The organism is Collimonas sp. PA-H2 (assembly GCF_002564105.1).
Classification (GTDB): Bacteria; Pseudomonadota; Gammaproteobacteria; order Burkholderiales; family Burkholderiaceae_D; genus Collimonas.
In genome coordinates this window covers 1,550,613-1,608,283 of record NZ_PDBX01000001.1, presented here as the reverse complement: position 1 = coordinate 1,608,283, position 57,671 = coordinate 1,550,613, and the positions used below count along the sequence as shown (strand labels likewise).

The following is a 57,671-nucleotide window of genomic DNA, read 5'->3' as shown; positions in this document are numbered from 1 at the left end:
TCGGTTATTGAAAACGGTCAGCCAAAAGTGATCGAAAACTCGGAAGGCGCGCGTACCACGCCATCCATCATCGCTTATCAAGAAGACGGCGAAATCCTGGTCGGCGCTCCTGCCAAGCGCCAGGCTGTGACCAATCCGACCAACACGCTGTACGCCACCAAGCGTCTGATCGGCCGCAAATTCGACGAAAAAGAAGTGCAGAAAGACATCGCGCTGATGCCTTACCAGATCATCAAGGCCGACAACGGCGATGCATGGGTAGGCGTACGCGAGCAGAAACTGGCGCCGCCGCAAATCGCCGCGGAAGTGCTGCGCAAGATGAAGAAGACCGCCGAAGACTACCTGGGCGAAGAAGTTACCGAAGCCGTGATCACCGTGCCGGCTTACTTCAACGACGCCCAGCGCCAGGCTACCAAGGACGCCGGCCGTATCGCTGGCCTGGACGTCAAGCGCATCATCAACGAGCCGACCGCGGCTGCGCTGGCTTTCGGCCTGGACAAGGCAGAAAAAGGCGACCGCAAGATTGCCGTGTATGACCTGGGCGGCGGTACATTCGACGTCTCCATCATTGAAATCGCCGATGTCGATGGCGAAAAGCAGTTCGAAGTGCTGTCCACCAACGGCGATACTTTCCTCGGCGGCGAAGACTTCGACCAGCGCATCATCGATTACATCCTGGACGAGTTCAAGAAGATCAACGGCATCGACCTGAAGAAAGATGCGATTGCCCTGCAACGCATCAAGGCATCGGCCGAGCGCGCCAAGATCGAATTGTCGTCGTCGCAACAGACTGAAATCAACGAGCCGTACATCGCCATGGCCAACGGCGCACCGATCCACCTGAACCTGAAGATGACCCGCGCCAAGCTGGAATCGCTGGTGGAAGAGCTGATCGCCAAGACCATCGAGCCTTGCCGCATCGCCATCAAGGACGCTGGCGTCAAGGTTTCCGACATCGACGACATCATCCTGGTCGGCGGCATGACCCGTATGCCTAAGGTGCAGGAAAAGGTTAAAGAGTTTTTCGGCAAGGATCCGCGCAAGGACGTAAATCCGGATGAAGCTGTCGCCGTGGGCGCAGCGATCCAGGGTTCGGTTCTGTCGGGCGACCGCAAGGACTTGCTGCTGCTGGACGTGACGCCATTGTCGCTGGGTATCGAAACCATGGGCGGCGTGATGACCAAGATGATCCAGAAGAACACCACCATCCCGACCAAGTTCAGCCAGGTGTTCTCGACTGCCGACGACAACCAGCCGGCCGTGACCATCAAGGTGTTCCAGGGCGAGCGTGAGATGGCTGCAGGCAACAAGGGCCTGGGCGAATTCAATCTGGAAGGCATCCCGCCGGCAGCACGCGGCACGCCGCAGATCGAAGTCACCTTCGACATCGACGCTAACGGTATTCTGCACGTCGGCGCCAAAGACAAGGCAACCGGCAAGGAAAACAAGATCACCATCAAGGCCAACTCCGGCTTGACGGAAGAAGAGATCCAGAAGATGGTGCGCGACGCCGAGGCGAATGCCGAAGAAGACAAGCGCCTGAAGGAAGCCGCCGAAGCCCGCAACCAGGGCGACGCACTGGTGCATTCGACCAAGAAGTCGCTGGTTGAATATGGCGACAAGCTGGAAGCCGGCGAGAAGGCAAGCATCGAAACTGCAATCAAGGAACTGGAAGAAGCGTTGAAGGGTAGCGACAAGGCCGCCATCGATAACAAGACAGCCGCCTTGACCACTGCAGCGCAAAAGCTGGGCGAAAAGATGTACGCCGACATGCAGGCGCAGCAAGCTGCAGCCGGCGGTGCCGAAGCAGGCGCAGCCGGTGCGGAAGCCAAGCCGAAGGAAGACGATGTAGTTGATGCCGACTTCAAGGAAGTGAAAGACAAGTAAGGTCTTCGTCAGCGATGGCTCGCCAGTCTGATTTTTGGATCGGGATTGTGACCATCGCGAAGACGCGCCGGACAGATGCCATCGCTCGCGATGCCCTGTTCGGCGTTTTCGCTTAAACAACAGGGTGCAAAAAGATGGCGAAGCGTGATTTTTACGAAATATTAGGTGTTGCGAAAAACGCTACTGATGATGAAATCAAGAAGGCGTATCGCAAGCTCGCAATGAAGCACCATCCGGACCGCAATCCGGATAGCAAAGGTGCGGAAGAAAAATTCAAAGAGGCGAAAGAAGCCTACGAGATGCTGTCCGATCCGCAAAAGCGGGATGCCTATGACCGCTACGGCCACGCCGGCGTCGATCCCAACATGGGCGGCGGTGGCGGCGGCGCGGGCGGTTTTGCCGATGCCTTTGGCGACATCTTCGGCGATATTTTTGGTGGCGGCGGAGGACGCGGTGGCCGGGGCGGCGGACCGCAGGTGTATCGCGGCGCCGATCTGCGCTACAACCTGGAAATCACGCTGGAACAGGCTGCGCACGGTTTCGACACCACCATCCGCGTACCTTCCTGGGATGAGTGTGAACCTTGCCACGGCAGCGGCGCCAAGGCCGGCACCGAGCCGATTACCTGCCCGACCTGCGGCGGCCACGGCCAGGTACGCATGCAGCAAGGCTTTTTCAGCATCCAGCAGACTTGCCCGAAATGCCACGGCAGCGGCAAGATCATTCCGGAACCATGCCCATCGTGCGCCGGCGCCGGCCGCATCAAGCGCAACAAGACGCTGGAAGTGAAAATCCCGTCCGGCATCGACGACGGTATGCGCATCCGCTCCTCCGGCAACGGCGAGCCAGGCATGAACGGCGGCCCGACCGGCGACCTGTATGTGGAAATCCACATCAAGCCGCACGCGGTGTTCCAGCGCGAAGGCGACGATCTGCATTGCGAAATGCCGATCTCGTTCGCCAAGGCAGCTTTGGGTGGCGAAATCGAAGTGCCGACGCTGAACGGCAAGGCGTCGTTTACGATTCCGGACGGCACCCAGTCAGGCAAGACTTTCCGCTTGCGCAGCAAGGGCATCAAGGGCGTGCGCTCAGGCTATGCCGGCGATTTGTTCTGCCACGTCGTGGTGGAGACCCCGGTCAAGCTGAACGACCGCCAGAAAGCGCTGCTGCAGGAATTCGAGCAGCTGACCAGCGAAGGCGGCGCCAAGCACAGCCCGCAGAGCAAATCCTGGAAAGACAAGGTCAAAGAGTTCTTTGAGTGAACTTGAGAATGAGCTTGAGTTAGCATTCTGACTCCCTGAAAACCGCCAGCCCGCAAGGCTGGCGGTTTTTTTATAGGCGCGGCGGCAGGCGGCACGCCATGTACTGCCCTCATTAACAAATTCCTTATTGCATAATTTTGCGCTGCTCTCTATTCTGTATATGGTAATAATAAAACGATCGTTCTTTTATTTGCGATCAATACAAACTCCATATACAACAAACCATAGGAGGAGACACAATGATAGTTGCTCAATTAAAGCGTGCAACGGCTTGCGCCTGCGTACTGTCCGGGCTGATGCTGGCGCAGGCGGCATTTGCGCTGGATCTGGCCGGCGTCAAGATCGACGAGACTGCCAAGGTCGGCAACCAGGACCTGAAGCTGAACGGCGCCGGGATACGCTATAAAGTCATTTTCAAGGTGTATACGGCAGCGCTGTATCTCACCGAGAAGAAAACCACGGTGCCGGACGTAATGGCCGCCAGCGGGCCGCGCCGCATCGAGCTGGTGATGCTGCGCGATGTCAGCAGTGAGGATTTCAGCCGCGCCTTCATGAGCGGCATCCAGAACAATGTGGATAAGGGAGATAAGGCCAAGATCATCAACCAGCTGCTGAAATTCGGTGAACTGTTCGCCTCTATCCCTGAGCTGAAAAAGGGCGACGTATTGACCACCGACTGGATCCCCGGCGTCGGCACGCAAATCCACTTCAACGGCAAGCCGGTGTCGGAAACCTTGCCCGACCAGGTTTTCTATAACTCTTTGCTGAAAATCTGGCTCGGCGACAAGCCGGCCGACAGCCGCCTGAAACCCCTGTTGCTGGGCCAGCCGGCTTAGTGTCGTGTCATGCCTATCTGTCGGCATCTCGCTTGTCCTTGACCCGTATCGCCCCCGCTATGCCTCCTCGGTACGCCTAGCGCTACGGGCCAAGGCCGGCGCGATATACCGACAGATAGGCATGACATGACACTAGGGCGTCTCCATCCGCATAATGGGTATTGGATAAAAGCGGATGGAGCAAGCCAGTTTTCTATAAAATAAGGCCCAGGATGTCGTGCCGGTATTGTCAAAATACCACGCAGACGGAACTTTATTGAATAGAAAACGATGACAGCAAACAACAAGCAATCCCTGACCCGAGAAGATCTGTTCCAGAGAAACCGTGAGTGGGCGGCGGCAATCACCGCCCGCGATCCGGAGTTTTTCAAGAAGCTGGCGTCGCAGCAGGCGCCGGAGTATTTCTGGATCGGATGTTCCGACAGCAGGGTGCCGGCAAATGAATTGCTGGGCTTGTTGCCGGGTGAGCTGTTCGTCCACCGCAACATCGCCAACGTGGTCGCGCACAGCGATTTGAACTGCCTGTCGGTGCTGCAGTTCGCGGTCGACGTGCTGAAGGTCAAGCATGTCTTCGTGGTTGGCCATTACGGCTGTTCCGGCGTCCATGCGGCGCTCACCAAGCGCCGCGTCGGGCTGGCCGACAACTGGCTGCGCCATGTCGAAGACGTGCATCAGAAGCATGAGCGCTACCTGGGCGAAGCCTTGCCGGAAAGCCTGCGCCACGACCGTCTGTGCGAGCTCAACTCGATGGAGCAGGTCGCCAATATCTGCCGCACCACGATCGTCCAGGACGCCTGGGATCGCGGCCAGCCCCTGACCATCCATAGCTGGGTGTATGGCGTGCGTGACGGCTTGCTGCGGGATCTGGAAGTGACTGTCAGCTGCATGTCCGACCTGGACAAGGGCATGGCAGCCAGTTTGAAACGCTACGAAGATTAAGGCGTTCCGGCTGTGCCGGAAATAAAAAAGACGGCCCAGGCCGTAATGCCGTTCAGTTAAGACTGAACGGCATTTTTATTTGAGGAACTCGTAGGGACGGCACTCCGTGCCCACGCGGATGGGCCGGGGCGCTAGCCGGGGCACGAATGTCAGGGACACGAATATCCATGATACTGCGTGGGCACGGAGTGCCCACCCTACGGCAGCGATTTTCAGTAAGGAATGATTAATTGCGTAGCGATTTTGTATCCGGCCGGTTGCTGTGCCCCTGCTTGTGTGGTCGAACTGATGGCGCTGCTGTTCGCATTCGGCGCGATAAACGCTGCGGGCTTACTGAGTTCGCGACAAAGCATCGGTAGGGTGGGCACTCCGTGCCCACGCGGATAGGACGGGGGCGCGTAGCCCGGGTGCGAATGCCCAGGGACGTAAATCTCCACGGCACTGCGTGGGCACGGAGTGCCCACCCTACGCCATGTCGTTCTGCCCTAACTGAACGGCATTACGGCCCAGGCCGTCTTCTTTTTTTTCGCAGATGCGGGTCTTAGATCACGATGGTTTGCGCTTCGCCTTCGGCGCGGGCGCGGATTTCACCGATGATGTTGACGGTCTCGCCGGCCGCCGTCAGTTGCGCTACTGCCGCAGCGGCGTTTTCCTTGGACACAATCACTGTCATGCCGATACCGCAGTTGAACACCCGGTGCATTTCAGCGTCGGCCACCTGGCCGTGCTGCTGTAGCCAGATGAACAGCGGCGGCATGGTCCAGGCATCGCTGCGCAGGACAGCGGTCAAATTGTCTTGCAGTACGCGCGGGATGTTTTCCACCAGGCCGCCGCCGGTGATGTGCACCATGCCTTTGACTTCCATGGACTCCATCAGCGCCAGCAGCGGCTTGACGTAGATGCGGGTAGGCTCCATCAGCACGTCGGCCAGCTTGCGGCCGTGGAAGTCGCCGTCCAGATCCGGCTTGGCGACTTCGATGATCTTGCGCACCAGCGAATAGCCGTTGGAATGCGCGCCCGACGACGCCAGGCCCAGCACGACGTCGCCCGGAGCTATCTTGGTGCCGTCGATCAGCTTGGATTTTTCCACGGCGCCGACGGCGAAGCCCGCCAGGTCGTATTCGCCGTCCGGATACATGCTCGGCATTTCCGCGGTTTCGCCGCCGATCAGGGCGCAGCCCGCCAGTTCGCAACCCTTGGCGATACCCTTGATGACATCGGTGGCGCTAGGAACATCCAGCTTGCCGCAAGCGAAGTAGTCGAGGAAGAACAATGGCTCGGCGCCTTGCACCAGGATGTCGTTGACGCTCATCGCCACCAGGTCGATGCCGACCGTGTCATGGCGTTTCAGGTGGAAAGCCAGCTTCAGCTTGGTGCCGACGCCGTCGGTACCGGACACCAGCACCGGCTCCTTGAATTTCTTGCTGATCTCGAACAGGGCGCCGAAACCGCCGATGCCGCCCATCACCCCTTCACGCATGGTGCGCTTGGCGAAAGGCTTGATGGCTTCGACCAGGGCGTCGCCAGCGTCGATATCGACACCGGCGTCACGGTAAGAGAGTGGCACGTTGGAAACGTTTGAAGTGGAAGTCATGATGTGATTGGCGGCAGAGGCGGTAAAATAGAGGAATTCGGCCGCGCATCTCGCATCTGTTATATATACATCACTGTATATGCGATGAAATGCGCGGTAAAAGCGGTATTTTATCAAACCGATCCACCAAACTCTCGATTCCATGCCATTTTCTTTTACTGACGAACAAAAACAAACTGCGTTGTGGCTGGGAATTGCGCTACTGCTGGTGGCGCTGATGGTGGCTTTGGGGCCGATCCTGACCCCTTTCATCGCCTCCGCGATCCTCGCTTACGCCCTGAATCCGGGGGTCGACTGGCTGTCGCGCCGGCGCATCGGCAAGTTTCCCTTTCCGCGCGCGCTGGCGGTGCTGGTGGTGATTTTGCTGCTGGTGTTCGCGATCCTGGCCGTGATCCTGATCGTGATCCCGGTACTACGCAAGGAGTTGCCTTTATTGCAAAACCAGATTCCGACCTTCCTGACCAAGCTGGACGGCCTGATCGGCCCGCATCTGCAGGATTTCGGCATCAATGTGCGGCTGGACGGCACCGGCATCAAGGAGATGCTGACCAAGCAGCTGTCCACCAGCGGCGATGAAATCTGGACTTCGGTGCTGGCCTCGGTGAAGGTCGGCGGCACCGCGGTGCTGGGCTGGCTGGCCACCATCCTGCTGGTGCCGGTAGTGTTGTTTTATCTGCTGCAAGACTGGCATTCCATCGTCGACCGGGTCGGCAAGCTGGTGCCGCGCCGCTGGCAAGGCAAGACCGCCAGCATGACGCAGGAGGTCGACAGCCTGCTGGCGCAATATTTGCGCGGGCAATTGCTGGTAATGTTGGTTCTGGCGATTTATTATTCGACCGGGCTGGCGATTGCCGGCTTTGACGTAGCATTGCCGGTTGGCATTATTACCGGCTTGCTGGTATTTATTCCTTACGTCGGCTTCGGTCTGGGACTGGTGCTGGCGCTGATTGCGGCGATGCTGCAATTCGACGGCCTGCATGGCTTGATTGCCGTCGCCATCGTATACGGCATCGGCCAGGTGCTGGAGAGTTTCATTTTGACGCCGCGCCTGGTAGGCGAGCGCATAGGCTTGCACCCGCTGGTGGTGATTTTTGCCCTGATGGCCTTCGGCCAGCTGTTCGGCTTCGTCGGCATCCTGCTGGCGCTGCCGTGTTCAGCGGTGATGTCGGTGGTGGTCAAGCACGTGAAGGCACATTACCTCAACAGCAGTTTTTATCAACATTAATTAATAGATTAAAGGCGGCTCGGAAATCTCAGGTTGTTCGAGACCCCCTTAGCAAGAATGAAGAAATTCGTGTCATGAGGCAGCTCACGCTGGATATAACTGCGGAAGAACCGCAGACCCTGGCTACTTTCGTGGTCGGGCAAAATCAAGAAGCTTTACAGTTCTTGCAGCGTCTGGTCGCGCCTAGCGCGGCATACCTCACCGCGCCGGGCGACCGCTTTGTCTACCTGTGGGGCGGCGCCGGCGCCGGCAAAAGCCATGTGCTGCGCGCCCTCGCCAGCAGCACCGGCGCGCGCCTGATCCGCGGCAGCCAGTATAACGGCGACGTTTTCAATTTTTCTCCGGATGTGCCCGGCTATCTGATCGACGATTGCGACAAGCTGTCGGCCGGCGACCAGATCGAAGCCTTCGCCTTGTTCAACCAGATCCGCGAGCATGGCGGCTGGCTGGTCACCAGCGGCCAGCTGCCGCCGTCCGAGCTGAGCGTGCGCGAAGATTTCCGCACCCGCCTGGGCTGGGGCCTGATCTACCAGCTGCACGGCCTCAGCGACGAAGAAAAAATCGCCGCCCTGACCCATGCGGCACAAGTCCGCGGCCTGCACTTGTCGAGCGGCGTGTTACCCTACCTCATTACGCATTTCCGGCGCGATATGCGGTCCCTGACAGCCATGCTGAACGAACTGGACCGCTTCTCGCTGGAGACGCAACGTCCCATTACGCTGCCTTTGCTGCGTAGCTTGTTGCAACTCGAATCCGAAGATAAACACACACTATGAACCTGGCCTTATTCGACCTTGACCATACGCTGCTGCCCGTCGACTCCGACTATGAATGGGGGCAGTTCCTGGCGCGCATCGGTGCAGTCGATCCTGACGCTTTTGAAAAGAGCAACGCCGAGTGGTTCGCCCAGTACCAGGCCGGCACGCTGGACCCGGTCAAGTACCTGGAGTTCGCCTTCGGCACCTTGTCCAAGTTCCCGCGCAAGCAGCTGGATGCCTGGCACCAGCAGTTCATGCAGGAAGTGATCCTGCCGACCATCACCCCGGCGGCCCGCGCGCTGTTGCAAAAGCACCTGGATGCCGGCGACCTGGTGGCGATCGTCACCGCCACCAACAGTTTCGTCACCGAGCCGATCGCCAAGGCGCTGGGCGTCGATTTCCTGATCGCCTCGGACCCGGAAACCACGGATGACGGCGAGATTACCGGCCGCCTGGCAGACACGCCGACCTACGGCCCGGGCAAAGTGATCCACACCCACGCCTGGCTGGCGACCATGGACATGACGCTGGCCAGTTTCCCGCGCAGTTATTTTTATAGCGATTCGCACAACGACCTGCCCTTGATGAAGCTGGTGACCGATCCGGTCGCCACCAACCCGAACGCCCTGTTGAAAGCCCACGCAAGTGAGCACGGCTGGCCCATCCTGAATTTATTCGACGCGCAATGATCAAGAAGCTGATTCGCTCCATCCTCGGGAAAAAGAAAAAAGATCCCACCCAACCGTTGATACTTGGCCCGAAAGAGCACGGCATCAATCCGCAACTGGTTTCGCCCAACGCGGTCCGGGTCACCAAGACGCTGCAGGATAACGGCTACAAGGCCTTCATCGTCGGCGGCGCCGTGCGCGACCTGCTGCTGGGGGTCAAGCCTAAGGATTTCGACGTCGCCACCAACGCCACGCCGGAACAGGTCAAGCGCCTGTTCCGGCGCGCCTTCATCATCGGCAAGCGCTTCCAGATCGTGCATGTGATGTTCGGCCAGGAACTGATCGAAGTCACCACTTTCCGCGGCGCTTCCTCCGACGGTTCGCCGAAAGACGAACATGGCCGCGTGCTGCGCGACAATACCTTCGGCGAGCAGCATGAAGACGCGGTGCGGCGCGATTTCACCATCAATGCGATGTACTACGATCCTGCCACCGAAAGCGTGCTGGACTACCACGGCGGCATCGCCGACATCCGCGCCAAGACCTTGCGCATCATCGGCGAACCGGAAGCGCGCTACCGCGAAGATCCGGTCCGCATGCTGCGCATCGTGCGCTTTGCCGCCAAGCTGAAATTCACCATCGATCCTGCTACCCGCGCGCCGATCCCGGTGATGGCGGCGCTGATCGACAACGTGCCGGCGGCGCGCGTGTTCGATGAAATGCTGAAACTGCTGATGAGCGGCCACGCGCTGGCCTGCCTGCAGCAATTGCGCAAGGAAGGCCTGCATCACGGCTTGCTGCCGCTGCTGGATGTGGTGCTGGAGCAGCCGCTGGGCGAGAAGTTCGTCACCCTGGCGCTGGCCAATACCGACATCCGCGTGCAGCAAGGCAAGCCGGTTTCCCCAGGTTTCCTGTTCGCCTCGCTGCTGTGGCATCAGGTGCTGGAAAAGTGGAGCGCCTACAAGGCGGCCGGCGAATTCCCGATTCCGGCGCTGCATCTGGCCGCCGACGACGTACTGGAAGCGCAGACCGACAAGCTAGCCTTGCAGCGCAAGATCGCCTCCGACATGCGCGATATCTGGGCCATGCAGCCGCGCTTTGAGCGGCGCACCGGCAAGGCTCCATACAAGATGCTGGAACACCTGCGCCTGCGCGCCGGCTACGACTTCCTGCTGCTGCGTTGCGCCTCTGGCGAAATCGACAGCGAAATCGGCGAATGGTGGACCGCCTTCATGGAAGGCGACGGCGACGAGCGCGAAGCATTGATGGCGCAAAAGCCAAAAGTGGCGGCTGAAGCCGCTCCCGCCAAGAAGCGTCCGCGCCGGCGCGGTTCCCGCAGCGGCGCCAAGCCGGTCAACCCGAGCGGCCGCGGCGACGATGGGCAAGGCGCTTGATCCTATGACGTCGACAGCCACGTCTAATGCGGCTGGCGCTGCAGTCACCGCTTACATCGGCATCGGCGCCAACCTGGGCGACGCCGCCGGCCAGGTGCAACGCGCCATCCTGCAGCTCGGCAAGCTGCCGCACACCAGCCTGGCCGGCCAGTCCAGCCTGTTTGGCACGGCGCCGCTGGATGCCGGCGGCGACGATTACGTCAACGCGGTCGCCTGCATCGAAACCCGCCTCGGCGCCCATGAACTGCTGCGAGGCTTGCAGCAGATCGAACAGGATTTCGGCCGTGAGCGCCCTTATCCGAATGCGCCACGCACGCTGGACCTGGATCTGCTGCTGTACGGCCAGTCCAGCATCCAGGACGATGTGCTGACGGTGCCGCATCCGCGCATGACGCAACGCGCCTTTGTCCTGATCCCGCTGTTGCAGCTCGATCCCTTCATCGTCATCCCCAGGCACGGCGCGGCGCATCAGTTCGCCCCGCTGGTGGCGGACCAGCGTATTCGCAAACTATAGACTCCGTGTTTGTTAGGGCAAAGTGCTGGATGCGACAGCTTCTGGCACACTGTTGTCCTGGCCCACGCGGCGGCACTTACGGTTGAACATGAATCTAGACAGTTATAAATACATCGTAGTAGAAGGCCCTATCGGCGCCGGCAAGACCACGCTGGCGAACAAGATCGCGACCCATCTGGGAGCCCGGGTCTTGCTGGAACAGCCGCAGGCCAATCCCTTCCTGGAAAAATTTTATCGGGATGCCTCCCGTTATGCGCTGTCGACCCAGATGTTTTTCCTGTTCCAGCGCATCAACCAGTTGCGCGAGGCCTCGCAAAACGATTTGTTCGATAACCGCAACCACCTGGTCGCCGATTTCCTGCTGGCCAAGGATGCCATTTTCGCTAGCCTGACCCTGGCCGACGAAGAGCTCAAGCTGTACCAGCAGATGTACGATCATCTGCGGCCGCAGGCGGCGACACCGGACCTGGTGATCTACCTGCAGGCCGAGCCGGAAACCCTGGTAGAACGCATCAGGAAGCGCGGCATCGAGATGGAAACCGCGATCACCCAGGAATACCTGACGCGCCTGTGCGAAAGCTACAGCCGCTTCTTTCATCACTATGACGATGCGCCCTTGCTGATCGTCAACAACGAACATCTGGACCTGGCCGGCAGCGATGCCGATTTCAGCTTACTCTTGGCGCGTGTCGACAGCATGCGCGGCAGGCGTGAATTTTTCAATCGTGGGGAATGACAATGGCAGCTTATTCACAAGACAGCGTACAAGATAGCGGCGCAACAGCGGCGCGCAGCAAAGTGGTGACCATCCCGGCCTTGCAGGCGCTGCGCGACAAAGGTGAAAAGATCACCATGCTGACCTGCTACGACGCCAGCTTTGCGGCCTTGATGGACCGCTGCGGCGTCGAGACCCTGCTGATCGGCGATTCGCTCGGCATGGTGTGCCAGGGTCACAGCTCGACCTTGCCGGTGACGGTGCAGGATATCGCGTATCACACCGCCAGCGTGGCGCGCGGCAATCGCACGGCACTGGTGCTGGCGGACCTGCCGTTCGGCGCCTACGCTACGCCGGAAAGCGCATTTGCCAACGCCGTGCCGGTGATCCAGGCGGGCGCGCAGATGATCAAGATAGAAGGCGGCGCCTGGCTGGCGCCGACGGTGCGTTTCCTGACCGAGCGGGCAATTCCGGTATGTGGTCATTTGGGACTGACGCCGCAATCGGTGCATCAGATGGGTGGCTATAAGGTGCAAGGCAAGACCAGCGCCGCCGCCGAGCAATTGAAGGCAGACGCCCTGGCTCTGCAGGAAGCCGGCGCCAGCCTGCTGGTGCTGGAAGCGATTCCGGCGGCGCTGGGCAAGGAAGTCAGCGAACTGCTGACGATCCCGACCATCGGTATCGGCGCCGGCCCGGACTGTTCAGGCCAGGTGCTGGTGATGCACGACCTGATGGGGGTTTTCCCGGGCCATAAGGCGCGTTTCGTAAAAGACTTCATGGAAGGCCAGACCAGCATCGATGCTGCCGTGCTGGCCTATGTGCGGGCGGTCAAGGACAAGTCGTTTCCGGCGCCGGAACACTGCTTCTGAGCGAGAGATGAAGGCGATGCTAACGGACCCTTATTGCAGCTGCATCGCCATTTCATGCCAGGCCATGCCGCCATGGTCGGACTCTGAAGCCTTGAGGTACTTGAAGCCCATGCTTTCGTAGAGCGCCACGTGGCGCTCTTTGCACATCAGATGGATGCTGGATTTGCGCAGGGCGCGCATGCGGGCGATGAATTCGTGCATCAATAGTCTGGAGATGCCGCGCCCCTGGAAATCCGGATGCACCACCACCGACATGATCACCACATGCGGCCCGTCCGGGTCGTGGCCGATCAGTTCCTTGAATGCCTCATCCGACATCTCGACCTGGAACGCCGCGCCGCCGTTGATGAAGCCGGCCACCACCCCATCAATTTCATAAACGATGAAACCCTGCGGCCAGGTAGCGATGCGGGTAGCGATCTTTTCTTTCGTGGCGGCTTCGTCGCCCTCGTAGGAGGTCGATTCGATCTGGTAGCAGCGCTCCAGATCGGCGCTGGCGACGAGACGAAGCAGACTATTGTTTGAAGTCATGGATGTGTTGCACTGTTGCGGCAAGCTTCAGGGCTGCTCGTTGCCTTCAGGTCCCTGCGCCAGGGTTTGCAGCGGCACTGGTTGCGCAGGATTGAGGTTGGCGGCCGGCGGCGCCAGCACCAACGGTTCATTCAGCGAGCCTTTGGCCAGCACTACGTTGGGCACGATGTCGGGATTGGCGTTCCAGACCGGATCGGCGAGGCCGTTGAACACCGCGGTCAGCTGCTTGCCCCAGTTTTCATGGATCATCTGGAAGTACTGGTTCTTTTCGTCGATGGTGACGAAGCGGGTCACCGCCAGCGTGTCGCTGCCATACAGCAGCAGGTCCAGCGGCAGGCCGACCGAGATGTTGGAGCGCATGGTGGAATCCATCGAGATCAGCGCGCACTTGGCCGCCTGGTCGAGGGTGGACGCCGGCGTGATCACGCGGTCCAGGATAGGTTTGCCGTACTTCGCTTCGCCGATCTGGAAATAGGTGTTTTCATTCAGCGATTCGATGAAATTGCCGGCTGCATAAACCTGGAACAAGCGGCAGCCCTCGCCCTTGATCTGGCCGCCGAAGATGATGCCGACATTGAAATCGATGCCGAATTTTTCCAGCTTCAGCGCTTCGCGGTCGTACACCACGCGTACCGCTTCGCCGACGATCTGCGCTGCTTCGTACATGGTCGCCACGGTCCAGATGGTCTTGCCGGCGGCGTTCACGTATTCGCCGATGACTTGCTTGATCGATTGCGAAATGGAGAGGTTGCCGGCAGTCATGAACACCATCAGGCGCTCGCCCGGGTTCTCGAATACGCTCATCTTGCGCGCGGTGGCGACGTGGTCCACTCCGGCATTGGTGCGGGAGTCGGAGAGGAAAACCAGACCGGAGTCCAGGCGCAGTGCGACGCAGTAAGTCATGATGTCAAAGAAAAATACAAAGTGGAGATTCTACAGGAAGCGGCGGCCGTTTCCTGGGCGCGCCGCTGATTCTGTTGTTTATTATGCTACAAGTTGATGCATTTTTGCGAGTCGTTTCATTGTTCTGATGGCAATGCGGAAACATTCACCTGCACGCTCATGGTTTCTTCGCCGCCGCCGCGGCGCACGCCACGCACCGGCGCCGCCGATTCGTAGTCGCGCCCTATTGCTAATCGACAATAATTGTCGCTGGCAAAGCAGGCATGGGTGACGTCGATGCTGATCCAGCCTGCAAAGGCGCCTTCCTGCACCCAGACATCGACCCAGGCATGGCTTTCGGCATGGCTGGTGTTGCCGGGATCGATATAGCCGGAAACATAGCGCGCGGAAATCCCCAGCGTGTGACAGCACGCCAGGAACAGGTGCGCATGGTCCTGGCACACGCCCTGGCCCAACGCCAGGGCGTCATCGGCGCTGCTGGTCACGGCGGTTGAGCCGCTCTGGTAAGCCACCGCGCTGCAGATTGCCTGCGCCAGATCGAGCAGTTGCCTGCTGTCGGCGCCTGCCTGCAAGTGGCGGTAAGCGAAATCCATGACGGCGGCGGTAGGCTGAGTCAGCGCCGTCGGCACTGTAAATACGAGCGGCGAAAATTCCCCCGCCTGCGGCAGCCGCCCCTGTTGCAAAGGCGTCACGGCCACCGTGCCTTCGGCGATGATGCGCACTTCGTGATGCGGCTTGGTGACGGTCAGCATATGGCTCAGGTTACCGAAGGCGTCGGTGAACGGATGGCGGCTGCCGGAACTGCTGATATGCCATGCCAGGGTGCGTTGCTGCGCTTCCGCGCGCGGCCACAGCCGCAGCTGCTGAATCGTGTAAGTCAGGGCTGCGGTGTAGTGATAGACGGTCTCATGGCGGATAGTGAGTAACATTAGCCGCTATCAAGTATTAAGGGGCACCAGGAAATCGCGGCTGATGCGATTGCCAAGTTCGAAAATGCGCTCGAAGAAGCGGGTCAGGTAATCATGCAGGCCGGCGTCGAGGATTTCATCCAGGTTGCTGAACTTGAGGTCGGCGTGCAGCTTGCCGGCGAAGCGTTCAGTATCGGATGAAATATCGTTGTGCACATGCTTGAGATTGCCGACCACCTGCTCCATGCAGGACAGCAGCGAGCGCGGCATGTCCGGCCGCAGGATCAGCAGGTCGGCCACGCGCGCCGGCGTGATGACGTCGCGATATACCTTGCGGTAAATCTCGAAACCGGACACCGAACGCAGGATCGCCGCCCAGTAATAGAAATCGATTTGCGGATCGGCGGCGATGGCGTCCTGGTCCTGGCTTTGCTGCTGGCGAATTTTCTGGCTCTGCTGCTGGCCGTTCTGGCCCTTCATGTAGCTGCTTTCCTTGGCGCCATGGAATTTGACGTCGATGATGCGCGCGGTATTGTCGGCGCGCTCCAGAAAGGTGCCGAGGCGGATGAAGTGGAAAGCCTCGTCCTTCAGCATGGTGCCGATAGTGACGCCGCGCGACAGATGCGAGCGATGCTTGACCCATTCGAAAAATTCGGCCGGATTCTGTTCCAGCGCGTTGGTTTGCAGATAACCCTGCATCTTGATCCAGGTCGCATTCTGGATTTCCCAGGCTTCCGTGGTCAGGGCGCCGCGCACCGCCCGCGCATTCTCGCGCGCCTGCTTCAGGCAGGAGGCGATCGAGGACGAGTTGCTGGGATCGCGCACCATGAAATCGATCACGTCCTTTTGCGTCAGCACGTCGTATTTCTTGTCGTAGGCATGGGTCAGCTCGGAAATGCCGAGCACGGCGCGCCAGCCCTTTTCGACATCTTCGACCGACTGCGGCAGCAGCCCGGTCTGCACATGCACATCCAGCATGCGCGCGGTATTTTCGGCCCGCTCGGTATAGCGGGACATCCAGAACAAATGGTCAGCGGTACGGCTCAGCATGTTATTTCTCCAGAATCCAGGTGTCTTTGGTGCCGCCGCCTTGGGACGAGTTGACCACCAGCGAGCCTTCCTTGAGGGCGACGCGGGTCAGGCCGCCGCGCACCAGGGAGACGTTCTTGCCGGACAGGACAAACGGCCGCAGGTCGAGATGGCGTGGCGCGATGCCGGATTCGACATAGGTCGGGCAGGCCGACAGCGCCAGCGTCGGCTGGGAGATATAACCATCCGGCTTGGCGATCACACGCTGGCGGAAGTCTTCGATTTCCTGCTTGGTAGAGGCCGGCCCCACCAGCATGCCGTAGCCGCCGGCGCCATGCACTTCCTTGACCACCAGGTCCTTGAGATTGTCGAGGGTGTATTGCAGGTCTTCCTTCTTGCGGCACTGGAAGGTCGGCACATTGTTGAGGATAGGCGTTTCCGACAGGTAGAACTTGACCATGTCCGGCACGAAGGGATATACCGACTTGTCGTCGGCGACGCCGGTGCCGATGGCGTTCGCCAGCGTCACATTACCGGCCCGGTACACCGACAGCAGGCCGGGCACGCCGAGCGAGGAATCGGGACGGAAGGCGAGCGGATCGAGGTAGTCGTCATCGATGCGGCGATAGATCACGTCGACCCGCTTGGGGCCGCGCGTGGTGCGCATGTAGACGTGGTTGTCGTTGACGAACAGATCCTGTCCTTCGACCAGTTCCACGCCCATCTGCTGGGCCAGGAAAGCGTGTTCGAAATAGGCCGAGTTGTACATGCCCGGCGTCATCACCACCACGGTCGGATCGGTGACGCCGACCGGCGCCACTGAACGCAGGTTATCCAGCAGCATGTCGGGATAATGATCAACCGGAGCGATCTTGTGGCGCAAGAACAGTTCAGGGAACAGCCGCATCATCATCTTGCGGTTTTCCAGCATGTAGGACACGCCCGACGGCACCCGCAGATTATCTTCCAGCACGTAGAACTCGCCCTCGCCGGCACGCACGATGTCGACCCCGGCGATGTGCGCGTAGATGTCCGAAGCCACCGAGATGCCTTGCATTTCGGGGCGGTACTGGGCATTGCGGAAGATCTGCTCAGCCGGGATCACGCCCGCCTTGACGATGTTTTGGTCATGATAGATATCATGGATGAACATATTGAGCGCCTTGACGCGCTGGATCAGGCCGGCTTCGAGCTGCGCCCATTCCTGGGCATGGATGATGCGCGGAATGATGTCGAAGGGGATCAGGCGTTCGGTGCCGGCATCGTTGCCGTAGACGGCGAAGGTGATGCCGACGCGGCGGAAGATCAGATCGGCTTCGGCGCGTTTGCGCGCGATGGTTTCTGCGGTCTGGGCGTTGAGCCAATTGGAAAATTCGCTGTAGTGCGGACGCACCAACGAGCTGCCATCGGAGTACATTTCATCGAAAAAATTTGCCATGATCTTGCTTTGCTGTGGTTTGATCGGGAACTATCAAGTAGCTATCAAGAAGCGTGCCTGTAGCACGCTATTGGTTGACGATTAAGCATTAACTTATTCAAAGATTAACATGCGGTCTCGTCTCTTGAACAGGCTTTATTTGCGGCAATGCGGCGTCAACTCTTAGCAAATTTTGCATATGTCTGGTGGCGGCCTCCGTCTTGTTCTGGGTGAGAGCTAGTGCAAAATGCTGCTCAGCCTGGTCTGTCAGATTGCTCTCATGCGGCTCTCATGCCCATGGCTTGGGCGCCGGAACGGCGCAGGGGCCGGGCATGTCGATCGACGTGAATGCTGCCGGGCTAACAATTTCAAGATACTCCATGTCTTCCGAGTAGTCGAATAAAAAATGCACGATACCGGGGCGCTGGTGCACGCAATCGCCGGCCTTGACCAGGGTTTCCTGGTCTTCATACATGAAACGGGCCCAGCCCTTGAGCATGTAGACGATATGGAAATCCGCTTCGTGGCGATGCCAGCCGGTGCCGACTTCCGGCGCCATGTTGGCCTTCACCAGGTGCGCTACCACCTTGCCGCCGGTGGCGGCGGCGATGCCGAGATCGCGGTACAGGAAAAAGTCGCGCAAGCCGCCGGACTGGAATTCGGTGTCGCCTTCGCGGACATGTGAAAACAGATTTGTCGAGCCCGTTTCGGTATCCATCGAACACTCCTTTCATGATTCATCAAGGCCAGCTCAGAATTCCACATCCAGTTCATTGATATCTTCCGGCTCCAGCTTGGCCGCCTTGATCCATTCCTGCATCTCCGGCATGGCGATGATGCGCTTGCAATAGGCGTTGCAGACCGAATCCAGCTTGACGTCGTAGGTGACGAAGCGGGTCGCCACCGGCGCGTACATGGCGTCGGCCATCGAACGTTCGCCGAACAGGAAGGGGCCGCCGTAGGTAGCCAGGCACTGTTTCCAGATGGTGGTGATGCGCTTGATGTCGGCCTCGGCGCGCGACCACACTTTGAAGTCGGGAAAGCGCGCCTTGATGTTCATCGGCAGCGCCGAGCGCAGCGAACTGAAGCCGGAGTGCATTTCGCCGCAGATCGAACGGCAGTGGGCGCGGGCGGCGCGATCCGCCGGCAGCAGGCCGGCCTTGGGGCGGATTTCGTGCAGGTATTCGCCGATCGCCAGCGTATCCCACACCACGATATTGCCGTGGTACAGGCAAGGCACCAGGATCGACGACGACAGCAGCAGGATTTCCGCGCGGGCGTCGGGATCGTCCGGCGAGATGATGTTTTCCTGGAATTCCAGGCCGGAAAATCGGGTCAGCAGCCAGCCGCGCAAGGACCATGACGAATAGTTCTTGCTGGTGATGCTCAAGGTGGTCTTAGGCATGGCAATATTCTTCCGTAGAGGTCGAAAGGGATTGGATTGGCAAACCGTTTGTTAATTACCGAGCAAGCACCGTGCCAGACGTTTGGGCATGGTTATTGCACCTGAAGGGAATGCCGGCATTCCAATAATAGGGTAGTCCCATGACGAAAATTTACCAGGCATATCAGGGCTATGCGGACCTCAGCGACCCCATGCGCATCTTGGCTGGCGCTACTGCACCAATGTTCGGCGCCAGATGGCCGGGCTGGCCGGAGACCCTGACGCTGCGCAAGCTGGCGGCGGCCTGCGAAGTGTTTGCATGCACCCAGTTGACGCATCAGCGCCCAGCATTCGGGATAAACAGCGCGGAAGACGGCGGCCGCACAGTTTCGGTGCAAGAAGAGGTGGCCGACCAGACGCCGTTCTGCACCTTGTTGCGTTTCCGTAAGGAAACCAAGGTTCAGCAACCGCGGATACTGCTGGTGGCGCCGATGTCGGGCCACTTCGCCACCTTGCTGCGCGGCACTGTCATAACCCTGTTGCGCGATCACGACGTCTACATCACCGACTGGCACAATGCGCGCGATGTCGCCCTCAGCGATGGCCGCTTCGGTTTCGACGAATATGTCGCCCACCTGATCCGCTTTATCGAGAAAATCGGCCCCGGTACGCACCTGGTGGCGGTTTGCCAGCCGACCGTGGCGGCGCTGGCGGCGGTCTCGCTGATGGCGGCCGAGCATCATCCGGCGCAGCCGGCCAGCATGACCCTGATGGCCGGTCCGATCGATACCCGCATCAATCCGACCGCGGTCAATGAGTTGGCGAAAAGCAAGCCTATCGCCTGGTTCGAGAAAAACCTGGTGAGCACCGTTCCCGGCCGTTACGCCGGCAGCCAGCGCCAGGTCTATCCTGGCTTTTTGCAGCTGACGGCCTTCATGAACATGAACCTGGAGCGCCACCTGAAGGCCTTCCAGAACCTGTACAACTACCTGGTCGAAGGGGAGGATGAAAAAGCCAATACCATCAAGACCTTCTATGCGGAGTATTTCGCCATGTCGGACCTGGCGGCGGAGTTCTATCTGGAAACCGTGCAAAGCGTGTTCCAGGATCATGCATTGCCGCTTGGTGAAATGCAGGCATTAGGGCGTACCATAGAACCGGCAGCGATCCGCCGCACCGCGCTGTTCACGATCGAAGGAGAGAAGGATGACATCTGTGCGGTGGGGCAGACCGTGGCGGCGCAGGACATGTGCAGCGGCATACGGCCGTACATGAAGTTGCATCATGTGCAGACCGGGGTAGGGCATTATGGCGTCTTCAACGGCCGCCGCTGGGACAATGAAATCTATCCGCGCTTGCGCGAATTCATTCATAGCCATGAGCCATAGAGCAGTAAGGTTTTTTGTCAGTTCGTTGAATATCCGGCAGCAAAATTTTTCGCTGACCGATTTATTGATTGTTGATTGTCGCAAAGGATAGCCATGTCGATTCACGTTGCACTCAACCATCTCACTACTTACCGCTACGACAAGGCCATCAGCCTCGGCCCGCAGATCATTCGCCTGCGGCCGGCGCCGCATTGCCGTACCCGGATCCTGAGTTACTCCCTGCGGATCTTGCCGCAGCCGCATTTCATCAACTGGCAGCAGGACCCGCAGGCCAACTACCTGGCGCGGCTGGTGTTTCCGGAAAAGACTACCGAATTCCAGATCGAGGTCGACCTGGTGGCGGAAATGTCGGTGCTCAATCCCTTCGATTTCTTTCTCGAACCGTATGCCGAGAAAGTGCCGTTTTCGTATGCCGCGGAATTGCTCAACGAGCTGGAGCCGTACCGCAAGAAACTGCCGGTCACGCCGCAGCTGCAAAAATTCCTGGATACGGTGCCGCGTGAAAAGATCCGCACCGAAGACTTTCTGGTCAACCTGAACCAGAGCCTGGCCCAGCTGATCGGCTACACCATCCGCATGGAGCCGGGCGTGCAGACGCCGGAACAGACGCTGGACCTGGGCTCCGGCTCCTGCCGCGATTCGTCCTGGCTGCTGGTGCAGATCCTGCGCCACCTGGGGCTGGCGGCGCGCTTCGTGTCCGGCTACCTGATCCAGCTGACGGCGGACCAGAAAGCGCTGGACGGTCCCTCTGGAACCGAGGTCGATTTCACCGACCTGCACGCCTGGTGCGAAGTGTATCTGCCCGGCGCCGGTTGGATCGGCCTCGACCCGACTTCCGGCTTGCTGGCAGGCGAAGGCCACATCCCGTTGTCCTGCACGCCGGAACCGTCATCGGCGGCGCCGGTGAGCGGCATGGTGGAACCCAGCGAAGTGGAATTCGGCCACGCGATGAGCGTCACCCGCATCTGGGAATCGCCGCGCGTCACCAAGCCTTACAGCGAGCAGCAATGGGAGCAGATCGAAGAACTCGGCCACGCCATCGACGATGATCTCGATGCATTGGATGTACGCCTGACCATGGGCGGTGAACCGACCTTCGTGGCGCTGGACGATCCCGAGGGTGACGAATGGAATACCGCCGCCATGGGACCGGGTAAGAAGCCGCTGGCGGCGCAACTGTATCACCGCCTGCGCCAGCAATATGCAGCGCAGGGGCTGCCGCATTTCGGCCAGGGCAAATGGTATCCAGGCGAACAGCTGCCGCGCTGGTCCTTGAACTGCTACTGGCGCCGCGACGGCGAGCCGATCTGGAACACGCCTGAGCTGATTGCCGATGAAACCAAAAAGCAGGCCAGCGAAGACGGCGTCGCCGAGCGCTTCCTGCATGGCGTCGCCGCGCGCCTGACGCTGGAGCGGCAAAATGTCTTCGCCGCCTATGAAGACATCTACTACTACCTGTGGCGCGAACGCCGCCTGGCGATCAATGTCGACCCTTCCGACTCGCGGCTGGACGACAAGCAGGAACGGGCGCGGCTGGCGCGCGTGTTTTCGCAAGGGCTGCGCAAGGTTGCCGGCTATGTCCTGCCGCTGGCGCGCAGCGCCGACGAGCGCAGCTGGAAAAGCGGCAACTGGTACCTGCGCGGCGACCATTGCTATCTGCTGCCTGGCGATTCGCCGCTCGGCTATCGCCTGCCGCTGGATTCGCAGCCATGGGTCAAGGCCGGCGATTATCCCTATGTGCATCAGCCCGATCCGACCCAGCAGTTCCAACCCCTGCCGGTAGCGCACCAGCAGCGCGATAAGCTGGCTCCGGCAAGTAGCGCCAAGAGCGCGGCGGCGGCAAGCGATGCGCCGAAATACAGCACGGCGTTCAGCAGCGATCCGAATCTTGCAGCCAAGCTCACCAGCATACCGGCGCCTTTGGAATCGGCTGACAAGATCACGCGCACGGCCTTGTGCGCCGAAGTGCGCAATGGCGTGCTGTATCTGTTCATGCCGCCGCTGGCGCGCCTGGAAGATTACCTGGAACTGGTGGCAGCGATTGAAGCTACCGCCGAAACCCTGCAGCAGCCGATGCTGCTGGAAGGCTACGAGCCGCCTAACGATCCGCGTTTGAAAAAATTCAGCGTGACGCCGGATCCGGGTGTGATCGAAGTCAATGTCCAGCCCATGCACAGTTGGAGCGAGCTGGTGGCCAACACCAGCTATCTCTACGATGTCGCGCGCGAAACCCGCCTGACCACCGAGAAATTCATGCTCGATGGCCACCATTCCGGCACCGGCGGCGGCAACCACCTGGTGCTGGGCGGCGCCACCACCGGCGATTCGCCGTTCCTGCGCCGTCCCGATCTGCTGCGCAGCCTGATCAGTTACTGGAACAATCATCCGGCCCTTTCCTATCTGTTTTCCGGCATGTTCATCGGCCCCACCTCGCAGGCGCCGCGGGTCGATGAAGCGCGCAACGATTCGGTGGTGGAGCTGGAACTGGCATTCACGGAAATGGAAAAGCAGCTGGCCAAGGATAACTGCGCGCCATGGCTGGTGGACCGTCTGCTGCGCAATCTGCTGATCGACGTCACCGGCAACACGCACCGCGCCGAATTCTGCATCGACAAACTGTATTCGCCGGACAGCAGCACCGGCCGGCTCGGCCTGCTGGAATTGCGTGCCTTCGAAATGCCGCCGCATGCGCGCATGAGCCTGACCCAGCAACTGCTGCTGCGGGCGCTGGTGGCGCGTTTCTGGAAGACGCCGTACCAGCCGCCGCGCCTGGTGCGCTGGGGCACCGAGCTGCACGACCGTTTCCTGCTGCCGCATTTCATCTGGCAGGATTTCGGCGACGTCATGGACGATCTGCAGCAGGCCGGCTATGCCTTCAAGGCGGAATGGTTCGCACCGCACTTCGAGTTCCGCTTTCCGAAAATCGGCGACTATGCGGTCAATGGCATTGCGCTGGAGTTGCGCACGGCGTTGGAGCCATGGCACGTGCTGGGCGAGGAAAACCGTTCCGGTGGCAACGCCCGCTACGTCGATTCCTCGCTGGAGCGGGTGCAGGTCAAGGTGAGCGGCATGGCGCCGGATCGCTACGTCCTGACCTGCAACGGCGTCGCCGTGCCGCTGCAGCCGACCGGCCGCGTCGGCGAGTTCGTCAGCGGCATCCGCTATCGCGCCTGGCAGCCGCCGTCGGCGCTGCATCCGACCATCGGCATCGATTCGCCGCTGACTTTCGACCTGGTCGATACCTGGAACGGCCGCAGCCTGGGTGGTTGCCAGTATCACGTGGTGCATCCGGGCGGACGCAGCTACGATACCTTCCCGGTCAATGCGTTCGAGGCGGAAAGCCGCCGCCTGGGACGTTATTTCCGTCTTAACCATACGCCGGGAACGATGCAGGTGAAGCAAGCGATAGCGTCCGTCGAGTTCCCATTTACGTTAGACTTACGTCACTTCTGACCAACCTCGCCAGTCGGCGGCCGGAAAAGCTGTAGGGCAACTTGTGCAAAGTTGCCCGCCGGGTTTTCCTGCGCTGCAGCAGGTTGTCTATAACCAAAACAAGTGACGCAAGCGATCAACCATGTACCGGCGTTTACTCGAAAGTTATCCTGCTGAGGCTGATCGTTACGACGAAATGCTTGAGGCAGGCGGCCGCCTGCGGCCGCATTGGCGGACCCTGATCGACCAGCTGGAAGACCTTTCGCCGGAGGTGCTGCGGCGCCGCGCGCGCGAGGTGCGCGAGGCCATCGCCGCCGACGGCGTGACCTACAATGTGTACGCCGATCCGCAAGGCGCCAACCGGCCTTGGGAACTGGATCTGTTGCCGCAGATCATTTCCGCCGAAGAATGGCAGACGCTGTCTGCTGCCGTCACCCAGCGCGCCAAGCTGCTGAACGCGGTGCTGGCTGATCTCTACGGACCGCAAGCGCTGTTGTCGGAAGGTTTGCTGCCGCCGGCGCTGGTGTTCGGCCAGCACGGCTATCTCTGGCCCTGCCGCGGCATCGAACCGCCGGGCGGCATCCACCTGCATCTGTATGCGATCGACCTGGCGCGTTCGCCGGATGGCCACTGGTGGGTCATCTCCGACCGTACCCAGGGCCCCTCGGGCGCCGGCTATGCTCTGCAAAACCGCCAGATCATGTCGCGCGCGATGCCAGACACGGTGCGCGACATGCATGTGCAGTCGCTGCTGAAATTTTTCCATACCCTGCACAACAGCCTGAGCGAACTGGCGCCGGCCGGCGGCGAACCGCCGCTGGTAGTGCTGCTGACGCCAGGCCCGTATAACGAAACCTATTCGGAGCACGCCTTCCTGGCGCATACGCTGGGCTTCCCGCTGGTCGAAGGGGCGGACCTGATGGTGCGCGGCGACATGGTCTACCTGAAAACCCTGAGCGGCCTGCGCCGGGTGCATGCAATCCTGCGCCGGTTGGACGACGACTATTGCGATCCGCTCGAACTGCGCGCCGATTCCGCGCTCGGCATTCCCGGCCTGGTGCAGGCGGCGCGCCTGGGCAATGTGCTGATCGCCAATTCGCTCGGCAGCGGCGTGCTGGAGTCGGGCGCCTTGCACGGCTTCTTGCCGGCCATCTGCCAGCGCCTGTTGGGCCAGCCGCTGGCGCTGCCTGCGGTGGCGTCCTGGTGGTGCGGCGAAAAGCCGGCGCTCGAATACACCCTGGCCAATCTTGAGCAACTGGTGATCATGCCGGCCTTCCCCTCGATGCGCATGCAGCCGATCTACGGCCATAGCCTGAATGCACAGTCGCGCCAGCGCGTGATCGACAGCTTGCTGGCTCAGCCGCATGCTTATGTAGCGCAGGAATGGGTGCGTTTGTCGCAGGCGCCGGTATTGTCGCGCAGCGGTGAATATCGCCTGATGAGCCGTGCTGTCAGCTTGCGCGTGTTCGTGGTGGCGGCCGCCGACGGCAGCTATCATGTGATGCCGGGTGGCCTGACGCGGGTGGCGCCGCGCCAGCGCAAGGATATCGTTTCGATGCAGCAGGGCGGCGCCAGCAAGGATGTCTGGGTGCTGGGGCAGATGCGGGCGGAAGCAGCCGATGGGTCAGCTGCGCCGGCTGAAAACCAGGATGGCCGGCAGCGCGCTCTGCACATCTCGCTGGACACCATCCGCAGTACGGTCGACATTTCTTCGCATGCCGGGGAAAACCTGTTCTGGATGGGCCGCTATGCCGAGCGTTGCGACAACCTGGCGCATCTGCTGCGCGCCACCCTGCAGCGCAGCATAGATCTGCAAGGCGATGCGCGCGAGAATTTCTATCAACTGTGCGAGATTTGCCGCGGCCTTGGAATCGCCTTGCCGGCGTTGTCGGCGAGCGGACGACCAAGCATCAGCGCCATGCAGCAAGCCCTGATCGCGGCGATTGCCGATCCGACTGCGGCCACCAGCATCGCCGCCAATCTGCGTCATCTGCATCATTGCGGCTACCAGGTGCGCGAGCATCTTTCGCTCGACAACTGGCATGCCATCAACCGCATGCCGGGCCTGGTGGCAGACAGCGGCATGACGCCAGCCTTGGCGCTGCACATGCTGAACAATGTGATCCAGGCTTGCGTCGGCTTGGCCGGCCATGCGCTGGACGACACCACGCGCGACGAAGGCTGGCATTTCCTGATGCTGGGACGCCACATAGAACGCATGACGCATCTGGCGACCTTGTTCGGCCAGTTCCTGCGGTTGCCGGCGGAGGCGCAGAACAAGATCTTGCCGTGGCTGCTGGAGTCGGCCAACAGCGTAGTCACCTACCGTGTACGCTACCGGCGCGCGCCGGAGTGGCTGCCTGTTCTGCATCTGCTGGTGTTCGATGCCAGCAATCCGCACGGCATCGCGTTCCAGTTCCAGATGCTGGAGCGTTATCTGAGCGATATTGCGGAGCAGCTGGGAACGCTCAGCATGGACACGCCGGCGCACCTGTCGGCCCTGTTGCGCGAGTTCGAATTGCAGGATCTCAGTCACGATTCGCTGTTCGTGGCGGATGCGCATGCGCGCCTGGTGCAGCTGATGCGCGATGCAATCACCGGCGCCTTTGCCTTGTCCGATGAGTTGGCGCGGCATTTCTTCACGCCGCTGAATGCCCCGGTCAGCCAGGGGGTGTCTTGATGAGTGAATACGTTTACCACATCCGTCACGATACGCATTATGCCTACTCGCAGCCGGTGCGGCTGTCGCATCAGATGCTGCGCCTGACGCCGCGTTCGCTGCCGTGGCAGACCTGCACTTCGCACGGCATAGCGATTATTCCCGAGCCGCAAAACCTGCGCTTGCTGCTGGATAGTTTCGGCAATCCGATGCAGTCGTTTTCGCTGGAGAGCGATCATACCGATCTGCGCGCCATCGCCGATTCCTGGGTGACTTTGACCCAGCGGCAGTTGTCGCCGCCGACGCCGCCGTGGGAGCTGGCGCGCAGCAAGCTGTCGTATCAGGCTGGGCAGTTTTTATTACCAGACGACCTGGAGGCGACGCGTTATCTGTTTGAATCGGCGCATGTGCGTATCAAGCGCGAGTTCCTGGCTTATGCGATGGAGTCGTTTACGCCGGGGCAGTCTTTGCTGGATGGTATCCAGGCTTTGATGACGCGGATTTTTCGCGAATTTACTTTCGATCCTCTGGCTACTACGGTTTCTACGCCGGTGACTGAGGTGTTTGCTACCCGACGCGGGGTGTGCCAGGATTTTGCGCATTTCATGTTGTCTTGTCTGCGTTCGCTGGGGCTGGCGGCGCGTTATGTCAGCGGTTATCTGTTGACTGAGCCGCCGCCGGGACAGCCGCGCTTGATCGGGGCGGATGCTTCGCATGCCTGGGTGTCGGTGTATTGTCCTGGCGTCGACGGTCAGGCCAGCAGCTGGATCGATGCTGATCCTACCAATGGTATTTTCCCGGACACCAGCCATATTACTTTGGGTTGGGGACGCGACTTTCTCGATGTCTCGCCCTTGCGTGGAGTATTGATCGGCGGCGGCCAGCAAACCATGGATGTAGCCGTCACGGTCATGCCGGCGCACGAAGCGCCGGGGTTTGGTTTCGCGGTATGACGCGGGTCTGGCCGTTACGGTAAAGAGAGCGCATCTGTCATATCCCTTACGATCATGCTGGCTCGTTTTTGCATCTCGATGAGGTGGTGTGCAACGGTTTTGTTGTCCATGCGGCTGGCGAGCGCGCCTAGTCCTATAGCGCCGATTGTCTCCTGTTGAGCGGTAACAATAGGGACCGCGATGCCGCGATAGCCTGTGTTCTCCAATTCAATGTTCAGATCGGCATATCCGCAGCTTTGGCAGCGCAAGATACGATCAAGCACCTCCTTGGAGCTGCATCCGAAACGCTCATATCGCCCTTGATTGCGCAAGAGGATGGCTTCGATTTCGTCCTCCGCCATGGTGCGCATCAGCGCGATGCCTCCTACGCTGGCGCCCAAGGGCCTTCTATTCCCGATTTCCACGTAGAGGATCTTCACCGGATGCGTTCCGATCTGGCGATCGATGCATATCGAGTCGCGCCGGTTGCGCTGGGTGAGAAAAACCGTTTCGCCAAGTGCGCTGGCCAGCTCATCCAGATAGGGTGACGCCGCCGCTTTCAGCGGAAAGCGGTTACGCCGCGCCAAGCCTAAGAAAAACACCTCCTGTCCCAGGAAATAGCGGTGGCCGTGCGCGGGTTTTTCTGCCAAGCCTTGCTCAATCATTTCCTTCAGGAGACGATGAACAGACGGCGCCGGCAAGCCAAGCTCCTCGGCAATATCCACCAGACGCCGCCCGTGATCCTGACCGATCGCCAGTGCGCTCAGAAGTTTTGCCGCCCGTTCCACGCTGCGTACGTTTTTGGTGCCTGTGGCGCGGCTTTGGGACGGCGCCCGTTGCTTCGTTGCACCAGGGTTCCCGGACATTTTCATCGGCATGCTCCTCCTTCAATAAGAAACGTTGCTGGGGCCGAAGATAGCAGAAAATTCCGCGTGGCGGAATTTTTAAGACATCACTCATTGCAGCCTGCAACAGCGATTCATACACTTGATGCAAGCTGTGACGACGACCGCTGCTATCAATTGGCCGGCGTACATTTGCATTCAAGACTTGGAGACCATCTGCATGACTGCTGCTACTGCTTATACCTGCCTCAAGGAGATTCGCTTTCACCACTGCGATCCGGCTGGGATCGTGTTCTATCCGCAGTACTTTGTGCTGTTCCACGAGCTGATCGAAGACTGGTTCAATGACGGACTCAATATTTCCTACTCCGAGATGATAGCCATCCATCGGAAAGGGATTCCTACGGTGCGCCTGGAGTGTGATTTTCTTGCGCCGAGCAGACTTGGCGACGTACTGACAATGCAGCTGAACGTCGCCAGACTCGGAGAAAGTTCACTGCGCGTCAAGCTATCCGCGAGCCATCTCGGCAAAAAGCGGATTGCGGCGACACAGACTGTGGTGCTGATCTCGCTCGAAACAATGCGACCGATGCCACTGCCGGAAGACTATATTTTTCGCATGACGCCATTCGTGAGCGAGTAGCAGCAGAGTCGGCCAACTCCGATCGCGATTGATTGCTTCTATTTCCAATCGCATGTCACAACATGTAATTTTTTCCAATTCATACCAGGAGACCTTGAGCATGGCAAATCAGAAAATAATCGTTCTTGTGGCGCCTACCGGCGGCATGGCATTCAAATCGCAAAATCCGCGACTGCCGACCCAGCCAGAAGAGATTGCCCGCGACGTCTACGACTGCTATAACGCTGGTGCAAGCGTGGCAGCTATCCACGCCCGATTACCAAACGACGAAGCCACCTGCAACGCGGGGATCTACCGCGATATCAATGCGCGCATTCGCTCAAAATGCAACATCGTCATTAACAATTCGACCGGCGGCGGCATCCATGGCGACATGATCAAGCCGCTTGAAGACGGGCTTTTCGATACCGCCTGGTCGGAACGGATCAAAGGCATGGATGCCGGCGCCGAGATGTGCACACTGGACGCATGCACCATGAACGCAACTTTCAACGCTGCGGAAGTGCTCTTGAATACCCCGCCTTCGCGCTGCCGCCAGCTGGCGGCTACCATGAAAGAACGCGGTATCAAGCCAGAATGGGAGGTCTTCAATCCCGCTCATATCATTCAGGACGTAGCGCATCTCATCGAGCAAGGTTTCGACCAGCCGCCTTATATCATCAATATGGTGCTTAACGCGCATCGCGGTTTTCAGAACGCCATGCCTTATACGCCCAAGACACTGCAATACATGGTTGATATGCTGCCGCAGGAAAGCATGTTCTGCGTCAGCGGAATTGGCCCTGCCCAGCTGCCCGCCGGCATCAACGCCTTGCTGCTGGGCGGCGCCATGATCAGGGTAGGGTTGGAAGATAACCTGTATTACCGTCACGGACAGCTTGCCACGAACGTCGAGCTCGTCGAACGCGCCGTGCGCTTGCTAAGAGAAATGGATTACGACGTCGCGACTCCGGCGGAGGCTCGGCAGCTGATGGGGTTGCCGCGCTCAGACAGCACAGTGCGCCCGGAATTCTCGGTATGAGCGATACGCGCATTTTTTAAGGAGTAAGGAACTCATGACATTAAAAAAAGCAAGCGCCGGCCTGGCGCTGGATGACATGCTGAACGCTGCGCAAGCCGAATTCGTTAGCGCGAATCCCGAAAGCAGCGCGCGCATTGCCAAGGCTGAACAGGTTATGCCAGGAGGAAATACCCGCTCGATACTGTATTCCCTTCCTTTCCCGCTGGTGATGGCGAGCGGACGCAATGCCAGACTCACAGATGTCGACGGACACGAGTACATCGATTTCATCGCTGAATACAGCGCAGGAATCTACGGCCATTCGCATCCAGTGATTGTTCAGGCGATTATCGAAGCGCTTGATGGCGGCATCAACCTGAGCGGACACAATACCTACGAAGCGGCGCTCGCTCGGCTGATCTGCGAGCGCTTTGCGTCGATAGATCTGGTGCGCTTCACGAATTCGGGTACAGAAGCCAATCTGATGGCGATCGCCGCTGCCAAGATTTTCACCGGCCGTAGCAAGATCGTTGTGTTTGACGGCGCCTATCACGGCGGTGTGCTCAACTTCGGCGGTAGTAGCTCAGCGGTCAACGTGCCGCACGATTATCTTATCGCGCCGTATAACGATCTTGCCGCGGCACAGGTATTGATGAAACAGCATGGTAGCGAGATAGCCGCGATTCTGGTCGAACCGATGCTAGGCGCCGGCGGTTGCATACCAGGAACGCAGGAATTTCTGCAAGGCTTGCGCGCTGCTGCTGATGCTTCCGGTGCTGTGCTGATTTTCGACGAAGTGATGACGTCGCGCTGTGCTCCTGGCGGCCGGCAGGAAATCATGGGTATTGCGCCCGATATCACCACGCTGGGAAAATATATCGGCGGCGGCATGTCGTTCGGCGCATTCGGCGGCAGGCGCGCCATCATGGATCAGTTCGATCCGAGCAGAAGCAAGAGCGTGTCGCATGCGGGAACGTTCAACAACAACGTGGTGACTATGGCCGCCGGCATCGCCGGCATTGGCAAGCTGTATACTCCGGAGGTCGCGATTGCCTTCACTCAGCGCGGCAATGCCTTGCGTGAACGGCTCAATCGCATCTGCATCGCGCATGCTGTCGCCATGCAGTTTACTGGCATCGGCACCACGATGAACGTCCATTTCACCAGACAAGCCATTTCCTCGCCAGCGGATATTGCCGGCGCAGATCCGCGTTTCAAGAAATTGCTGTTCTTTTATTTGTTGAGAAGCGGAATTTATATCGGCTCACGCGGCTTCATCGTCATGTCGTTGCCGCTAAGCGATAGCGACCTGGATAAATTGGTCGATGCGATCGGACAATTCATTGTTTGCTACAAGCAATATCTTTCTGCCTGATTGGGGGCATGCTATGCAAAAGAAAATAGTTTTTCTGGCGGCTGTTCTCGCCATTTCCGCAACAAGCAGTGCGTCTGATCAGGAACAGATCGTCAGGATCGGACACGTTGGCCCGCTCACCGGGGCATTGGCGCATGTAGGCAAGGATAATGAGCTTGGCGCCCGCATGGCGATTGATGAACTGAACGCCAAAGGGATCCGCATCGACGGCAAGAAAATCACATTCGCATTGGCGGCGGAAGACGATGAAGGCGATCCCAAGCATGGCACCGCGGCGGCGCAAAAGCTGGTTGACGCCAAAGTCAACGGCGTGATCGGTCACCTTAACTCGGGTACGACCATCCCTGCTTCAAAGATCTACTACGAAGCGGGTATCCCGCAAATTTCGCCGTCTGCAACCAACCCGAAATATACACAGCAAGGTTTCGATACCACGTTCCGCCTGGTCGCCAACGATAGCCAGCTAGGCGGCGCTTTAGGTCGTTATGCCGTCGAAGCATTACAAGCCAAGAATATCGCCGTGATCGATGACCGTACCGCCTACGGTCAGGGTGTGGCGGAAGAGTTCATCAAAAGCGTCAAAAAGGGCGGCGCCAGCATAGTGGCGACGCAGTTCACCAACGACAAGGCAACCGACTTCAGCGCCATCCTGACCTCGATCAAGGCCCGCAAGCCGGATCTGGTGTTCTTCGGTGGAATGGATGCCGTTGCCGGGCCCATGCTGCGCCAGATGAAACAACTGGGCGTCAATGCCGTCTTCATGGGAGGAGACGGCATTTGCTCAAGCGCGCTACCGCGCTTGGCCGGCGATGCACTGGGCGACAACCGCATTATCTGCGCCGAGGCTGGTGGCATTGTGGAAGCAGGCAAGAAAAACCTGGAAACCTTTAAGGCCGCATTCAAAAAGAAATTTAATGTAGAAGTGCAGCTCTACGCACCGTACGTCTATGACTCTGTCCAGGTTATGGCCGCAGCCATGCAAAAGGCGGACTCCGTTGTTCCCGCGAAATACCTCCCTGCCTTGGCCAGCATTAATTATCACGGCATAACCGGCCCGATCGCTTTTGATGCCAAAGGCGATATCAAGGAGGGCGCGCTGACGTTATTCACATATAAATCAGGCGCACGCAACCAGATCGCCATCGTCAGGTAGGAAACGATGTGGTCCTAGGGCGCGCGAATCTGCTGCACCAGCGAGACTGCGCGCGGATCGGGCGGCGGCGTCAGCAGGCTGACCACGATCAATGCCAGCAAGCCAGCCGGCACGCCGAAGATGCCCGCTGCCATCGGCGCGATGTGGAACCACTGGCCGCTGGCGGAGCCGCCTAGCGACGGATAGGTGTGCAGCATGTAGTACACGCAGGTGACGAAGCCGACCACGATGGCGGCCATGGCGCCTTCCTGGTTGCCGCGCTTCCAGAATACGCCTAGCGCCAGTACCGGGAACAGGGCGGAAGCTGCCAGCGAAAACGCTGCGCCTACCATCGACAGGATGTCGCCGGGTTTCAGCGACGCCGTGTAGGCCGCCAGCAGCGCCACCACCAGCAGCAGCAATTTGGACACCGTGACGCGCTTGGCGTTGGAGGCGTGTGGGTCGATCATCTTGTAGTAGACGTCGTGCGAGAGGGCGTTGGAAATCGTCAGCAGCAAGCCGTCCGCGGTCGACAGCGCTGCCGCCAGGCCGCCGGCGGCGACCAGGCCGGAGATGTAGTAGGGCAGTTTGGCGATCTCCGGCGTCGCCAGCACGATGATGTCGCCGTCCAGCACGATTTCCGACAGCTGCACGATGCCGTCGTGGTTGACGTCGGTGATGCTGACCAGCGGATGGAGCTTGTCGATATTGGCCCAGTACGAGATCCATTCCGGCAGGTGCGCATAGTCGGAACCGACCAGCGACGTGTAGATATAGTACTTTACCAGCACCGCCAGCGCCGGCACCGTCAGATAGATTAGCAGGATGAAAAACAAGGTCCAGAATACCGATTTTCGGGTTTCATGCACCGACGGCGTGGTGTAGTAGCGCATCAGGATATGCGGCAGCGCGGCGGTGCCCAGCATCAGGCAAAACACCAGGGCCAGGAAATTGTTGCGCTTGATGTCCGAGGCTTCAGGGCTGGCCGCGGCAAATGGCGTGGCTTGCGGAATCGGCGGTTCGGCGCGCGCCAGGTAGCCGGCTTTCTCCTGCTGCCAGGTGCGTTCGGCTTCCTCGGGGGTTTTCGGATAGTTGCTGAGGGCGCGGCTGGCGGCGCGGATCTCGATCAGCGAGCCGTTGCTGCGCTTGAGTTTTTCCAGGTACTGCTGCGCCTCTACGCGGCCTTGCTCCCAGGAGGTCGGCAGATTGTGCAGGCGTACATCGTAGTCGTTGGCCTTGGCCTTGAAGATCTCGCGCACCTGGATTTCCTTGGGATCGGCGTCGAACTTCTTTTCGATATCGGTGATCTGGGTCAGCACCGTACCGTAGGAAACCTGCGCCAACGGGCTGTGCGTGTGCTGCGTCGACAGCAAGACCACCGGGATCAGATAGGCGAACAGGATGATGATGTACTGCGCCACCTGGGTCCAGGTGATCGCCCGCATGCCGCCCAGGAAAGAACAGACCAGGATGCTGGCCAGTCCGAGGAAAATGCCGACCGAGAAATCGACGCCGGTAAAGCGCGAGGTGATCAGGCCGACGCCGTAGATCTGCGCCACCACATAAATGAAGGAAATCAGCACGGTGGCGATGACGGCCAGGATGCGCACCGGATCGCTGCTGGTGCGGCCGCGGTAGCGCGCCGCCAGGAAATCCGGAATGGTGTATTGTCCGAACTTGCGCAGATAAGGGGCGATCAACAGCGCTACCAGGCAGTAGCCGCCGGTCCAGCCGATGATGTAGGCGAGGCCTTCGAAGCCTTGCAAGTAGAGGCCGCCGGCCAAGCTGATAAAGGTAGCGGCGGAGATCCAGTCAGCGGCAGTGGCCATGCCGTTAAACAGCCCCGGCACGCGCTGTCCCGCTACATAATATTCGGAGACGTCGGAGGTGCGGCTCATGATGCCGATGCCGGCATACAGCACCACGGTGGCAAACATGAACATATAGCCGATCCAGGTGCGCGGCAAGCCTTCCTGTTCCAGGATCGCCAGCACCACCAGCAAGGCGATGAAACCGGCGGTGTACCAGCCGTAGTAGCGCACCAGCCGCCAGAAGAAAGATTTGTCGTTCATTGCGCGTCGCTGTCCGTGCCTTCAGCCTGATAGCGGCGATCGATCTTGTGCATCCGCCAGGTGTATAACGTGACGATCAGCAGATAACCCAGGGCCAGGCCCTGCGCCGCCATGTAGAACGACAGCGGCCAGCCGAACCAGGTGATGCTCGCCAGTTCCCGGGCAAAGAAGATGATGGCAAAGGTCAGGACGAACCAGACCAGCAGCAACGCCAGGGTCAGTCGCCTGGTGCTGCGCCAATGGCTGGGAGGGTGGGGAGTAAGCATGGATAGTTCTGGTCTCGGATTGACGGTCAATGGAAATCTGTCTTGGCTGTTTTCAGCAAATGCAGGCTGACGCGGAACAGGCTGCCCGGCAGTTCCAGATCGCTGCTGTGCGGATTGTAGGAGATCGTGATTTGCGCATCGTGCTGCAGGGCGATCTCGCGCACGATCGCCAGCCCCAGCCCGCTGCCGCCGCGGCTGCTGTCGAGGATGCGGTAGAAGCGCTGGAAGATATGATCGCGCTCGGCCGGCGGAATGCCGGGCCCGGTGTCTTCTACTTCCAGGATGGCGAACTGCGCCTGTCCGGGCTCGCCGTCGGCGCGCACACGCACCGTGACGCGGCCCTCCACCGGCGTGTAGTGCAGCGCATTGTCGATCAGGTTGCCGAGCAGCTCGCGCAGCATGAGGGGATTGCACATGACCGGCAGCGGCTGCTCAGCCTGTTCGAAGCCGAGGTCGATACGTTGCGTGAAAGACGCCTGTACCCAGTCCTGCACCACGCCGCGCGCAAACTCGGACAGGTCGCGCTGCACGAACGGGGCATTTTCCTGCGACTGGTTTTCCGCCCTGGCCAGAGACAGCAGCTGGTTCACCAGCCGGGTGGCAGACTCGGAACTCTTGGCCAGCTGCTCCAGCGAGCGATGGATATCCTCCTGGCGGGTCTGGCGCAAAGCCAGTTCCGATTGCATGCGCATGCCGGCCAGCGGTGTCTTCATCTGGTGCGCGGCGTCGGCGATAAAGCGTTTCTGGGTTTGTATCGAAAGCGAGAGCCGCTCCAGCATGTCGTTGAGGGAACGCACCAGCGGCGAAATTTCTTCCGGCACCTGGCCCGAATCGATAGGGCTTAGATCGTCCGGCCGCCGGGCCCGGATGCGCTGCTGCAACTCAGACAAGGGCGACAGTCCGCGCGACAGCGCAAACCAGATCAGCGCCAGCACGATCGGCAGGATCAGGAACTGCGGCAGGATCACGCCCTTGATGATGGCGTTCGCCAGGCGCGCCCGCTTTTCCAGCGTTTCCGCAACCTGCACCAGCGCCGTGCGCGGCGGCGCGGTGGCGTTGACCTCGGCGACGCTGCGCAGGTCGACGTAGGCGTAGGCAATCCGCACGTCATTGCCGTGCAGGATAGCGTCGCGGTGCTGCACCGTGCCGGGATGAGCGGTGTCTTCCTGGGCGATGGCCGGCGGGATGATCAGGTCGCGGTCGCCTTCGACGATATTGCCGCGCGCATCGGTGATCAGGTAGTAGACATTGTCGATATCGTCGGCGCGCAGGAAATCGCGCGCCGGTCCGTTGAGTCGCGTCGCCACCTTGCCGTTGATTTCGATTACCTGTTGCGACAACACCATGACACTGTCGTCCAGGGCCTGGTCGAAAGGCTGGTTGGCGATGGTTTTCGCCACCACATAGGTAATCGCAATGCTGATCGGCCACAGCAGCAGCAGCGGCACCAGCATCCAGTCGAGGATTTCGCCGAACAGCGAGCGCTGGACACGCTCTTCAGCCTGTTGTGCTAGCGGCGCAGTGGGCTGATGTGTGGTCGGCAGCGCATCCGGAGACAAGGCCATGGCTCAGCTTCAGCGGCGGCTGGAAGAATCGAGCGGGGAGAGCGCGGTGATTGGATTGGGATGCGGCTCGCTGATTTTTTCCAGGCAATAGCCGAGACCGCGCACCGTGGCGATCCGCACGCCGCCGATTTCGATTTTCTTGCGCAAGCGGTGTACATATACTTCGATGGCGTTGTTGCTGACTTCTTCGCCCCATTCGCACAAGTGGTCGACCAGCTGCTCTTTGGAGACGAGGCGGCCGGTGCGCTGCAGCAATACTTCCAGCAAGCCCAGTTCACGCGCCGACAGGTCCAGCATCTGTTCATTGATATAGGCGATCCTTCCGACCTGGTCGTAGCTCAGCGGCCCATGTTTGATGACGGTGGGGCCGCCACCGGCGCCGCGCCGGGTCAGGGCGCGCACGCGCGCCTCCAGTTCCGACAGCTCGAACGGCTTGGCCATGTAGTCGTCGGCGCCCAGATCCAGACCTTTGACACGCTGTTCGAGCGAATCGGCGGCGGTCAAGATCAGCACCGGCAGGTGCGAATTTCTGGCGCGCAGGCGGCGCAGCACTTCCAGCCCGCTCATTTTCGGCAAGCCGAGGTCGAGGATCAGCAGGTCGAAATCCTGGGTCGACAAAGCCGAATCCGCTTCCATCCCGTTCATGACGCAATCCGTGGCATAGCCCGACTGCCGCAGCGAACGCGTCAATCCATCGGCCAGTACACTGTCGTCTTCGGCAAGCAAAATGCGCATGATCTTGGGGTTCCCTGTGGGGTGAGTGGACGCTGCTGCTTGTAGTCTATGGCGTTTCATTCTTGTCAGCAAGACAGACTGTGAATTTGCTGCCGTTTGGTATAATCATGGCTCTTTATTTTCGTCTTGACGTGGTTTACTGCCTTGATGCAACGTTTCCTGATCCTTCTGCTGGTGTTTCTGCTGCCCATGCAAGTCTTTGCAGGCATCGCCGAATCCAAGGCAGATGCGACGGCGACGCTGGCGTACACGTTTCAGCTGGATGCCGCGGCAGCTCAATGCAACCTGGCCGACGGCCATGACGCGCAGGATGATCAAGACAGCCTTGCCGACGATATCGAGATGCACGTCGATCTCGGCGACGACACCGTACCTGCTTTCCCTTTTGTATTTGCCGCCACGGCAATCGCATCCAGTCCCGCGCTGAGCAACGACAAAGCGCGGCAGCCGCCGTTCCTGCCGCCGGCCGGACCTCCTCCTAGAGCATAAGCGCCTTCACGCCGCCTGGATCTCTGTTCCAGCGGTGGGCGCCTAGCCATCTGCCGGATTCTTATTCGGCCCCCTCGTCGTCATAGTTTGCCGCTCAACTTGCCGGATTGCCTTGTGTATTTCCTTGGCCTGTCTGATCGGCCGTGCATGCGAGGACCCCGAATCAACATTGCCAGCACTACCCGTAGTACCTATAGCCATGTTCTACATGGCGTCAAATCTCAGGAGAAAGTATGAAGAAATTATTCGTCGCGCTGATCGCCGTTGCCATGACGTTCTCAGCCGGTATCTCAACCGTGGAAGCCAAGCGCATGGGTGGTGGCGGCTCCTTCGGCAAAAAATCGCAAAGCATGAACCGCCAGGCCGCGCCGGCGCCAAGCCAGGCGGCCAAGCCTGCGGCTGCTGCTGCGGCTCCCGCTGCAGCAGGTGCGGCAGCAGCAGCCAAGCCGAGCATGTGGAAAGGCATGCTCGGCGGCGCCTTGCTCGGCCTCGGCCTGGGCGCCTTGCTGTCCAGCATGGGCCTCGGCGGCGCCATGGCCGGCATGATCAGCAACATGATCATGATCGCCTTGTTCGCGTTTGCCGCCATGTTCATCTACAAGCTGGTGCGCCGCAAAATGGCCGGCGGCAACTCGGCTAACGCCGGCATGCAGCCTGCTTTCGCCAGCGCAGCGCCGTCCAGCTTCACGCCGGAAATCGCTTCGCGTATCGAGCAGCCTATGCAGCGTGCTGCAATTGACGCTGCGCCGGTAGCAGCCGTTGGCGCTGGTGCAGCGAACGCCGCTGCTTGGGGCGTGCCTGCGGATTTCGATACAGCCGGTTTCCTGCGTCATGCGAAAACTTACTTCCTGCGCCTGCAAGCGGCCTGGGACAAGGCCGACAGCAACGATATCCGCGAATTCACCACGCCTGAAATGTTTGCCGAACTGCGCATGCAATTGCAGGAGCGCGGCGCTTCGGAAAACCATACCGACGTGGTTTCGCTGGAGGCGGAATTGCTGGGCATCGACACCGTCGATAGCGACTACCTGGCAAGCGTGCGCTTCACCGGCATGATCAAGGAAGACGCCAATGCTGCTGCCGCGCCGTTTGCCGAGATCTGGAACCTGTCCAAGCCGACCGCCGGCCAGGGCGGCTGGATCCTGGCAGGGATAGAGCAGGAAGAGAAAACCAGCTGATAGCGGTTTTGGCGGGCAGGGTTGGCTTAGCGCCGCGCTGTACCGCCGATTGCATCGGTTGGAAACAAAAAGCCGCCGGCGAGAGATCGCCGGCGGCTTTTCTTATTCTCCGGCGTCGCTAATGGCACAATAGAGGGTTTTCAGGATATCGCTAAAAAGGAAAGTTAATGAGTTTGCCAACGAACGAGTCTCCCAAGTCCACCGAATCTGCCGTGATCCTGACCGGCGATCGTCCCACGGGTCCTTTGCATCTCGGCCATTTCGTCGGCAGCTTGCGTAACCGTATCGAATATCAGCACAGCTACAAGCAGTTCATCATGCTGGCCGACGCTCAGGCGCTGACCGACAATATGGACGATACCAACAAGGTGCATCGTAATGTGGTTGAGGTGGCGCTGGATTACCTGGCGGTCGGTATCGATCCGGCCAAGTCAACCATCCTGATCCAGTCGCAGATTCCTGAGCTGGCGGAATTGACTTTTTACTACCTTAACCTGGTGACTGTGGCGCGCCTGGAGCGCAACCCTACGGTCAAGGAAGAAATCCGTTTGCGCGGTTTCGAGCGCGATATTCCGGCTGGTTTCCTGACTTATCCGGCCAGCCAGGCGGCTGATATCACGGCCTTCAAGGCGGCGTTGGTGCCGGTGGGCGAGGACCAGATTCCGATGATCGAGCAGACCAATGAGATCGTGCGGCGTTTCAATCGTACCGCTGGCCGCGATGTGCTGGTGGAGGCGAAGGCGCTGGTGCCGGAAATCGGGCGTTTGCCGGGGATCGACGGCAAGGCGAAGATGAGCAAGTCGCTGGGCAATACCATCAACCTTGGCGCCAGCGCGGATGAGATCCGGGCGGCGGTCAAGCAGGTGTATACCGATCCTTTGCATTTGCGGGTGCAGGATCCTGGGCATCTGGAGGGCAATGTCGCTTTCTTGTATCTGGATGCGTTTGATCTGGATAAGGCTGGTCTGGCGGAGATGAAGGCGCATTATGTGCGTGGCGGGCTGGGCGATAGCCTGGTCAAGGCGCGGCTGGAGGCTTGTCTGCAGGATCTGTTGGCGCCGATCCGGGCGCGCCGGGAGGAACTGGCGAAGGACAAGGGGCATGTCATGCAGATCTTGAAAGAAGGCACGGCCAAGGCGCGTGAGGTGGCGGCGAAAACAGCCGACGAAGTCAAAGCCGCCCTGGGCCTGAGCTACTTCTAAACCAACGCAGCAGCAGCTAAATTCGCCGCTGCCGCAGTCAAATTCACCGCCGCCGCAGTCAAATGGGGTCGGAGTTTTTTTCGCGGTTTTTGCGAAAATTACTCTGACCCCATTTGACGTTCTACGGAGTGAGTGCGGTGGCATGCTAAGAACGGTCTGAGGGTTGCTAAAACGTTTTGTACTCCGTGGATGCTTGCCGGGGGTAGCCCGGCAGCTAGTTACTTTTTCTTGCTTCGCCCCCTCGCCGGGCGCAAGAAAAGTAACCAAAAAGAAGGGCTGGAGCACCGCTTCTGCCGAAGCCGTCACCTCCGCAGGAGGTCCCCAAATCCGGCGCGTATCAGCCGGGTGGGGGACAAAACTCGCCTTCGGCTCAAACATGTCCCCCACAATTCCCGGCTGACACGCGCCGGATTTGGCAACGTCTCAATGCGGAATTCAAGAGCAACCCCAACGTCAAAAGCAACGGCAACGTCAGCGGCAACGGCAACTTCAAAAGCAACCCCAACAGCCTTGCCATCAGCTATGGCAAGGCCCCGCGTCAATCACCAGTTCGCTGCCCGTGACAAAACGGCTGGCGTCTGATGTCAGGTAGAGGATGGCGGCTGCTACGTCGGTGGCGGAGCCGCGGCTGGTTTGCATTTGTAGTTCGGCGCGGTCGGCCAGGGCTTGGGTGAGGTCGTCACGTTTGCGCATGGCTGCGGCCAGGGCGGGGGGGCGGATTACGCCTGGGTGGATGGAGTTGACGCGGATGTTTTGCGTGGCGTAGCGCATGGCGTTCATGTTGTTCATGCGCAGCGTCGCTTTCGCGGCTTGATCGGCGGCTGCATGCTGTTTGCCGTTCATGGCGCAGGGCGCCAGGACGTTGACGATGGAACCGCCGCCGGCGCGCTCCATGGCGGGCGCCACGTGCTTGCTGCACAGGATGCTGCCGTTGACGTTGGCCATCATGGCCTTTTCCCAATGTTTCTGCGACAGCCCGTATGCATACGGCTGATTGGCATCGACGCCGGTGCTGTTGACCAGAATATCGATGCGGCCGAAGTGCGCTTCAACTGCCGTAATCACTTGTTGCACGGCGTCGTTGTCACTGACATCCAGTTGCCAGAACCGGACCTCGCTCTGTTTGCTGGCCAACAGCCCCGCAATAACCCCTCCTTCCTGCTCCCGCTCATCCAGGATCGCTAAATGTGCACCAGCCGCAGACAAGGCACAGGCAATGTGTAAAGCTATGCCGCGCGCCGCGCCGGTGACCAGGGCGACCTTGTTTTTGAGCGGAAAGTACGTGGAAAGTGGGTCCATGTCGCTAAAACCATTGTCAGTTTTTACATATGTATTAAAGCATTCTTTAGTGCACATTGCAACCATGCTTTAATTGAATGAAAGTATTCTTTACCGATGGTGAATAATTACGGTGCGCGACTCGCGGAGGCTTTGCAGATAGCCCGAAAAGACAGGCAAGAACTCGCGGACGCCATCGGCGTCAGTGTGCAGGCGGTCGGACAGGTGATTGCCGGTAAAACCAAGGCGCTGACAGCGGAGAATTCGGCGCTTGCCGCGAAATTCCTTGGCGTCGATATTTTCTGGCTGGCCACTGGGAGCGGCAACCCGAAGATGGTGACCTCACAGTCCGGCCAGTGGCCTTTCAGCATCAGCCTGGAAGCGTTCCTGGCGATACCGGAGGCGGAGCAGAACCGTGTAGGCGAATACATCGAGTTCTGCGTCAGGAAGTGGCAGGCGGCCCATCCGGCGAAAAAGTAGGCAGCTGCATTCGCTGCTATTTTTTCTTGCCTGGAGATTTAGCTGTCGCCAGGCGATTCTGTTCAGGAAACAGCTGCCCCAGCACCCCGCGCAGCCAGCGGTTGGCCGGATCAAGTTCCGCATTCTCATGCCAATACAGATACACATCCAGGGTCGGTGTTGGCAGCGGCAGCGGATAGATCTGGTTCGGCAGGTTGAGGTTGGCGATCTGGGCATAGTGCTCGGGCATGGTGGTCAGCAGGTCCGATGCGCTGACTACATGGCAGGCCGCGTGGTAGTGCTGGCAGCGCAAGCCGATCTGGCGCTGGCGGCCCATGCGCGCCAGTTCGACATCTTCTATGCCGGGGCCGGTGCGTCGCGAAGATACTAAAATGTGGCTTTGCGCCAGATAGGTCTCCAGGTCCAGGCCCTTCTGCAGCGCCGGATGATCCTGGCGCGCGATCACCACCAGCGCATCGCGCGATAAAGGCGTACTGTGGATCTCCGCCGGCCGCTGCAGCAAGACGTCGACCGCGATGTCGAGCGTGCCGGCCGCCAGTTCCGATGCCAGCTGGCGCCGTTCCACCCGTACCGAATTGATCGCTACTGTCGGCGCTTGTGCCTGCAGCAGCTGCATCAGCGGCGGCAGCAGCCGCGCTTCCAGCACGCCGGTCAGGCCGAGGTTGAAACTGCGGCGGCTGCTGGCCGGATCGAACTGGTTGCCGTGCTTGACGCTGACTTCCAGCGTCTGCAAGGCTTGCCGCACCGGACCGATCAGGGAACGTGTCATCGGCGTCGGCAGCATATTGCTGCCTTGCCGGATGAACAAGGGATCGCCCAGCAGTTCGCGCAGGCGCGCCAGGGCGTGGCTGACCGCCGGCTGGGTCAGGCTCAGGGCCTTGGCTGCGCGGGTGATATTGCCTTCCGCGTAGATGGTGTCGAGCACCACGAACAGATTGAGGTCGATGCGGCTAATATGCATGAGATTAATTATTATCTATGTAAATCATTCATTTGATGAATTATAGACCTTGCGGCACACTGATTGCATCGCCAACCGTCGAGGAACGTCATGGATTTTGCTTATTCACCCCAGGCCCGCCAATACATCGAGCGGCTCAATGCCTTCATGAACGAGCACGTGCTGCCGGCGGAAGCGGAATATTTCAGCCAGCTCAAGCGCGGCGCGCGGCCATGGAATGTGCCGCCGGTGATGCTGGCGCTGAAAGCCAAGGCGAAAGCAGCCGGCTTGTGGAATCTGTTCCTGCCGGACGCGGAATTCGGCGCCGGCCTCAGCAATACCGATTACGCGCCATTGGCGGAAATCATGGGCCGCTCGCACATCGCGCCGGAAGTCTTCAACTGCAACGCGCCGGATACCGGCAATATGGAAGTGCTGGTCAAGTACGGTTCGCCGGCGCAGCAAGCACAATGGCTCAAGCCGCTGCTGGCCGGTGAAATCCGCTCGGCCTTCTGCATGACCGAACCCGAAGTCGCTTCCAGCGACGCCACTAATATGCGCGCCACTGCCATCGTCGAAGGCGACGAAGTGCTGCTCAACGGCCGCAAATGGTGGAGCACAGGCATCGGCCATCCCGACTGCAAGTTCGTGATTTTCATGGGACTGACTTACCCGGACGGCCCCAAACACGCGCGCCATTCGATGGTGATCGTGCCGCTGGATACGCCCGGGGTCAAGATCGAACGCATGCTGCCGGTATTCGGCGCGCTCGACGAGCCCTACGGCCACGGCGAAGTCAGTTTCACCAATGTAAAGGTACCGCTGTCGAATATCATCGCCGGGCCAGGACGCGGGTTTGAAATTGCCCAGGGTCGTCTCGGACCAGGTCGCATTCATCACTGCATGCGGGCTCTCGGTGCGGCTGAAGTGGCCTTGGAAATGATGTGCCAACGCGCCTTGACGCGCACTGCTTTCGGCAAACCGCTGGCCGATCTGGGCGGCAATGCCGACATCATCGCCAATGCCCGCATGGGTATCGAACAGGCGCGCCTGCTGACCTTGAAAGCCGCATGGATGATGGACAACGTCGGCGCCAAGGCAGCCATGAGCGAGATTTCGCAGATCAAGGTAGTGGTGCCGAACGTGGCGCAGCTGGTGATCGACCAGGCGATCCAGATGCACGGCGGCGCCGGCGTCTGCGACGACTTGCCGCTGACCGGCCTGTATGCCTATGCCCGCATACTGCGGCTGGCGGACGGCCCGGACGAAGTACATCGGGCCCTGATCGCCAAGCTGGAACTGAAAGCGCAAGGCGTTCGCGCCGCGGCGCAGGGAGCTGCGGCATGAGCCTGATCGATCAAGCCGGCGCGGTGCGCAGCGGCGAAGAACTGGACGTCGCCAAGATCGCCGCCTTTCTGCAAGGCGTCGACAGCAGCCTGCAAGGCTTGCCGGTGGTGACCCAGTTTCCTGGCGGCGCCTCCAACCTGACCTACCTGCTGAGCTACGGCGAGCGCGAACTGATCCTGCGCCGGCCGCCGTTCGGCGCCAAGGCCAAGTCGGCCCACGACATGCTGCGCGAAGCCAATATCATGGCCGAGCTGAAGCCGGTCTATCCTTACGTGCCTAGCGTGTTTGCAACTTGCCAGGACCGCGAGGTGATGGACAGCGATTTCTATGTGATGGAACGGCTGCGCGGCATCATCTTGCGCAACAAGCTGCCGCCCGGCATGGAACTGAGCGAGAGCGACACGCGCCAGCTTTGCCTGAACGTGATCGACAAGATGATCGCCCTGCATAAGGTCGATTACCAGGCGGCCGGCCTGGCCCATCTGGCCAAGGGCGAGGGTTATGTGCAGCGGCAGATTGCCGGCTGGAGCGAGCGCTTCCGCAAGGCGCGCACCGACGACGTGGTCGACTGCGAAGAAGTGATGCGCTGGCTGGCCGACAAGATGCCGGCAGCCGACGTCGCCACCTGCCTGATCCACAACGATTTTCGTTTCGACAACGTGGTGCTGGATGCCGAAGATCCTTTGAAGGTGATCGGCGTGCTGGACTGGGAAATGGCGACCCTGGGCGATCCGCTGATGGACCTCGGTAATACGCTGGCCTACTGGGTACAGGCCGACGACGAGCCGCAATTCATGATGATGCGGCGCCAGCCGACGCACCTGCCGGGCATGCTGACGCGCAAGGAAGTGATTGCCTACTATGGCGAGCAGACCGGCTACCGCACCGACCATTTCGATTTCTATGAGATCTACGGCTTGTTCCGGCTGGCGGTGATCATCCAGCAAATCTATTACCGCTTCCATCACGGGCAAACCACGAATCCGCAGTTCGCCATGTTCGGCCACGTCGTCAATTATCTTGACCAGCGCTGCCGCAATCTGATCGCGCAATCGACCATATGAGCCAGATCACACTGATGCCAGCTGCACCGGAGCAAGCCTGAGATGGGCGCCATCTATCTGGTGCGGCATGGCCAAGCCAGCTTCGGCGCCGCCGATTACGACCAGCTCTCTGAGCTGGGTGCACGGCAGGCGACCTTGCTGGGGCAGTGGCTGGCACAGACCGGCCAGGATATTTCCTTGCTGGTCACCGGCAGTCACCGCCGCCATCGGCAGAGCAGCGATGCCTGCCTGGCCGCGTGGTCGCCGCGAGCAGAGCGTGCGCCGCAGGCTTTGCTGGACCCGGGCTTCGACGAATTCGATCACCAGCAAGTACTGTTGCGGCTGATGCCTGAGTTTGCCGATCCTGCCGTGCTGGCGGCCTACCTGGCGCAGCAGGAAAATCCCACGCGCGCTTTCCAGAAAGTGTTTGCCAAGGCGGTAGCGCGCTGGGTCGGCGGCGAGCACGACGGCGACTATGATGAGCCGTGGACGGTGTTCAAGGCGCGCTGCAGCGCCGCCCTGGCGCGCTTGCTGGAAGCTGCCGGCAAGGGCCAGTCCGCCTGGGTGTTTACCTCGGGCGGCCCGGTCAGCGTGATCTGCCAGCAGTTGCTGGCGATCCCGGACCGCCAGATTTTCGAGTTGAACTGGGCGCTGGTCAACACCGGCGTCACCAAGCTCTTGCACAGCCCGGGGCGGGTCAGCTTGAGCTACATGAATAGTTACGCACACCTTGAAAGCGCGCGCGATCCAGGCTTAGTGAGTTATCGATAGACAACCAGTTAAAGGAGCAAGGCATGACCAGCACATCCATGTTTGACCTGAAAGGAAAAATCGCCCTGGTGACCGGCGCCAGCCGCGGCATCGGCGCATCGATCGCGCGCACGCTGGCGCAGCATGGCGCGCACGTCATCGTTTCCAGCCGCAAGGCGGAGGCCTGCGACAAGGTAGTGGCGGAGATCGTGGCAGCCGGCGGCACGGCAGAAACCATCGCTTGCCACATCGGTGAAATGGCGCAGATCGAAGCACTGTTCCAGGCCATCACCGGCAAGCACGGCCGATTGGATATCCTGATCAACAACGCTGCCGCCAATCCGCATTTCGGACCGATCGTCGAGACCGACCTGGCGGCCTTCCAGAAAACGGTCGACGTCAACATCCGCGGCTATTTCTTCATGTCTTCTTACGGCGCCAAGCTGATGGCGCAGGGCGGTGGCGGCGCCATCGTCAATGTCGCCTCGGTCAACGGCGTCACGCCTGGCGTGTTCCAGGGAATTTACTCGATCACCAAGGCGGCGGTGATCTCGATGACCAAGGCCTTCGCCAAGGAATGCGCGGCCAGCGGCGTGCGCGTCAACGCCTTGCTGCCTGGCTTTACCGAAACCAAGTTTGCGGCGGCCCTGATCGACAATCCAGCTATCCTGAAACAGGCGCTGCAGCACATTCCCATGAACCGCGTCGCCCAGCCGGACGAGATGGCGGGCGCGGTGCTGTACCTGGTGTCGCCGGCGGCCAGTTACACCACCGGGGTTTGCATGAATGTCGATGGCGGCTATCTGCTGAATTAATACTTGCATTAATACTTGGATTGACAGGAAAACACGCATGAAAAATTTACAGGGCAAAGTCGCGGTCATCACCGGCGGCGCCGAAGGCATAGGCAAGGGCATCGCAGTACGCGCTGCAGCCGAAGGCATGAAACTGGTGCTGGCCGACATCAACGCCGCCAAGCTGGAAGCCACGGTGGCGGAGTTCAGGGCGCAAGGGATAGAGGTCATCGGCGTGCCGACCGACGTCGCCAGTGAAGAGCAGGTCAACGCGCTGGCGGAGCAGGCCTTCGCCACATTCGGCAAGGTGCACCTGCTGGTGAATAACGCCGGCGTCGCGGTCGCCAAGCCGGCCTGGGAAACCAGCCAGAAGGATTGGGACTGGGTCATGGGCGTCAATTTCTATGGCGTGACGCATGCCTTGCGCGCGTTTGTTCCGACCATGCTCAAGCACGGAGAGGAAGGGCATATCGTCAATACGGCTTCGATGGCCGGTCTCACCTCGCAGCCCAGCCTGGCCAGCTACAACGCCAGCAAGCATGCGGTAGTGACGATGTCCGAGGGCTTGCATCACGATCTCGCCTTGCGCAAGTCGCTGATCAAGGTGTCGGTGCTATGTCCGGGATGGGTCAAGACCGGCATCGGCCATTCGGAACGCAATCGCGACGGCGCCAAGCAAGCCCCGGCAGCCGCCGACCCCGTGGCCGCCAAGGTAGCCATGGCGGTGCTGCACGCAGTAGAGAACGGCATCCCGGTCACCCAGGTTGCCGATGACGTATTTGATGCGATTGCGGCGGAACGTTTTTACATCCTGACGCATCCCGAAATGAAACAAGCGATCCAGGTGCGGATGGAGGATATCCTGCAGCAGCGCGCGCCGACTTTGCTGAAGATATAAGGATAGTGTGTGTGCAACTAGCACACCCTACTGCTCCGTCATCCTCGCGAACGCGAGGATCCATGTTACTGATGTAAAAATGGATTCCCGCGTTCGCGGGAATGTCGGGGTCGCCTAGACCGGGACGCGCAGTCGGGGTCGCTTAGAGACAGGGTAAGGTTTATCGAGACAGTCCTAACGTTACCCCATTCCGCTCCGGCTTAGTCGATATCAAACTTGACGCCCTGCGCCAAAGGCAAAGTGCGGCTGTAGTTGATGGTATTGGTCGCCCGGCGCATGTAGGTCTTCCAGGAATCGGAACCCGATTCGCGGCCGCCGCCGGTTTCTTTTTCGCCGCCGAAAGCGCCGCCGATTTCAGCGCCGCTGGTGCCGATGTTGACGTTGGCCAGGCCGCAATCGCTGCCGCTGGCGGACATGAACGCTTCCGCTTCGCGCACGTCATTGGTGAAGATGGCGGACGACAAGCCTTGCGGCACGGCGTTGTTGAGGCGCACGGCATCCTCGAAATTATCGTAGGACAGCACATACAGGATAGGCGCAAAGGTTTCGTGATGCACGATGGCGCTTTGCTGCGGCATGCGCACCAGCGCCGGCCGCACATAGAATGCGTTGCCGTTGTCGCCGATCTGCACCCGCTCTCCGCCGGTGACTACGCCGCCTTCGGCCTTGGCCTGCTCCAGCGCGGCCTGCATGCCTTCGAACGATTGCTGGTCGATCAGCGGACCGACCAGAGTGTCCGCTGCCAGCGGATCGCCGACCTTGACGCTAGCGTAGATGCGTTCGATGCGGCTCACCACGTCTGCATAAATGCTGCTATGGACGAACAGGCGGCGCAAGCTGGTGCAGCGCTGGCCGGCGGTGCCGACGGCGGAGAAGGTGATGGCGCGTAAAGCCAGGCTGAGGTCGGCGCTCGGGGTGACGATCATGCCGTTGTTGCCACCCAGTTCCAGCAGGCTGCGACCGAGACGTTCTGCCACGGTGGTGGCAACCTTGCGGCCCATGCGCACGCTGCCGGTGGCGCTGATCAGCGGCACCAGCGGCGAGGCTGACAGGGTAGCGCCGATCTCGGCGCGGCCCAGCACCACCTGGCACAGATGGTCCGGCAGCAGGTTTGGACGTTGTTGCGAGAAACGCGCCACGGCTTTTTCATACAAGGCGTGCACGGCCAGCGCGACTACCGGGGTCTTTTCGGATGGTTTCCAGATCACGGCGTTGCCGCACACCAGCGCCAGCGCGGCATTCCAGGCCCACACCGCGACCGGGAAGTTGAAGGCGGTGATGACGCCGCACACACCCAGCGGATGCCAGGTTTCCATCATGCGGTGGCCAGGACGCTCGGAAGCGATGGTCAGGCCGTACAGCTGGCGCGACAGGCCGACCGCGAAATCGCAGATGTCGATCATTTCCTGCACTTCGCCTATGCCTTCGGACAGGATCTTGCCGGATTCCAGCGTCACCAGCTTGCCCAGCGGCTCGCGGTTTTCACGCAGCACTTCACCCAGGATGCGCACCAGTTCGCCGCGCACCGGCGCCGGCACCACGCGCCATTTTTCATAAGCTTGATGGGCGTTCTTGATGGCGGCTTCGGTTTCCGCCGCGGTATGGGCGCGCAGCGCGCCAATCGCCGCGCCGTCGCGCGGCGAGCGCGAATGCAGGTCGTTGCCGGCATGGGCGGAAAAGTCGAAACCGAGTTCGGCGAAGATGGATGAGATTTGCGTCATGATGTCCTTGTTCTGAGTTCTATCAGCTTGCCTCAAGAATGGGCGAGTTTCATATCAGTGATATAGCTGAGTATAAGGAATAAATCGAGGAATCTTAAAATCAAAAAATATCAGGACATCATTACCTTTGATCATGCAGCGGGCTAAACGCCGGACTCAGGCGTCCGCCAGTTCGCTCAGGATCCACTCCTGAAACTTGATCACGGCCGCCTTGCTGGCGTTTTTCTCAGGATAGGTCAGGTAATAGGCTTGCGGGCTTTTCACTGCAAAGGGGAAGGGCACGTGCAGCTGGCCGAGGGCGATTTCGGTTTCCACCAGAAATTTCGGCATCAGCGCCACACCGAGGCCGGCGGCGGCGGCCTGGATCACCATCGCCAGCTGCTCAAAACGGGGGCCGGAAAGGGCGTCGGGACATGTCACGCCGACATGGTTGAACCAGTCCTGCCAGGCTTGCGGGCGGGTAGTGTGTTGCAACAAGGTCATGCCGCCGAGGTCTTCGATGCGCTTGATCTGCTTGCTCAGCGCCAGGCTGCACACCGGCACCACTTCCTCGCCCATCAGCCGCACCATCACCGCGCCGGGCCAGTTCGGCTCGCCGAAGTGGATGGCGGCGTCGACCGCACGGTTGTTGAAATCGAAAGGCAGCACTTCGGTGCTCAGGTTCAGGATCACGTCCGGATGCGCGGCGGTGAATTTGGCAAGGCGCGGAATCAGCCACTTGATGCCGAAAGTCGGTAATGTTGCCAGATTGAGCACGCCGCCCGAATTCTTGTGCGCCATCACCTGGAAGGTCGCCATCTCGATTTCTTTCAGGATGACAGCTACCTGGCCGGCGTATTCGGCGCCGGCGGCGGTCAGGATCAGGCGGCGGTTGATGCGCTCGAACAGTTTTACCCCGAGATAATCCTCCAGGATCGCCGCCTGCCGGCTGACTGCGCCCTGGGTCATGTGCAGTTCGTTGGCCGCCTTGGTGAAGGAGAGGTGGCGTGCGGCCGTGTCAAAAGCGATCAGACAGGAGGTCGAGGGGATGAATCTGCGCATTTTTCGTGGTGCCGTGTAGGTATGTGCTGCCGTGCTTGCTATTGAGCAGGCACTATACCAAACGCGCAGCTTTTCAGCTTTACCTTTAGCTTGCATATACGCTAATCGGCATCGACGGCGGCATTACCGCGTAGAAGCATAGCTGGTGACCCCCAGCAGCCGTTCGGGATCGAAGACGTTTTGCATTCTTGCCGCCAAGGCCAGTTGTTCGGGCGTCGTATAACGCTCGTAGAATTGCTGGTTGAACGGCCCGACCCCGTGCTCGGCGCTGAAGCTGCCCTTATATTCAAGCACCGCGAGGTCGTAGATTTCCTGGCGCAGGGCGTTGATGCGCAAGGGCGGGAAATCGGCGATCAGCTGCTCGGGAATCGCCAGGTTGAAGTGCAGGCCGCCATCGCCCCAGTGGCCGAAATCGAAGACCTTGATGCCGGCGTAGCTGTGCTCCAGCAGCGCCACTGCTTCCTGGCGGAACTGGCCGAGCCGGGAACGCGGCACGGAAATGTCGAAAGCCACTACTTTGCCTTCCTGGCGCACGCTGTCGCTGATGGCATGGCGGATGCGCCACAGCACCTCGGGTTTGTCGATCACGGCATCCAGGATGAGATCGCCGAAACAGCTTTCCAGCCAGGCGCCGAACAGCTTTTCCAGGTCGAAATCGGCGCTGCGCGGGCGTGCCGAGCTAAGTTCAATCAGGAAGGCGTAAGGCGGCAAGGGCTCGAACGGCGCCGTGATGCCCGGCACATGCTGCAGCACCGATTGCAGGGCGTTTTGCGAGATGCCTTCAAAGGCACTGAGGAAATCGGCGAAATTACGTTCGGCGTCGCGCAGCAGCAGCGCCGCCGCCTCCATCGAGGCCGGCACGACCAGCGCGGTGGCGCTTTGCTGCGGCCGCGGATGCACTTGCAGCACCACCTGGGTGATGAGGCCGTAAGCGCCGCTGGTGCCGATGAAGCATTGTTTCCAGTCGGGGCCGGTATTGTTTTTGCGCAGCCGGTTGGTCAGGTCCAGACGCTCGCCGGGCGGATCGATCAGCAGCGCTTCAAGCCCCAGCACGTTGTGCCGCACGTCGCCGTAGCGGATCAGGCGGGCGCCGCCGGTATTGGCTGCCAGCATGCCGCCCAGCGAGGGATCGGCGCCGAGGTCGATGGGGAAATACAGGTCGTGCTTTTCCAGCGCCTGGTTGAGCTCCGACAAGCGCGTGCCGGCATAGGCCTGCACCACGCGGTCGACCGGATCGATATCGATGACGCCCTTGATGCGTTCCATGTTGAGCACCACATCGTGGCCGCTCTGATCGGGCGAAGATGCGCCCACCAGCCCGGTATTGGCGCCTTGGGCGACGATGCGGATCTTGTCCCGGGCGCACAGGCGCAGCAGTTCGGCCGCCTCTTCAACGTTGGCAGGGCGCACAATGCACAAGCTCTTGCCGCTGCCGTAGCGGGCGCCGTGTTCATAGGGCTGGCGTTGCTCCGGTGTGCTCAGGCAGCCTTGCGAGCCGAGCAGATCGCTGATTTTTTGCAGGGTGAGGCTAGCGTTTGTCATTTTTGCTTCATCTTTGATTCATCTCAGGCGCATTGGCCGCTGGGGTGGCGGAAGCGGTCATCTTGAAAATGCCCTGGGCATTGGCACTGTCGAAAGTCAGGTCGAGCTTCTCGGCCTGACTGTCGGCGTCCAGGTAGCGGTCGCGTGAAATGAATTCGTAGAACGATCCCGGCACCTTCATCTCGACCAGCACGCCGTTTTCATCGCGCATGGCGCGGGTCACGGTACTGGCGCGGAAGGCGGTCTGGCGTACCCGCCCGTTCCGGGAAACCTCGATCTTTTCCTTGATGGCGCGGCCCAGCGCGCGTTGCGCCTCGGCGACCTGTTCCACGTTCGGGACGCGGTCGGTGGCGTGGTTGAAGGCGTTGCCCTCGGTCGAAATCCAGGCCATCTCGGCCGATTCCGCCAGCAGGGTCTGGTAGTCGGCGATGCTGGGCAGGTCGTGCTGGCGGTCGAAGCAGGCGACTAGCACCGGCAACAGCTGCAGTGCATCGGCCAGCGGCAAGGCTTGGTCTGCGCCAAGCTGCTGCAGCAACTGCGCCGAGTGCGGATCGATAGGGTCTTGCGAGGTCGCCAGGACCCGGTTGACGGTGTGCTGGAATTCAACCGAGAAATTGTGCGGATGCAGTTCGCTCAGGAAGAACTGGGCGATTTCTTCGGCGTCGTCCTCATGCGCGTAGGCGCGGCCGGTCATGCTGATCCGCTGCAAGGGGTAGATGCCGTTCACGCGGTAGCCCAGCGGCCGCAGGATGCGCGTGAACGCCGCTTCGCCGGCCGGCAAGGTGCCGGTGCTGATGCCCAACACGGTGCGCAGGGCGCCGTGATCGAAACGGATCTTGTTGCCGGCGCGAACAGAATCCTGCACATAGTCGTTCCCTTGCGGGACGGCTTTCAGTAGTTTCTCGAACAGCAACATGTTGAGCGCCTGGGCGATCTCGATGCGCGATACGGTGTCGGAACGCGGGCGCAGGGTGCTGGCTGGAATTTGCAGCAGGCCGGATAATTGGTCGGCATGCTCGGCGCCCAGCACGGAGGCCAGCATGAATTGCAGGTTGGTGGTGGACATGCGCACTCTTTATCGGAGGAGGATAGGCGCAGTGTAAATTTGATTCGGCCCTGGATAAAACGATAAATACTATTAGAACCATGCGTTTTACTCATGGAAACGGCATTTTTGGTTTTTACGAGCGAAAAAAAAGATAGGCACCGAAGCCTAATGCTGTTCAGTTAGGGCAGAACGACATGCGTAGGGTAGGCACTCCGTGCCCACGCAGTATCATGGATATTCGTGTCCCTGACATTCGTGCCCCGGCCCGTCCGCGTGGGCACGGAGTGCCCACCCTACGAGTTCCGCAAATAAAAATGCCGTTCAGTCTTAACTGAACGGCATTAGGTACGGATGCCCATCTTTTGCGTAACAAAGCGGAAACGGCTTATTTACTTATTTAGTAACCGATGGCAGCGCCTGCAGGGCGGCGTGTATCGTTGGCGCCGTAATAAAGGCCCGGACGGACAATGCCCGAGACGCCGGCGTCATTGCCCGAGCTGGCGCCGGCAACGCCGGCAGCACCCGGCAAGCCGATCATGATCAGCTCAGCGGCGCCCCAAGGGGTTTGCTCTTTCATCTTGTAGCCCATGCCGTCGAGGATCTTCAGGGTATCCGGCGACAGGCCGCGGGTTTCGTAGTACACCTCGTCCGGCAGCCATTGGTGATGGATGCGCGGCGCATCGACCGCTTCCTGCGGCGCCATGCCGTAGTCGATTACATTCAGCGCTGTTTCCAGTGTGATGGTGATGATGCGCGAACCGCCCGGCGAACCCAGCACCATGTAAGTCTTGCCATCCTTGGTCACCAGGGTCGGCGCCATCGACGACAGCGGACGCTTGCCGGGAGCGATCGAGTTGGTCGCGCCTTGCACCAGGCCGAACAGGTTCTGCACGCCGGCCTTGACGGTGAAGTCATCCATTTCATCGTTGAGGAAGAAGCCGGTGCCCGGCGCAATCACCACGGCGCCGAAGCGGCCGTTGATGGTGTAGGTGGTCGACACCGCATTGCCGTCCTTGTCGACGATCGAGTAGTGGGTGGTTTCAGGCTTCTCGTGCGGCGCCATGCCTGGCTGCACTTCTACCGATGGCGTAGCCTTGTCGGCGCTGATCTTTGCGCGGATAGCGGCGGCGTATTCCTTGCTCAGCAAGCGGTCCAGCGGATTCTTGACGAAGGCCGGGTCGCCCAGGAAAGTGTTGCGGTCCATATAGGAATGGCGCATGGCTTCGGTCATGTAGTGCACCGAGGCTGCCGAGTGGAAGCCGAGTCCCTTCATGTCGTAGCCCTCGAGAATATTGAGGATCTGGCACATGGTGGCGCCGCCGGAGCTAGGCGGCGGGGCGGAGACGAACACATAGCCGCGATAGTTGCACGACAGCGGTGCGCTTTCGCTGATCTTGTAACTGGCAAAGTCGGCCGCGGTAATGATGCCGCCGCCCGCCTTGGAGGCGCGTTCCACTGCTTCCGGGATCGCGCCTTTGTAGAAGGCGTCGGGACCGTTGCGCGAGATGGCTTCCAGGGTCTTGGCCAGGTCCTTCTGCACCAGGCGGTCGCCCGGCTGCAATGGCGTGCCGTCGCGGCGCAGGAACAGGCGGGCCGCTTCCGGGTCCTTCTTGAACTGGGCGATGGTGGTGTCGAGGATGTCGGTGTCGCCGCGGTTCAGGATGTAACCGTCACGCGCCAGCTTGATCGCCGGCTGCATGACTTGTGCACGAGTCAGCTTGCCGTATTTGCGTTGCGCGCTGTCGAGTCCCAGCACGGTGCCGGGAACACCTGCCGCCAGGTAGCCAAACAGGCTGGCGTTGGTGATCGCCTTGCCGTTAGCGTCCAGGTACATATTGGCGCTGGCCGCGGCCGGTGCGGTTTCGCGGAAATTGATGAAGGTATCGCGGCCATCGGCCAGGTGGATGGTCATGAAGCCGCCGCCGCCGATATTGCCGCAGCAGGGATTCACCACCGCCTGCGCATAACCGACCGCTACCGCCGCATCGACGGCGTTGCCGCCCATCTTGAGGATGTCGGCCCCGACCTGCGAAGCCAGGTGCTGGGAAGTCACCACCATGCCGTTCTTCGCTTCGACCGCGGGTGCGGATGCTGCCTGTACGCTGCCCAGCAAGCCCAGCAGCAGTACCGATGCCGCCAATGGTTTCAACCAATAAGTAGTACGCATACCTTCTCCCTTTTATTAGTGGGCAAGCCGCTTGCCCCTAGCTTTGAATATGGCGCATATGTCTGAACCGGCAGCGGACTGGCTGCAGGAATAAGAAATAAGCAAAAATAAGCGTCACAATTATTGCATTGCTGTCGTCCGGCCGTTGTCCTTTTTACTTTTCCGGATGACGATATGCGTATTAAGCATAATTTGCGCCCGCTTCGTCCGCTGTATTTTCACCAGGATCGGGCATAAGTTCAGGCCTAAACATAGCCTTGGTTTGGCAGTTTGCGATAATCCGGATGCAAGTCAGGGGCTTGCGGACATACAATATGGCCACAGGTTTTTTGAAAATGAATAACAGTGCTTGCATAAATCACTGTTTTTTTATACAGTGCTTACCTGAAGTCCCGAATTTGTCACAGTAACCTCATCCTTTTTGTCGAAAGAGCAACCATGGACGATAAAAAATCCGCCGCCAACCCGGATAAAAGCAAGGCCCTTGCCGCGGCCTTGGCGCAGATCGAAAAGCAGTTCGGCAAAGGTTCGGTCATGCGGATGGACGACGGCGCGGTGGTCGAAGAAGTGCAAGTAGTCTCGACCGGCTCGCTCGGCCTCGATATCGCGCTCGGTGTCGGCGGCCTGCCGCGCGGCCGCGTAGTGGAAATCTACGGTCCGGAATCGTCGGGCAAGACCACGCTGACCCTGCAAACCATCGCCGAAATGCAAAAGCTGGGTGGCACCTGCGCCTTCATCGATGCAGAGCATGCGCTGGACGTCGGCTATGCCCAGAAACTGGGCATCAACCTGTCGGAACTGCTGATCTCGCAACCGGATACCGGCGAACAAGCGCTGGAAATCACCGATGCGCTGGTGCGTTCCGGCGGCGTCGACCTGATCGTGATCGACTCGGTGGCGGCGCTGACGCCACGTGCTGAAATCGAAGGCGACATGGGCGATTCCCTGCCAGGCCTGCAAGCACGTTTGATGTCGCAAGCGTTGCGCAAGCTGACCGGCAGCATCAACCGCACTAATACCCTGGTGATCTTCATCAACCAGATCCGCATGAAGATCGGCGTCATGTTCGGCAATCCGGAAACCACCACCGGCGGCAATGCCCTCAAGTTCTACGCTTCAGTGCGCCTGGATATCCGCCGTACCGGCTCGATCAAGTCCGGCGACGAAGTCATCGGCAACGAAACCAAGGTCAAGGTCGTCAAGAACAAGATCGCGCCGCCATTCAAGGAAGCGCACTTCGACATCCTGTATGGCGAAGGCACGTCGCGCGAAGGTGAAATCCTCGATCTCGGTTCCGATGCCAAGATCGTTGAAAAGTCGGGCGCCTGGTACAGCTACAACGGCGAACGCATCGGCCAGGGCAAGGACAATGCACGCACCTACCTGAAAGAACGTCCGGAACTGGCGCGCGAGATCGAAAACAAGGTGCGCGCTTCGCTGGGTGTGCCGCTGTTGGGCGAGATCAAGGCGGAAGGCGGCGACAAGGCTGACAAAGCCGCTGCCAAGGCCAATAAAGCCGCTGCTGCGGCCGCGGCCAAGGCTGAAGAGCCGGTCTAACATCCTGGCCGGCCTCGCTTAAGCAATTAAGCCGGCTGGGTAGTCAAAGAAAACGCCTTTCATAAAATTCCGCGCAACGGGTTTTTGAAAGGCGTTGTTGTTTGTAGCGAGCTGCACATACAGTACATAAAGTACATAACCAGCGCTACTTGATACTTAATACGCATTACTCGGAAAGCGGAGATGGCCAAACTGCAAATCAGCCTGAAGGGCAGGGCGCTGCGCTATCTATCGGCACGCGAACACAGCCGCCTGGAACTGGCGCGCAAACTGGCGCGCTATGCACAGGAAGGCGACGACATCGAAGCCTTGCTCGACACGTTGGAAGCCGCCAAGCTGCTGTCGCAATCGCGCTTCTCCGAATCACTGATCCACCGCCGCGCCCATCGCTACGGCAACAGCCGCATCCTCTCCGAATTGCAAAGCCACGGGATTGACGCCGAGTCACTGGTGGACATCAAGGCAGACTTGGCCAGCGGCGAAGTCGCGCGCGCGCGCGAGGTCTGGCGCAAGAAATTCAATCAGCCGCCGGCGGACGCTGCCGAACGGGCCAAGCAGATGCGCTTCCTGCTGCAGCGCGGGTTTTCTCATCGGGCCATACAGGCAGCGGTAAAAGGCGGGGATGAGGACGCTGAAGATTGCTGAGAGCGAAGCGCTGCATTTATATATGTGATTGAAATGCGACAAAACCGGCAGCATGCTCATACTGCTTTCTATCTTGCGCCTTCTTGTTTCTCCAGCTGATTCCATGGCGAACGCCGTTGATGGCTATTTTGCAACTGTCCGTCAACATCGCTAAGCCAGCGAAGCTGTGCTACACTTTTGGGGTTTTTTGCAAACCGCAGGAGCGGCAGTTACCATAGAAACTGTGGTAACGACACGCAAATAAGTCCACCATTATGTCTCTGACACCATCCATTTCCCGCCGAGCGTTGAAGCACACCCGCGCGATTCACATCGAAGCATTTGTGCGCGACGACGGCTTGTGGGAACTGGATGCGCACCTGACCGATACCAAGCCTTTCGACCTTACTTTACCTGCCGGCAACTTGCCCGCAGGCGCGCCGCTGCACAGCCTGTGGCTGCGGCTGACGCTGGATCGCCAGTTCACCATCGTCGAGGTTGAAGCAAATTCGGAAGCGGTGCCGTATCAGGGCTATTGCAATACCATCAACCCCGCGTATAAAACCCTGGTCGGCCTGAGCCTGGTCAAGGGCTTCCGTTATATGCTCAAGGAGCGCATCGGCGGCGCCCTGGGTTGCACCCATTTAACCGAGCTGGCGCAAATCTTGCCGACCGCCGCCTTGCAGGCTTTCGGC

The 57,671-nt window shown here is 60.0% G+C and carries 51 protein-coding genes (2 of these 51 cut by a window edge); 31 read left to right on the top strand and 20 right to left on the bottom strand.

The annotated features are described in order from the left end of the window. The 4 genes from dnaK to can form a co-directional block, all read left to right on the top strand. Positions 1-1,887, top strand: the 3' portion of a protein-coding gene (dnaK, locus tag BCF11_RS07200; RefSeq protein WP_098494139.1) for a molecular chaperone DnaK. It extends 48 nt beyond the left edge of the window; the window shows 1,887 of its 1,935 coding nt (coding positions 49-1,935); the start codon falls outside the window, past its left edge; its stop codon occupies positions 1,885-1,887. A 134-nt stretch (positions 1,888-2,021) separates the two neighbouring features. Continuing rightward, positions 2,022-3,149: a molecular chaperone DnaJ gene (gene dnaJ / locus BCF11_RS07195; protein ID WP_098494138.1), complete on the top strand. Its 1,128-nt coding sequence runs from the start codon at positions 2,022-2,024 to the stop codon at positions 3,147-3,149. A gap of 239 nt (positions 3,150-3,388) precedes the next feature. Continuing rightward, complete coding sequence (locus BCF11_RS07190; RefSeq protein WP_098494137.1) at positions 3,389-3,985, top strand: chalcone isomerase family protein; 597 nt, start codon at positions 3,389-3,391, stop codon at positions 3,983-3,985. A 270-nt stretch (positions 3,986-4,255) separates the two neighbouring features. Continuing rightward, entirely contained in the window at positions 4,256-4,924 is a 669-nt protein-coding gene (can, locus tag BCF11_RS07185) for a carbonate dehydratase (RefSeq protein WP_098494136.1), read from the top strand. A gap of 541 nt (positions 4,925-5,465) precedes the next feature. On the opposite strand, the gene purM is transcribed toward can, so the two are convergent. Then, positions 5,466-6,518, bottom strand: coding sequence for a phosphoribosylformylglycinamidine cyclo-ligase (purM, locus tag BCF11_RS07180; RefSeq protein WP_098497367.1), 1,053 nt, complete (start codon positions 6,516-6,518; stop codon positions 5,466-5,468). Positions 6,519-6,660: 142 nt separating this feature from the next. Here purM and BCF11_RS07175 point away from each other — a divergent pair, with 142 nt between their 5' ends. The 7 genes from BCF11_RS07175 (at position 6,661) to panB (ending at position 12,661) form a co-directional block, all read left to right on the top strand. Further along, positions 6,661-7,743 (top strand): AI-2E family transporter, encoded by a 1,083-nt coding sequence (locus BCF11_RS07175; protein WP_098494135.1) that lies wholly within the window; start codon positions 6,661-6,663, stop codon positions 7,741-7,743. A gap of 74 nt (positions 7,744-7,817) precedes the next feature. Continuing rightward, on the top strand, positions 7,818-8,519 hold the full coding sequence (gene hda, locus BCF11_RS07170; RefSeq protein ID WP_061944223.1) for a DnaA regulatory inactivator Hda: 702 nt from the start codon (positions 7,818-7,820) through the stop codon (positions 8,517-8,519). Continuing rightward, positions 8,516-9,190 (top strand): HAD family phosphatase, encoded by a 675-nt coding sequence (locus tag BCF11_RS07165; protein WP_061944220.1) that lies wholly within the window; start codon positions 8,516-8,518, stop codon positions 9,188-9,190. The genes hda and BCF11_RS07165 overlap by 4 nt, the downstream gene beginning before the upstream one ends. Further along, positions 9,187-10,563: a polynucleotide adenylyltransferase PcnB gene (pcnB, locus tag BCF11_RS07160; RefSeq protein WP_098494134.1), complete on the top strand. Its 1,377-nt coding sequence runs from the start codon at positions 9,187-9,189 to the stop codon at positions 10,561-10,563. Before BCF11_RS07165 ends, pcnB begins: the two co-directional genes overlap by 4 nt. A 4-nt stretch (positions 10,564-10,567) precedes the next feature. Next, entirely contained in the window at positions 10,568-11,077 is a 510-nt protein-coding gene (gene folK / locus BCF11_RS07155; RefSeq protein ID WP_098497366.1) for a 2-amino-4-hydroxy-6-hydroxymethyldihydropteridine diphosphokinase, read from the top strand. 88 nt (positions 11,078-11,165) lie between these two features. Beyond that, the gene (locus BCF11_RS07150; RefSeq protein ID WP_098494133.1) at positions 11,166-11,813 is read left to right on the top strand and encodes a deoxynucleoside kinase; all 648 of its coding nucleotides are present in this window, start codon (positions 11,166-11,168) and stop codon (positions 11,811-11,813) included. Between the two features lie 2 nt (positions 11,814-11,815). After that, positions 11,816-12,661 carry a 3-methyl-2-oxobutanoate hydroxymethyltransferase gene (gene panB / locus BCF11_RS07145; protein ID WP_233212405.1) on the top strand — a complete coding sequence of 282 codons (846 nt, stop codon included), beginning with the start codon at positions 11,816-11,818 and terminating at the stop codon, positions 12,659-12,661. A gap of 30 nt (positions 12,662-12,691) precedes the next feature. Here panB and BCF11_RS07140 read toward each other — a convergent pair whose 3' ends face one another. The 7 genes from BCF11_RS07140 to BCF11_RS07110 form a co-directional block, all read right to left on the bottom strand. Continuing rightward, complete coding sequence (locus BCF11_RS07140) at positions 12,692-13,192, bottom strand: GNAT family N-acetyltransferase (protein WP_098494131.1); 501 nt, start codon at positions 13,190-13,192, stop codon at positions 12,692-12,694. 27 nt (positions 13,193-13,219) lie between these two features. Beyond that, complete coding sequence (locus tag BCF11_RS07135) at positions 13,220-14,095, bottom strand: peptidase (protein ID WP_098494130.1); 876 nt, start codon at positions 14,093-14,095, stop codon at positions 13,220-13,222. Between the two features lie 116 nt (positions 14,096-14,211). Next, the gene (locus BCF11_RS07130) at positions 14,212-15,024 is read right to left on the bottom strand and encodes a transglutaminase family protein (RefSeq protein ID WP_098494129.1); all 813 of its coding nucleotides are present in this window, start codon (positions 15,022-15,024) and stop codon (positions 14,212-14,214) included. Positions 15,025-15,033: 9 nt separating this feature from the next. Further along, the gene (locus BCF11_RS07125) at positions 15,034-16,053 is read right to left on the bottom strand and encodes an alpha-E domain-containing protein (protein ID WP_098494128.1); all 1,020 of its coding nucleotides are present in this window, start codon (positions 16,051-16,053) and stop codon (positions 15,034-15,036) included. Between the two features lies 1 nt (position 16,054). Continuing rightward, a complete protein-coding gene (locus BCF11_RS07120) occupies positions 16,055-17,470 on the bottom strand; it encodes a circularly permuted type 2 ATP-grasp protein (protein ID WP_098494127.1) in 1,416 nt (471 codons plus the stop codon). Positions 17,471-17,738: 268 nt separating this feature from the next. After that, entirely contained in the window at positions 17,739-18,167 is a 429-nt protein-coding gene (locus tag BCF11_RS07115; protein WP_098494126.1) for a cupin domain-containing protein, read from the bottom strand. Between the two features lie 33 nt (positions 18,168-18,200). Continuing rightward, positions 18,201-18,854 carry a glutathione S-transferase family protein gene (locus BCF11_RS07110; RefSeq protein ID WP_098494125.1) on the bottom strand — a complete coding sequence of 218 codons (654 nt, stop codon included), beginning with the start codon at positions 18,852-18,854 and terminating at the stop codon, positions 18,201-18,203. Positions 18,855-18,994: 140 nt separating this feature from the next. Here BCF11_RS07110 and BCF11_RS07105 point away from each other — a divergent pair, with 140 nt between their 5' ends. The 4 genes from BCF11_RS07105 (at position 18,995) to BCF11_RS07090 (ending at position 27,265) form a co-directional block, all read left to right on the top strand. After that, positions 18,995-20,221 carry a polyhydroxyalkanoate depolymerase gene (locus BCF11_RS07105; RefSeq protein WP_098494124.1) on the top strand — a complete coding sequence of 409 codons (1,227 nt, stop codon included), beginning with the start codon at positions 18,995-18,997 and terminating at the stop codon, positions 20,219-20,221. A gap of 93 nt (positions 20,222-20,314) precedes the next feature. Then, positions 20,315-23,674 (top strand): DUF2126 domain-containing protein, encoded by a 3,360-nt coding sequence (locus tag BCF11_RS07100; RefSeq protein ID WP_098494123.1) that lies wholly within the window; start codon positions 20,315-20,317, stop codon positions 23,672-23,674. Between the two features lie 121 nt (positions 23,675-23,795). Beyond that, positions 23,796-26,333: a circularly permuted type 2 ATP-grasp protein gene (locus BCF11_RS07095; RefSeq protein WP_098494122.1), complete on the top strand. Its 2,538-nt coding sequence runs from the start codon at positions 23,796-23,798 to the stop codon at positions 26,331-26,333. Beyond that, on the top strand, positions 26,333-27,265 hold the full coding sequence (locus BCF11_RS07090) for a transglutaminase family protein (protein WP_098494121.1): 933 nt from the start codon (positions 26,333-26,335) through the stop codon (positions 27,263-27,265). The genes BCF11_RS07095 and BCF11_RS07090 overlap by 1 nt, the downstream gene beginning before the upstream one ends. A gap of 14 nt (positions 27,266-27,279) precedes the next feature. Here the strand turns inward: BCF11_RS07090 and BCF11_RS07085 are convergent, their stop codons facing one another. Then, positions 27,280-28,116, bottom strand: coding sequence for an IclR family transcriptional regulator (locus tag BCF11_RS07085; protein ID WP_158229162.1), 837 nt, complete (start codon positions 28,114-28,116; stop codon positions 27,280-27,282). Positions 28,117-28,309: 193 nt separating this feature from the next. Between BCF11_RS07085 and BCF11_RS07080 the strand changes: the two genes are divergently transcribed. The 4 genes from BCF11_RS07080 to BCF11_RS07065 all read left to right on the top strand — a co-directional run bounded on the left by BCF11_RS07080 (position 28,310) and on the right by BCF11_RS07065 (position 32,260). Continuing rightward, complete coding sequence (locus BCF11_RS07080) at positions 28,310-28,732, top strand: thioesterase family protein (protein ID WP_098497365.1); 423 nt, start codon at positions 28,310-28,312, stop codon at positions 28,730-28,732. Positions 28,733-28,832: 100 nt separating this feature from the next. After that, complete coding sequence (locus BCF11_RS07075) at positions 28,833-29,753, top strand: 3-keto-5-aminohexanoate cleavage protein (protein WP_098494119.1); 921 nt, start codon at positions 28,833-28,835, stop codon at positions 29,751-29,753. Between the two features lie 34 nt (positions 29,754-29,787). Continuing rightward, the gene (locus BCF11_RS07070) at positions 29,788-31,107 is read left to right on the top strand and encodes an aspartate aminotransferase family protein (protein WP_233212404.1); all 1,320 of its coding nucleotides are present in this window, start codon (positions 29,788-29,790) and stop codon (positions 31,105-31,107) included. A gap of 13 nt (positions 31,108-31,120) precedes the next feature. Next, on the top strand, positions 31,121-32,260 hold the full coding sequence (locus BCF11_RS07065; RefSeq protein ID WP_098494118.1) for a branched-chain amino acid ABC transporter substrate-binding protein: 1,140 nt from the start codon (positions 31,121-31,123) through the stop codon (positions 32,258-32,260). A gap of 14 nt (positions 32,261-32,274) precedes the next feature. Here the strand turns inward: BCF11_RS07065 and BCF11_RS07060 are convergent, their stop codons facing one another. From BCF11_RS07060 to BCF11_RS07045, 4 genes are read right to left on the bottom strand one after another with little or no spacing between them, the layout of a single operon-like run. Further along, positions 32,275-34,311, bottom strand: coding sequence for a sodium:solute symporter family protein (locus BCF11_RS07060; RefSeq protein WP_098494117.1), 2,037 nt, complete (start codon positions 34,309-34,311; stop codon positions 32,275-32,277). Next, complete coding sequence (locus BCF11_RS07055) at positions 34,308-34,577, bottom strand: DUF4212 domain-containing protein (protein ID WP_098494116.1); 270 nt, start codon at positions 34,575-34,577, stop codon at positions 34,308-34,310. Before BCF11_RS07055 ends, BCF11_RS07060 begins: the two co-directional genes overlap by 4 nt. A gap of 26 nt (positions 34,578-34,603) precedes the next feature. Continuing rightward, complete coding sequence (locus BCF11_RS07050) at positions 34,604-36,142, bottom strand: sensor histidine kinase (protein ID WP_098494115.1); 1,539 nt, start codon at positions 36,140-36,142, stop codon at positions 34,604-34,606. 9 nt (positions 36,143-36,151) lie between these two features. Beyond that, positions 36,152-36,877 (bottom strand): response regulator transcription factor, encoded by a 726-nt coding sequence (locus BCF11_RS07045; RefSeq protein ID WP_098494114.1) that lies wholly within the window; start codon positions 36,875-36,877, stop codon positions 36,152-36,154. A gap of 147 nt (positions 36,878-37,024) precedes the next feature. Between BCF11_RS07045 and BCF11_RS07040 the strand changes: the two genes are divergently transcribed. From BCF11_RS07040 to trpS, 3 genes are all read left to right on the top strand, one after another. Next, complete coding sequence (locus BCF11_RS07040; protein ID WP_098494113.1) at positions 37,025-37,366, top strand: hypothetical protein; 342 nt, start codon at positions 37,025-37,027, stop codon at positions 37,364-37,366. Positions 37,367-37,599: 233 nt separating this feature from the next. Further along, positions 37,600-38,544, top strand: coding sequence for a Tim44 domain-containing protein (locus BCF11_RS07035; RefSeq protein ID WP_098494112.1), 945 nt, complete (start codon positions 37,600-37,602; stop codon positions 38,542-38,544). A gap of 167 nt (positions 38,545-38,711) precedes the next feature. Further along, positions 38,712-39,746, top strand: a complete 1,035-nt coding sequence (gene trpS / locus BCF11_RS07030; RefSeq protein ID WP_098494111.1) for a tryptophan--tRNA ligase — start codon at positions 38,712-38,714, stop codon at positions 39,744-39,746. Between the two features lie 516 nt (positions 39,747-40,262). Here trpS and BCF11_RS07025 read toward each other — a convergent pair. Then, on the bottom strand, positions 40,263-41,045 hold the full coding sequence (locus BCF11_RS07025) for an SDR family NAD(P)-dependent oxidoreductase (RefSeq protein WP_158229161.1): 783 nt from the start codon (positions 41,043-41,045) through the stop codon (positions 40,263-40,265). 132 nt (positions 41,046-41,177) lie between these two features. On the opposite strand from BCF11_RS07025, the gene BCF11_RS07020 reads away from it, so the two are divergent. After that, positions 41,178-41,504, top strand: coding sequence for a helix-turn-helix transcriptional regulator (locus BCF11_RS07020; RefSeq protein ID WP_158229160.1), 327 nt, complete (start codon positions 41,178-41,180; stop codon positions 41,502-41,504). A gap of 16 nt (positions 41,505-41,520) precedes the next feature. On the opposite strand, the gene BCF11_RS07015 is transcribed toward BCF11_RS07020, so the two are convergent. Next, the gene (locus tag BCF11_RS07015) at positions 41,521-42,465 is read right to left on the bottom strand and encodes a LysR family transcriptional regulator (protein WP_098494108.1); all 945 of its coding nucleotides are present in this window, start codon (positions 42,463-42,465) and stop codon (positions 41,521-41,523) included. A gap of 90 nt (positions 42,466-42,555) precedes the next feature. On the opposite strand from BCF11_RS07015, the gene BCF11_RS07010 reads away from it, so the two are divergent. The 5 genes from BCF11_RS07010 to BCF11_RS06990 are packed head-to-tail and all read left to right on the top strand — an operon-like array spanning position 42,556 to position 47,276. Further along, complete coding sequence (locus BCF11_RS07010; RefSeq protein ID WP_098494107.1) at positions 42,556-43,791, top strand: acyl-CoA dehydrogenase family protein; 1,236 nt, start codon at positions 42,556-42,558, stop codon at positions 43,789-43,791. Further along, complete coding sequence (locus BCF11_RS07005) at positions 43,788-44,855, top strand: phosphotransferase family protein (protein ID WP_098494106.1); 1,068 nt, start codon at positions 43,788-43,790, stop codon at positions 44,853-44,855. The genes BCF11_RS07010 and BCF11_RS07005 overlap by 4 nt, the downstream gene beginning before the upstream one ends. A 42-nt stretch (positions 44,856-44,897) precedes the next feature. Continuing rightward, positions 44,898-45,605, top strand: a complete 708-nt coding sequence (locus BCF11_RS07000; RefSeq protein ID WP_098494105.1) for a histidine phosphatase family protein — start codon at positions 44,898-44,900, stop codon at positions 45,603-45,605. 23 nt (positions 45,606-45,628) lie between these two features. Further along, on the top strand, positions 45,629-46,399 hold the full coding sequence (locus tag BCF11_RS06995; RefSeq protein ID WP_098494104.1) for an SDR family oxidoreductase: 771 nt from the start codon (positions 45,629-45,631) through the stop codon (positions 46,397-46,399). Positions 46,400-46,436: 37 nt separating this feature from the next. Further along, complete coding sequence (locus tag BCF11_RS06990) at positions 46,437-47,276, top strand: SDR family NAD(P)-dependent oxidoreductase (RefSeq protein ID WP_098494103.1); 840 nt, start codon at positions 46,437-46,439, stop codon at positions 47,274-47,276. Positions 47,277-47,476: 200 nt separating this feature from the next. Here the strand turns inward: BCF11_RS06990 and BCF11_RS06985 are convergent, their stop codons facing one another. The 5 genes from BCF11_RS06985 to ggt form a co-directional block, all read right to left on the bottom strand. Further along, a complete protein-coding gene (locus BCF11_RS06985) occupies positions 47,477-48,997 on the bottom strand; it encodes an aldehyde dehydrogenase family protein (protein WP_199110779.1) in 1,521 nt (506 codons plus the stop codon). A gap of 156 nt (positions 48,998-49,153) precedes the next feature. Continuing rightward, the gene (gcvA, locus tag BCF11_RS06980) at positions 49,154-50,038 is read right to left on the bottom strand and encodes a transcriptional regulator GcvA (protein ID WP_098494102.1); all 885 of its coding nucleotides are present in this window, start codon (positions 50,036-50,038) and stop codon (positions 49,154-49,156) included. A gap of 123 nt (positions 50,039-50,161) precedes the next feature. Continuing rightward, positions 50,162-51,580, bottom strand: coding sequence for an FAD-binding oxidoreductase (locus tag BCF11_RS06975; RefSeq protein WP_098494101.1), 1,419 nt, complete (start codon positions 51,578-51,580; stop codon positions 50,162-50,164). 7 nt (positions 51,581-51,587) lie between these two features. After that, positions 51,588-52,646, bottom strand: coding sequence for a DUF1338 domain-containing protein (locus BCF11_RS06970; RefSeq protein WP_098494100.1), 1,059 nt, complete (start codon positions 52,644-52,646; stop codon positions 51,588-51,590). 379 nt (positions 52,647-53,025) lie between these two features. After that, positions 53,026-54,687, bottom strand: a complete 1,662-nt coding sequence (gene ggt, locus BCF11_RS06965) for a gamma-glutamyltransferase (protein WP_233212654.1) — start codon at positions 54,685-54,687, stop codon at positions 53,026-53,028. A 546-nt stretch (positions 54,688-55,233) separates the two neighbouring features. Here ggt and recA point away from each other — a divergent pair. The 3 genes from recA to BCF11_RS06950 form a co-directional block, all read left to right on the top strand. After that, entirely contained in the window at positions 55,234-56,352 is a 1,119-nt protein-coding gene (gene recA / locus BCF11_RS06960; protein WP_098494098.1) for a recombinase RecA, read from the top strand. Between the two features lie 183 nt (positions 56,353-56,535). Continuing rightward, positions 56,536-56,997 carry a recombination regulator RecX gene (recX, locus tag BCF11_RS06955; protein ID WP_098494097.1) on the top strand — a complete coding sequence of 154 codons (462 nt, stop codon included), beginning with the start codon at positions 56,536-56,538 and terminating at the stop codon, positions 56,995-56,997. Between the two features lie 254 nt (positions 56,998-57,251). Further along, a protein-coding gene (locus BCF11_RS06950; RefSeq protein ID WP_098494096.1) for a DUF2889 domain-containing protein crosses the window boundary here: on the top strand, positions 57,252-57,671 show its 5' portion. The gene runs 186 nt beyond the window's last position; the window shows 420 of its 606 coding nt (coding positions 1-420); the start codon lies at positions 57,252-57,254; the stop codon falls past the right edge of the window.

Coding starts and splice junctions, on each gene's coding strand:
- dnaJ (WP_098494138.1), top strand. CDS start 2,022: ATGGCGAAGCGTGATTTTTACGAAATATTAGGTGTTGCGAAAAACGCT.
- BCF11_RS07190 (WP_098494137.1), top strand. CDS start 3,389: ATGATAGTTGCTCAATTAAAGCGTGCAACGGCTTGCGCCTGCGTACTG.
- can (WP_098494136.1), top strand. CDS start 4,256: ATGACAGCAAACAACAAGCAATCCCTGACCCGAGAAGATCTGTTCCAG.
- purM (WP_098497367.1), bottom strand. CDS start 6,518: ATGACTTCCACTTCAAACGTTTCCAACGTGCCACTCTCTTACCGTGAC.
- BCF11_RS07175 (WP_098494135.1), top strand. CDS start 6,661: ATGCCATTTTCTTTTACTGACGAACAAAAACAAACTGCGTTGTGGCTG.
- hda (WP_061944223.1), top strand. CDS start 7,818: ATGAGGCAGCTCACGCTGGATATAACTGCGGAAGAACCGCAGACCCTG.
- BCF11_RS07165 (WP_061944220.1), top strand. CDS start 8,516: ATGAACCTGGCCTTATTCGACCTTGACCATACGCTGCTGCCCGTCGAC.
- pcnB (WP_098494134.1), top strand. CDS start 9,187: ATGATCAAGAAGCTGATTCGCTCCATCCTCGGGAAAAAGAAAAAAGAT.
- folK (WP_098497366.1), top strand. CDS start 10,568: ATGACGTCGACAGCCACGTCTAATGCGGCTGGCGCTGCAGTCACCGCT.
- BCF11_RS07150 (WP_098494133.1), top strand. CDS start 11,166: ATGAATCTAGACAGTTATAAATACATCGTAGTAGAAGGCCCTATCGGC.
- panB (WP_233212405.1), top strand. CDS start 11,816: ATGGCAGCTTATTCACAAGACAGCGTACAAGATAGCGGCGCAACAGCG.
- BCF11_RS07140 (WP_098494131.1), bottom strand. CDS start 13,192: ATGACTTCAAACAATAGTCTGCTTCGTCTCGTCGCCAGCGCCGATCTG.
- BCF11_RS07135 (WP_098494130.1), bottom strand. CDS start 14,095: ATGACTTACTGCGTCGCACTGCGCCTGGACTCCGGTCTGGTTTTCCTC.
- BCF11_RS07130 (WP_098494129.1), bottom strand. CDS start 15,024: ATGTTACTCACTATCCGCCATGAGACCGTCTATCACTACACCGCAGCC.
- BCF11_RS07125 (WP_098494128.1), bottom strand. CDS start 16,053: ATGCTGAGCCGTACCGCTGACCATTTGTTCTGGATGTCCCGCTATACC.
- BCF11_RS07120 (WP_098494127.1), bottom strand. CDS start 17,470: ATGGCAAATTTTTTCGATGAAATGTACTCCGATGGCAGCTCGTTGGTG.
- BCF11_RS07115 (WP_098494126.1), bottom strand. CDS start 18,167: ATGGATACCGAAACGGGCTCGACAAATCTGTTTTCACATGTCCGCGAA.
- BCF11_RS07110 (WP_098494125.1), bottom strand. CDS start 18,854: ATGCCTAAGACCACCTTGAGCATCACCAGCAAGAACTATTCGTCATGG.
- BCF11_RS07105 (WP_098494124.1), top strand. CDS start 18,995: ATGACGAAAATTTACCAGGCATATCAGGGCTATGCGGACCTCAGCGAC.
- BCF11_RS07100 (WP_098494123.1), top strand. CDS start 20,315: ATGTCGATTCACGTTGCACTCAACCATCTCACTACTTACCGCTACGAC.
- BCF11_RS07095 (WP_098494122.1), top strand. CDS start 23,796: ATGTACCGGCGTTTACTCGAAAGTTATCCTGCTGAGGCTGATCGTTAC.
- BCF11_RS07090 (WP_098494121.1), top strand. CDS start 26,333: ATGAGTGAATACGTTTACCACATCCGTCACGATACGCATTATGCCTAC.
- BCF11_RS07085 (WP_158229162.1), bottom strand. CDS start 28,116: ATGAAAATGTCCGGGAACCCTGGTGCAACGAAGCAACGGGCGCCGTCC.
- BCF11_RS07080 (WP_098497365.1), top strand. CDS start 28,310: ATGACTGCTGCTACTGCTTATACCTGCCTCAAGGAGATTCGCTTTCAC.
- BCF11_RS07075 (WP_098494119.1), top strand. CDS start 28,833: ATGGCAAATCAGAAAATAATCGTTCTTGTGGCGCCTACCGGCGGCATG.
- BCF11_RS07070 (WP_233212404.1), top strand. CDS start 29,788: ATGACATTAAAAAAAGCAAGCGCCGGCCTGGCGCTGGATGACATGCTG.
- BCF11_RS07065 (WP_098494118.1), top strand. CDS start 31,121: ATGCAAAAGAAAATAGTTTTTCTGGCGGCTGTTCTCGCCATTTCCGCA.
- BCF11_RS07060 (WP_098494117.1), bottom strand. CDS start 34,311: ATGAACGACAAATCTTTCTTCTGGCGGCTGGTGCGCTACTACGGCTGG.
- BCF11_RS07055 (WP_098494116.1), bottom strand. CDS start 34,577: ATGCTTACTCCCCACCCTCCCAGCCATTGGCGCAGCACCAGGCGACTG.
- BCF11_RS07050 (WP_098494115.1), bottom strand. CDS start 36,142: ATGGCCTTGTCTCCGGATGCGCTGCCGACCACACATCAGCCCACTGCG.
- BCF11_RS07045 (WP_098494114.1), bottom strand. CDS start 36,877: ATGCGCATTTTGCTTGCCGAAGACGACAGTGTACTGGCCGATGGATTG.
- BCF11_RS07040 (WP_098494113.1), top strand. CDS start 37,025: ATGCAACGTTTCCTGATCCTTCTGCTGGTGTTTCTGCTGCCCATGCAA.
- BCF11_RS07035 (WP_098494112.1), top strand. CDS start 37,600: ATGAAGAAATTATTCGTCGCGCTGATCGCCGTTGCCATGACGTTCTCA.
- trpS (WP_098494111.1), top strand. CDS start 38,712: ATGAGTTTGCCAACGAACGAGTCTCCCAAGTCCACCGAATCTGCCGTG.
- BCF11_RS07025 (WP_158229161.1), bottom strand. CDS start 41,045: ATGGACCCACTTTCCACGTACTTTCCGCTCAAAAACAAGGTCGCCCTG.
- BCF11_RS07015 (WP_098494108.1), bottom strand. CDS start 42,465: ATGCATATTAGCCGCATCGACCTCAATCTGTTCGTGGTGCTCGACACC.
- BCF11_RS07010 (WP_098494107.1), top strand. CDS start 42,556: ATGGATTTTGCTTATTCACCCCAGGCCCGCCAATACATCGAGCGGCTC.
- BCF11_RS07005 (WP_098494106.1), top strand. CDS start 43,788: ATGAGCCTGATCGATCAAGCCGGCGCGGTGCGCAGCGGCGAAGAACTG.
- BCF11_RS07000 (WP_098494105.1), top strand. CDS start 44,898: ATGGGCGCCATCTATCTGGTGCGGCATGGCCAAGCCAGCTTCGGCGCC.
- BCF11_RS06995 (WP_098494104.1), top strand. CDS start 45,629: ATGACCAGCACATCCATGTTTGACCTGAAAGGAAAAATCGCCCTGGTG.
- BCF11_RS06990 (WP_098494103.1), top strand. CDS start 46,437: ATGAAAAATTTACAGGGCAAAGTCGCGGTCATCACCGGCGGCGCCGAA.
- BCF11_RS06985 (WP_199110779.1), bottom strand. CDS start 48,997: ATGACGCAAATCTCATCCATCTTCGCCGAACTCGGTTTCGACTTTTCC.
- gcvA (WP_098494102.1), bottom strand. CDS start 50,038: ATGCGCAGATTCATCCCCTCGACCTCCTGTCTGATCGCTTTTGACACG.
- BCF11_RS06975 (WP_098494101.1), bottom strand. CDS start 51,580: ATGACAAACGCTAGCCTCACCCTGCAAAAAATCAGCGATCTGCTCGGC.
- BCF11_RS06970 (WP_098494100.1), bottom strand. CDS start 52,646: ATGTCCACCACCAACCTGCAATTCATGCTGGCCTCCGTGCTGGGCGCC.
- ggt (WP_233212654.1), bottom strand. CDS start 54,687: ATGGTGGTGACTTCCCAGCACCTGGCTTCGCAGGTCGGGGCCGACATC.
- recA (WP_098494098.1), top strand. CDS start 55,234: ATGGACGATAAAAAATCCGCCGCCAACCCGGATAAAAGCAAGGCCCTT.
- recX (WP_098494097.1), top strand. CDS start 56,536: ATGGCCAAACTGCAAATCAGCCTGAAGGGCAGGGCGCTGCGCTATCTA.